Source organism: Vibrio sp. 9-16B-A1 (genome assembly GCF_056726165.1).
In genome coordinates this window covers 1-57,671 of sequence record NZ_JBSDZD010000007.1, presented here as the reverse complement: position 1 = coordinate 57,671, position 57,671 = coordinate 1, and the positions used below count along the sequence as shown (strand labels likewise).

Genomic DNA, 57,671 nt, shown 5'->3' with positions numbered 1-57,671 from the left:
TACGATACGTTTAGTCAGACCGGTCAGAACTTTACCCGGGCCGAATTCAAGCAATTTCTCAACGCCCTGCTCGTGCATCTGGGTCACGCCTTCAGTCCAGCGAACCGGGCTGTACAGCTGACGAACCAGTGCGTCTTTGATCTTCGCCGGATCGGTTTCAGCAGCAACATCAACGTTGTTGATAACCGGTACAGACGGAGCGTTAAATTCAATCTCTTCCAGAGCCACTGCAAGCTTATCCGCAGCAGGCTTCATCAGGGCACAGTGTGAAGGAACAGACACCGGCAGAGGCAGTGCACGCTTAGCGCCCGCTTCTTTACACAGTGCACCTGCGCGCTCTACTGCGTCTTTGTTACCGGCAATAACTACCTGGCCTGGTGAGTTAAAGTTCACCGGAGAAACCACTTCGTCCTGCGCCGCTTCTTCACACGCTTTTGCGATAGCGTCATCATCAAGGCCGATGATGGCGTACATAGCGCCAACGCCTGCAGGAACCGCTTCCTGCATCAGCTGACCACGCAGCTCAACCAGTTTGATCGCCTGTTTAAAGTCGATCACACCTGCACATACCAGTGCAGAATATTCACCCAGGCTGTGACCTGCGATCATTTCAGGCTGTTCCAGGCCCAGCTCCTGCCATACACGCCAGACAGCGACAGAAGAAGCCAGCAGTGCAGGCTGAGTGCGGAAAGTCTGGTTCAGGTCTTCAGCAGGACCATTCTGTACCAGAGCCCACAGGTCATAACCCAGCGCGTCAGACGCTTCTGCGAAAGTGTTTTTTACTACTTCAAACTGCTCGCCCAGTTCGGCCAGCATGCCAACGGCTTGAGAGCCCTGGCCAGGGAATACTACAGCAAACTTGCTCATCGTTTTTTCCTTAAAGCAATGCATATAAAAGAGTCACCGCCCGGCAAAACACCCGGCGGCATTAATTTGTATGGATCAGAAGCGAACCAGCGCCGATCCCCAGGTAAATCCGCCGCCAAATGCTTCTAACAGGCAGGTATGGCCACGTTGAATACGGCCGTCACGTACTGCTTCATCCAGCGCAGTCGGAACTGTCGCTGCAGAGGTGTTTCCATGACGATCAAGGGTGATCACCACCTGATCCAGCGGCATCGCCAGCTTTTTAGCTGTCGCGGCGATAATACGCATGTTCGCCTGATGCGGAACCAGCCAGTCCAGCTCAGATTTGTCCATGCCATTCTCTTTCAGTGTCTCTTTCACCAGACGGGAAAGCTGGGTAACGGCTACTTTAAATACTTCGTTGCCCGCCATGTGCAGCCAGCTGTTGATATCTTCGCTGTGCTCAAAGCTGCCTGGCTGCTCTTCACGACGATGAGGGTGCTTAAGGCTCAGCAAATCACCAAAACGGCCATCGGCGTTAATGGTGGTAGACAGGATACCTGGCTCTTCGCTGGCACCAACAACTACCGCACCCGCTGCATCACCAAACAGGATGATGGTGGAACGGTCATTGGGATCACACGTTTTAGACAACGCGTCCGCACCAATCACCAGGATGTTTTTGCAATGACCGGTCTTGATGTACTGATCCGCCACAGACAGCGCATAAACAAAACCTGAGCATGCCGCAGCCATATCAAAAGCAGGACAGTGCTTAATGCCAAGCAGGGCCTGTACCTGACATGCCGCCGACGGGAAAGCGTGAGAACCACTGGTGGTTGCTACGAGAATCATGTCGATATCGTTTTTATCGATACCCGCCATCTCGATAGCATTCTTCGCTGCCTGGTAACCCATGTCCGCAACAGTTTCGTTATCTGCAGCGATGCGACGTTCTTTAATACCAGTGCGGGTTGTGATCCACTCGTCGCTGGTCTCTACCATTTTCTCCAGGTCTGCGTTAGAACGCACCTGAGCCGGCAGGTAGCTGCCTGTTCCTAAAATTCTGCTATACATGAAGACTAATAATGCCTCTCGAGTAAAACCGCTTCTAAACGGTCACTAATACGGTCCGGCACCTGCCGTTTGACCTCGTGAACTGCTTCGCCAATGGCGTTAACCAGAGCAGTTACATCCGCACTTCCGTGGCTTTTTATAACAATGCCGCGCAATCCTAGCAAACTTGCGCCGTTATACTGGTCGGGGTTCAGTGATTTCAGCTCATTTAGCAACCCGGAAAAGAGTTTTCGGGCCAGCCAGGCTTTAATTCCGTTACCGGTCAAAGACTTTTTGAGCTTATCTAAAAACAGGTGAGCCACCCCTTCAGTGGTTTTCAGGCACACATTGCCGGCAAATCCGTCACACACTACTACATCAGCCACATCACGCAATAACCTGTCTCCTTCGACATAACCAACATAGTTGACTTCGTCGGAATGAGTCAGCATTTCTGCGCAGCGTTTGACCAAATCGCTGCCTTTAATATCTTCTTCACCGATATTGAGCAGTGCGACCCGGGCTTCGCGGCCAAGATGCTGTTCAGCCAGAGCACTGCCCATAACTGCAAACTGGAATAAAGTATCTGCGTCACATGAGACATTCGCCCCAAGATCCAGCATCCAGGTTCTGTTACCGGATACAGTAGGCAGAGCGGAGACAAGCGCCGGACGCTCTATTCCGGGAAGCAGTTTCAGCCGAAAACGGGAAAGGGCCATCAGCGCACCGGTATTGCCACCACTGACGCACGCATCCGCTTCACCATCGGCGACTTTATCCAGAGCGAGGCGCATTGAACTGCCTGCACTGTTACGCAACGCATAAGACGGCTTTTCTGAATTCGAGATGGTACGATCACTGTGTTTAACGGTGAGTCGGGAGTTAGGAATGTACCCTGTTTGGGTAAGCTGAGATGTGATCGCGTCACGATCACCGATTAATATCACTTTTAGCTCTGGGAAATGCGACAATGCCTGCACGGCGGCAGGCACTGTTACGCGGGGACCGAAATCCCCGCCCATTGCATCAAGTGCAACGGTAATACTTTGCAAAAGGTCAACCTTACTTGTTGATAACCTTTTTGCCACGGTAGTAACCGTCAGCAGTCATGTTGTGACGCAGGTGAGTTTCACCAGAAGTTGCATCTACAGACAGTGCAGCTGAAGTCAGCGCATCGTGTGAACGGCGCATGCCACGCTTAGAACGTGTTTTACGGTTTTTTTGTACGGCCATGGACCCTACTCCTATGTTAAGTACACCTGAAGATTAACGCTTCAGGCTCTTTAAAACGTCGAACGGATTCGGTTTCTCTTCCGGCTCAATGTCAGGAAGTTCACCAAACACCAGATTATTTGAGTCAACGCTACAATCCGCTTCGTCATGCATTGCTACTTGCGGTAAGTTTAGAATGAACTCGTCTTCAACCAACTGTATAAGGTCAATTTCACCGTACTCGTTCAGATCTACCAAATCGTACTCTTCCGGTGCGTCCTCTTCACTCTTCTCACTATAGTAAGGAGTGTAAGTGAACCCAACTTCACACTGATGTGTGAATACCTCATTACAACGTTGACACTCTAACCCGACTTCGATGTTAGCTTTACCAGAGATAACTACGAGTCGTTGTTCATCTAACGCAAATGACAATGTAACTTCGGCGTCGCGTTTCACGCCATCGACTGTATCCGCTAAGCGCTTAAAAAGACTGGCCTGGATGATGCCATCGTAATCCAATCGCTTTTGAGCCGCTTTGGCCGGATCAACCGTTCGCGGTAATTTTACCTTTTGCATAGGGCGCGAATATTAACGATCAATCCCGCTTTAGTCAAAGTAAAATAGCAAAAAACTTGCGAATTTTTCTGCCACTCTGTCCTGTTACTGCCTAACTGGTTTATTCTTGGCAAACAAAGACCAAAAATACAGAGAATACCCATGCCACACCTGCCCGTTGTACTCGCCTCCACCTCGGTTTTTCGCCGCCAGCTTCTGGAGAAACTCAACCTGCCTTTTAACGTGGCCTCCCCTGACTGTGAAGAGACACCGCTGGAGGGCGAAAGCGCCCGCGAGCTGGTAGTTCGCCTGGCGGAACTGAAAGCCCGTTCCTGTCCACTGGAGCACGATGCCATTATCATCGGCTCAGACCAGGTATGTGTAATTGACGGCAACATCATCGGCAAACCACTGACTGAAGAGAAAGCCGTCGAACAGCTTCTCGCCCAGAGCGGCAAAGCCATCACCTTTTATACCGGTCTCGCACTTCACAACAGCAAAACAAACCAGGTTCATACCAGTTTAGACACCTTTACTGTCCACTTCAGGCAAATTAGCCCTGAAATGGCGCAAAACTACGTCAAACAGGAGCAACCACTATGGTGCGCAGGCAGCTTCAAAAGTGAAGGCCTCGGCATCGCCCTGTTTGAAAAGCTGGAAGGGAAAGACCCGAACAGCCTGATTGGGCTGCCACTGATTAGTCTGATTGATTTGCTGAAGAAGGAAGGGGTAGAAGTGATATAAGGTTCGCGGTACGTGGTTCTCGGTTCGCGAGCAAAGCGCCGTGAACCATTCCCGCGGACCGAGAACCGAGGACCGGGTTACGCCCCGCGTAACCCTCTAAGCACTTTTTCAAGCTTCCCTTCCATCGGAGCTGAAATATCCATCTTCTCACCACTGCCCGGGTGAACGAACTTAATGTTCGCCGCGTGCAGGAACAGACGGTCCAGACCGAACTGGCCGGTGTAAGCATCAAAGCGTGGGTCACCGTAACGGTCATCCCAGGCGATCGGGTGGCCGGTGTACTGGGTATGTACCCGGATCTGGTGGGTACGGCCTGTAATCGGGCTTGCCTGAACCAATGTCGCCTGCTCAAACTTTTCCAGTACCTTAAAGCGGGTTTCGGACGCTTTGCCTTTCGGGTTCACCCGCACAATGCTGTTGACTTCATTTTTCAGGAGCGGCGCATTAACCACTTTACAGCTGCTCTTCCACTGGCCCATCACCAGACAGAAGTAGTACTTCTGCACCGTCTTCTCACGAAACTGAGCCTGAAGATGGCGCAGTGCTGAACGCTTTTTAGCGACCAGCAGAATGCCCGACGTATCACGGTCAATACGATGAACCAGCTCCAGAAAGCGGGCGTCAGGGCGAAGCGCTCGCAGCGCTTCAATCGCACCAAACTTCAGGCCGCTGCCGCCGTGTACCGCAGTACCTGATGGCTTGTTAAGGATCAGCATGTGGTCATCTTCAAAGATGATCGCTTTTTCAAGCTGAGCCACTTTATTCAGTTTGGTACTGACCGGTGCCGGGGTTTCCTCTTCGGTCATGGTGACCGGTGGAATACGCACCAGATCGCCGGCCTTAAGCTTATACTCGGCCTTGACCCGTTTTTTGTTTACCCGCACCTCTCCCTTACGCACGATACGATAGATCATGCTCTTGGGCAGGTTTTTGAGTTGATTGCGCAGAAAGTTATCAATGCGCTGTCCGGCCATATCTTCATCGATATCGACGAACTGTACTTTGGTTCTGATCTCGTTCATGGCGCGCATTCTAACACCGAAGCGAAACGTGACCAACGTCATTTATTCAAATCTTTAAGCCTTAAAACCGTGCGGAAAAGGTCCAAAAAGTGAGATAAACAGGCCACAGAAAAAGCTGTGCATAACTGGTGGGTTCTTTTTTTGACCGCTGTGGCTAAAAAAACCTCAAAGTCCGGTTTTTCAGGCGCTGCCGCCGGACACGGCTCCGGTTTTTGACGCATTTTTCGCGACAAACCAACAAAGCAGATTGCCGTGATTTCTTTGCACTGCTATAGTTCAGTGCTGTAAACACCAAATTGGTCAGATTTTGTACTTTTTACCAATTTGTACGTGTGAGACCAGCAGTAATGAGTAGATACCCTCTCAACCAGTATGCAGCGACGGGCGTAAGACATACAGGCAGAGGCATCAAATGTCGTTCTACTCGCCTTACCCATGATGAGTTTTACCGCCAGAGAATGCGGGGCACGTCACCGAGAGTGATGTGGTTACTGAGTGTCCGCGAGCATCCCTTCCAGCCGTGAGGTTGCAAACGATAAACCACGGGATCCGACACCATGAGTAACGTTGCCAGACGACAGTTGAAAAAGACAACGAAAAAGACAACGAGATTTTTTTAAAATGAAGAGAATGTTAATCAACGCAACTCAAAAAGAAGAGTTGCGTGTCGCTTTGGTCGACGGCCAAAAACTGTTTGATTTAGATATCGAAAGTCCGGGCCACGAATCGAAAAAAGCGAACATCTACAAAGGACGTATCACCCGTGTCGAACCAAGCCTGGAAGCGGCTTTCGTGGACTACGGTGCAGAACGACACGGTTTCCTCCCGCTAAAAGAAATTGCCAAAGACTACTTCCCTGAAGGTTACACTTACCAGGGCCGCCCAAGCATCAAAGAAGTGCTGAAGGAAGGCCAGGAAGTTATCGTACAGGTTGAAAAAGAAGAACGTGGCAGCAAAGGCGCCGCTTTGACGACCTTTATTTCTCTGGCGGGCAGCTACCTGGTTCTGATGCCAAATAACCCACGTGCCGGCGGTATTTCACGCCGTATCGAAGGGGATGAGCGTACACAGCTTAAGGCTGCCCTGAGCACACTGGAACTGCCTCAGGGCATGGGCCTTATCGTGCGTACTGCAGGTGTTGGCAAGAGCGCTGAAGAACTGGAATGGGACCTGAATGTTCTGCTGAACCACTGGAGCGCAATCAAAGAAGCCTCTGATGCGAACCCGGCACCATTTTTGATCCACCAGGAAAGTAACGTTATCGTTCGTGCGATCCGTGATTACCTGCGCCGTGACATTGGCGAAATCCTGATCGACAGCAACACCATCTACGAGCGTGCGCTGCAGCACATCAAACTGGTTCGTCCTGACTTTGCCCACCGGGTAAAACTGTACAAGAACGAGCAGGATGTACCGCTGTTCAGCCACTACCAGATCGAAAGCCAGATTGACTCTGCTTTCCAGCGTGAAGTACGCCTGCCTTCTGGTGGTTCTATCGTTATCGACCCGACCGAAGCGCTGACCTCTATCGACATCAACTCTGCCCGCGCAACCAAAGGCGGTGATATCGAAGAAACCGCACTGAACACCAACCTGGAAGCGGCGGACGAGATTGCACGTCAACTGCGTCTTCGTGATCTGGGTGGTCTGGTTGTTATCGACTTTATCGATATGACTCCGGTTCGCCATCAGCGCGAAGTTGAGAACCGTCTGCGTGAAGCTGTTCGAATGGACCGCGCCCGCGTTCAGATCGGCCGTATCTCACGCTTTGGCCTGCTGGAAATGTCACGTCAGCGACTGAGTCCATCTCTGGCGGAAGCAAGCCACCATATCTGTCCGCGCTGTTCAGGTACCGGTGTTGTACGTGACAACGAATCCCTGGCGCTGTCTGTACTGCGTCAGATCGAAGAAGAAGCCCTGAAAGACAACACCAGCCAGGTTCTGGCAGTAGTGCCTGTTTCTATCGCTTCTTACCTGCTTAACGAAAAGCGCCGCTCTGTTAACCACATTGAGCGCAACCAGAAAGTTAAGCTGACCATCGTACCTAACTCAGATATGGAAACCCCTCACTTTGAAGTGATCCGTATCCGTGATGGTGAAGAGCAGGACCTGCTTTCTTACCTGCTGCCGAAGAAACTGGAAGCACTGAAAGAAGCAGAAGCAAAAGAAACCAATGACGCAGATCTTAAGCCGAAGAAATTCGAAGAGCCTGCTCTGAAAGGTTTTGCGGCTCCTGCACAGTCTGCCCCGACTCCGGCTCCAACAGCGAAGCCAGCAGCTCCTGCAGCTAAAGCGGCGCCTGAGGCAAAAACTGACGAAGCTAAACCTGGCATTGTCGGCCGCTTCTTTAAAGCGCTTGGCAGCTTCCTGTTCGGCTCTGGTGAAGAAGAGAAGAAACAGCAGGAAGAGAAGAAAACTGAGAAAGAAAGCAAAGGTAACCGCCGCGGTGACCGTCAGCGTCGTGACCGTCGTGAGCAGCGTGATAACCGCCGCCGTGGTAACCGTGATAACCGCGATAAAACTCAGCGTAACAAACGCCGTGGCGATGAGCGCACTGCTGCAGATGAAGCTCAGGTAGCAACCGAGCAGAAACGCGGCAGAGCGACAGAAGCGAAGCAAAACCGTTCTGACAAACGCCGTCAGAACCGTAAAGCGAAGCCGGAAGCCGCAGAAGCGAACACCAAACTGATGGAAGCAGGTCAGCAGCTGGCAGAAGATGCACGCAGCGAAACCACTGCACGTTCAGACAAAAAAGCAGAGCAGGTGAAAGAACGCCGTCAGCGTCGTAAGATGAACAAGCAGGTTCGTGTTAAGGACCAGCAGGCTCAGGCGAAAGCAGCGCAGACTGAAGCAGAAAACACCGAAGCGAAACAGCAGCAGGCAGAAGCCGCTCAGCCAGCTAAGCAGCAGCGTAATGATGGTGAAGAGCAGCGTCGCAGCCGCCGTTCACCACGCCACCTGCGTGCAAATGGTCAGCGTCGTCGCCGTGGTCGCGACCGTCGCCCTAACCCATTCCGCCTGCGTCGCGGTGGTGTTGCCTCTCCTGAGATGGCAATGGGTAAAGTGATGCCAAAATACGACCTGCCTAAGCCTAAGAAGCAAAAAGCAGACAAGCCGGTAGTACAGGAAGAAGCAGTTGTAATCAGCAACGTACCTGCACACGGTGGCTACGCCTTCCCTGAAATGGCGATGGGCAAAGTAATTGTCCGCCGCGAAGAAGAGAAAGCTGCACCACAGGCAGTCGCTGAAGCTCCGGCAGAAATCGTTGCAGAGGCTCCGGTAACCAAAGATGCAGTTAACGAAACCTTCGTTGAAGCAGTGGCAGAAGCTGTTGCTGACGCTGTAGTCGAAGTACCGGAAATCGTTGAAGCTGAAGCCGCTCAGGTTGTTTCACCAGAGCTGGACAAAGCCCAGGCAGAAACAGAAGCAGCACCGGCAGAAGAAGCCGCTGTGGAGCAAGCCGCTGTGAAAGAGACAGAAGCGAAAGCTGATGTTGAAACTGCTCAGCCAGAAGCTTCAGCAGAGAAAGCGCCTCAGCCACAGGCCAAACCGGCAGCCGCCGCGAAAGGTCACGCTTCTGCCGCTATGGCCAGCGCGCCAGGCAGCAACGAGCTGAAAGAGATTGAAGTTAACGCCGCGCCGTTTAAGGCAGAGCGCATGGCACCAATTGGTGCCGGCAGTCAGGCTGCACGCAGCCAGGCTGGCAGCGCGATGTCCAGCACGCTGTCATAACTCAACCTAAGCAAAATCAAGCCGCACAAATGTGCGGCTTTTTTTGTACCTGAAGCAGACAGGGCCCACCTCCCCCCTACACACCAAAACACCTCGTTCCCACGCTCTGCGTGGTAATGCAGACCTAAGCTGAAAACTGCCCCCCTGAGCACATGAACAAGCCAGGTCGTTTTCAGACTACAATTGCTATCTGTATGTACATATATGCATTCCCACGGGGGACCGTGGGAACGAGTGAAAGGGAACCTTGGGAACGAGTGAAATTCCGGTCATCCTGATACTCTCTTATGGTTCTGCTAATACTCAGGACACAATTCATTCACCGGATTAAGATTGAACTTAGTCACACTTTTCGGTAGGATGCGCGAACTTATGCCAAATTTCAGCCAGTCCGGTGGTCGCTTAACAGGACAAACCGGGAAGTATGGCGGCACTATCGATCATTGCGCGCTCTTTTTACAACTTGTTTTCAGCCAGTGAATCGACCCAAATCCATCTATTAACTTATTGACTGAGAACAATGTTCGAATTTCCACAGTTTAAAACACACTCTGTAAAAAATGACATTCTGTCAGGCCTGACCGTAGCTCTTGCTCTGGTCCCTGAAGCCGTTGCATTTGCCTTCGTTGCCGGTGTTGACCCTATGGTTGGTCTTTACGCCGCATTTATCGTTGGCCTGATCACCTCAGTATTTGGTGGCCGTCCGGGTATGATTTCCGGTGCAACCGGTGCGATGGCGGTGGTAATGACCAGCCTGGTACTGAGCCACGGTATCCAGTACCTGTTTGCCGCTGTGATGCTGGCAGGTATCCTGCAGATCGCCGCCGGTGTCTTCCGCCTGGGTAAGTTCATCCGTATGGTGCCGCACCCGGTAATGATCGGCTTTGTAAACGGCCTGGCTATCGTTATCTTCCTGGCCCAGCTTGGTCAGTTTAAAGCCCCGGACCTGACCGGTGCCCTGACATGGCTGCCAGCTGACCAGATGGCTCTGATGCTGGGTCTGGTTCTGCTGACTATGGCGATTATCCACTTCCTGCCGAAGTTCACTACCGCAGTACCTTCTTCTCTGGTAGCTATCCTGACAGTTACCCTGCTGGTACAGGGTCTGGACCTGGACACCCGCACTGTGGTTGACTTCCTGCGCACCATGTCAGGTGATGACAACGCGACCCTGGCAGGTACCCTGCCGACGTTCGCTCTGCCTGACGTTTCGTTCTCGCTCGATACCCTTCAGGTCATCCTGCCTTACGCCATCATTCTGGCGGCAATCGGCCTGATCGAATCCCTGCTGACCCTGACTGTTGTCGATGAAATGACCAATACCCGCGGTCAGTCAAACCGTGAGTGTGTTGGCCAGGGTATGGCGAACATCACCTGTTCGGTATTTGGTGCTATGGGTGGTTGTGCGATGATCGGTCAGTCAATGATCAACGTAAACTCTGGTGGCCGTGGTCGTCTTTCTGGCATTGTTGCCGCAGTCATGCTGCTGGTATTCATCCTGTTCACTTCAAACCTGATTGAAATGATCCCGCTGGCAGCACTGGTTGGTGTGATGTTCATGGTCGTTATCGGTACCTTTGAGTGGGCAACCTTCAAACTGGCGCGCCGCGTACCAAAACAGGACTTCTTCGTTATCGTACTGGTAACTGTGGTTACTGTACTGACCGACCTTGCCGTAGCGGTAATGGTAGGTGTGATCGCCTCTGCGCTGATGTTTGCCTGGGAACACGCCAAGCACATCTACGCCAGCAGCTTCGTTAATCAGGAAGGTTCAAAAGAGTACCACATCAATGGCCCGGTGTTCTTCGGCTCTGCTGCTAACTTCCTTGAGCTGTTTGACGCGAAAAACGATCCGCAGGACGTTATCGTGGATTTCGCCAAATCACGCGTTGCTGACCACTCTGCAATCGAAGCGATTGAAACCCTGGCCGAGCGCTACGCTGCTGTGGGCAAAACCCTGCACCTGCGCCACCTGAGTCAGGACTGTCGCGCGCTGCTGCACAAAGCAGGCAGCCTGGTGGAAATCAACCTCAAAGAAGACCCAAGCTACAAAGTGGCCACCGACATTCTGGCTGGCTAAGCTTGCTCAATAAAAGAAAAACCGGCGCTTTTCAGTGCCGGTTTTTTTGTACCCATATCATAACTGTCAGCTCAGTGACTCAATAATCCCGTCTGACGCCTCTTCAATCAGGTCCAGCACCGTCTCAAAGCCGTTCAGTCCACCGTAGTACGGATCCGGGATCTCATCACACAAGGACTGACCAAAGCTCAAAAACAGCGCCAGTTTATGCGCTAAATGTTGCGGACAGATCGCTTCAAGATCGGCGAGGTTTTGTCTATCGGCAGCCAGGATCAGGTCAAAGTCATCAAAATCAGGCTGCCTCACCTGTCGGGCACGCATCCCCCTGAAGGAGTATCCCCGCTTCTGACCAGCAGCCATTGTGCGCGGATCCGGCGATTCCCCAACGTGATAACCGCCGGTACCGGCGGAGTCAACCCTGATTGGCTGACCTGCCTCGGTCACTTTGTGTCTCAGCACCGCCTCAGCGGTCGGCGAGCGGCAAATATTGCCAAGACATACGATAAGAACGCTTTTCACCTTAAATCCTTATGGTTTTTCGTATTAAGTGATTACGCTATGATAGTCACAAAAGGCCACAGCCACAAAACAACAGGAAAATCAGCCGATGTCAGCGGAACAGAACAAAGATTCACGTCATAAAGCGCGCCAGCAAAAAGTCAAACAGCAGGTTGATGAACGCATCGCCAGTGCTCAGGAAATCAAAGGCCTGCTGCTGGTGATCACCGGTAACGGCAAAGGCAAGTCGACCTCTGGTTTTGGCACCATTTGTCGCGCTGTGGGCCATGGTAAGAAATGCGCTGTCGCTCAGTTTATTAAAGGCACCTGGGACAATGGAGAGCGCAACCTGCTGGAAAAGCTTGGCGTCGAGTTTCAGGTCATGGCGACCGGCTTTACCTGGGAAACCCAGAATAAGCAGGCAGATACCGACGCTGCCCAGGGTGTGTGGCAGGAGTGTATGCGCATGCTTACCGATGAGAGTCTGGATGTACTGCTTTTTGACGAACTGACTTACATGGTGAGCTACAGTTACATTGAACTTAATGAAGTGCTCGAAGCACTGCAAAACCGTCCCAAAATGCAGTCGGTAATCATTACTGGCCGCGGCGCACACCGCCAGCTCACTGAACTGGCGGATACGGTATCAGAAGTGCGCAACGTTAAGCACGCCTTTGAAAACGGGGTTAAAGCGCTTCAGGGTGTGGACTGGTAACTGGTTTGTCCCTGCCCTGCTGCACGGACTCCGCCAAAATCCACTCACGGCGGTAAGGCGATACAAGCCGTACGCCCTGATGCTCCAGCAACTGTTGCAGTGACGTCAGAACCGCCTCCTGAGTCGCCAGAAACTTCTCCCTGTCGGTGGTCTTCACATACGCCTCAATCTCCAGCTCAACCACGGCCCCATTTAGCGTAGCCAGGTATGCCCGGCAGGGTTCATCGTACAGACGGCTGTCTTCCGCCAGCCAGTGCCTGACCCTGACCAGCAGGTTATCGAGCTCTTCGTGTTGCAGACTCCCGGGCAGCGGCAAACGAAATTTCAGCTGATACTTATCCCGGCGGCTGAAATTTACCACCTCCATTTTCACCAGGTCACCATTGGCAATGATGATCTGGGTGCGGTCTTTGGCCCGGATCCGGGTTGAACGCACCCCGATCACCTCAATCGTGCCTGAATGCTTACCCACGGCGCAAAAGTCGCCTACCTGAACCGTTTTATCCAGGTAAAGGATCACCCCACCTATCAGGTTCTCCATCGTCGGCCGGATCGCCAGGGCAATCGCCATACCACCCAGGCTCAGGCCGGTAACAATACCGTAGACAGGTACGCCAAGGCGTGACAGACCGTAACCGGTGACCAGGGTTGCGGCCACCACCCCGATCAGCGTACCCACAATGCGCACAATACTGTATTTAAGCTGCTGATTAACACCATACGAAAACAGTGAAACCAGACGCGTCCCGGCCTGATAGGCCATTAACGCAATCAGCGGCCAGCTGATGATTTCAGCAGCAAAGCGGATGCCATACATAACCGCGCCACTGAGATTGAGCTGGTAATCCAGCAGATAGACGTAGCCCTGAATCAGCCCCACCAGCAGAACAGGCAACCAGAAGTTCATACCCAGCTTTCTGACAAAGCCGGAGACAACGGCCACCAGCAGCGCCGAAAACACCGCCGCCCCCAGCCACTGCCACAGAGCCTGCTCACCATAGAGTTTGTGAAAAGGTGCCGGTAAATCACTGACCCAGGCCAGCCAGCCTGGTGCCAGCAAACGCCCTGCGGTTTTGGTGTATTGCTTATAGAAGTCCTGCTCAAGCCCGCGCCTGGAAGGAAGATCACTCACGGCTGCGTAGTCCTGTCTCAGGCGCTCCACAGTTTGAGGATCGAATCGGTACCTTCCGTCACCGTCTCTCGCTATTACCAGTTGGGTGTGGGGAACCTGCCAGCGCTCTGGTTTCCCGCCAGGAAACGCATCAGAGGGGATTTCGGGAATACGCTCAAGAATCTCACTGAGCAGCAGTACTGATTCCACCGCCACCCGGCTGCGGCTGGCTTTGGCTACCTGACTCATATCCAGGCAGAGCGCAGCTTTATCCATCAACTGACTCAACAATTCTTCATCAGCTGCCGGAGTTAAGAGCTGGTTTCCGGCACTCTCCGCCAACGACTGGAAACTGGCCAGCGTACGTTCCGGAGAACTGAGATCCGGAGGGGAAAGAGGAAAGTCCGCGCTGGCAGCGGCAACGTTCAGAGTCCATATAATACTTACCAAAAGCAGAATCTTGCTTATTATCCTCATTTCCCTGACCTCTCCGTGACATATGCAACAGAGTGTAGCTCTCAAAATTCTTCCTGCACAAGGTGTTATGGATAATAGTGTTTGTCAGTGCACGGTTTATTTATGTCACTTATGTCTGACATTCTCATACAAAACCGTGATATTCCCGTAAAGTGATATTTTGTACAGTGTTCATTACTATTGGCTAAACTATTTCCTGAACATGTCGGTCACAACACAAAAGATCTGGCGCAACTTCGCCACTCTGGACACCCCGGCCCTCTGGGTCGGAAACCAAAGCTACAGCTACCGTGAGCTGGGGGAAGATGCCATAAAGCTGCTTAGCGGTCTTGGTAATACTCACCAGAAACCTATAGCGGTTATGGCCCATCGCCACGTTTCAAGTTACCGGGCTTTACTGGCCTGCCTGTTCAGCGGCAACATTTTTATGCCCCTCAATCCCAGGCAGCCAACTGAACGCAGCGCTCAAATCCTGAGATCATCCGGATGCACCACCCTTGTCGCCAGCAAGCTGGACTGTAAAAGCGTTCAGTCACTGCAAGCCGCGGTTCCGGAGTTAACCGTTATCTGGCAGGAGTCACTGCTGGACGCTGAACCTGCTAATACATTCCGAATGGAGCACGTCAGCGGTGACTACGCTTATCTGATGCATACTTCCGGTACGACCGGCACACCAAAAGGTATCGGGATAACCCACTCTAACCTGGACGCCTATGTGAGCGAACTGAGCCATCAGTATGACCTGAATGCCTCGGACCGCTTCAGCCAGCATTCCGACCTGACTTTTGATCTATCAGTACACGACTGGGCTCTGAGCTGGAGTCTGGGCGCAACGCTTTACGTGATCCCGCCGATACAAAAAAGCTGCCCGGCAGACTTTCTGAGACGCTACCAGATAACCACTATGCTGGCAGTACCTGCCGTGATCCCTCTTTCAGATCAGGCAGGCAAAATCAGCGAAGAATCTCTGCCGTCACTGAGGCTGAGCTTCTTTTGTGGCCAGACCCTGAGTGTTGACCACGCAAACTGCTGGGCCCGCGCAACCGGGCAAAGAGTCGTAAACCTGTATGGCCCGACTGAAGCAACCATCGCCATCAGTGCGTTTGAATGGCGCCCCGGCCTTAAAGGCCCGCATGTACCCATCGGTAAGATTTTCTCCGCCCAGCAGGCCTGTATCGGCGCGGATGAAGAACTGCTGCTGGCAGGCAGCCAGGTAATCAAACACTACTGGCAAAACCCGGAAGCAGACAGCAAGGCATTCTGTGACCAAAACGGCCAGCGATGGTACCGGAGCGGAGACAAAGTCGCGCACAGTGAACCGGGGCTGATGCACCTTGGCAGACTGGATCATCAGGTGAAAATTCAGGGTCACAGAATTGAGCCCGGAGAACTGGAATCTGTCACCCGCAGTATTGGTCTGGAGTCGGCCGCCGTTCCCTGGCCACTGGATGAAAGCGGAAATGCTCTTGGCATCGCACTGTGTATTACGGGACTCAGTGACGAAGTCCGTCAGCTGAGCCAGGTCAGAGAGGCCCTGGCAAACCACCTGCCGGACTATATGCAGCCAGGAAAAATTCTGGGAATCGACAGTCTGCCGCTCAACGCCAACGGCAAAACAGACATTAAAGCACTGCAAAACTATATCGAACAACAAACAGAGGTAACCCATGCTGCACAACCATGTTAACCAATACCTGAGCGAGAACAATTACCAGCTTCAGGCTGAAAGCCCTGTCTTTACTGAAATGGACTCGATGCACTTTGTCGGACTTATAGCTCACCTGAGCAACCTGGGTATCAACGCAGATCTGAGCCTGTTTGACCTGGATCTGGACGCAACCCTGGCTGATTTTATCGCCTGGCTTGGCCAGTTCGTAAAGGCGGAAGCATGACTCCTGAAAAAGGCGTGCGCTGGCTGAGCAATATTCCTTTTTTTCTGCATTCTCCTCTGGCCAGGTTAACTGCGCGTATCATCCATTACACCCGCAACAAAGTAGCTTACAAAGGTATGGCTAAAGCCGGTCTGTGCGAGTCCGGCTACCGCTCTCTGAGTCTTAAGTCTGGTTACAACCAGGCTTTTGGCCTGCTGAGCGGCCTGCACCCGGAACGCCTGAACTTCCACGCAGAAGGGACCGAAGCACTGAATCAGCACCATGGCGGCATCATACTTACCCTGCACCTGGGTATCGCAGATGCCGGAACCTGGTATCTTAATCAGCAGGGTATCAATGCCCGTACCATTGTTGGTGCCGGTAAAGACGGTCAGAATGAAGAGAGCCAGTGGGTAGCTGCTATGCTGGACCATATCCGGTGTCCTTATATCACCCGTAAACAGGGATTTATGGTCGAAGCCATTAAAGCCATCCAGCGTGGTGAGTGGCTGGTGTTTCACTGTGATATGAACTCACCTGGTGAGTCAGAGAGCTTTTTCGGTCATCAGACCCAAATCCCCGCTTTTGGTCTGCATCTGGCCAAAATGACCAATACGCCGGTTTATTTCCAGTTTGGCTGGCAGGAGGGGCGTGAGCACAATCTGCGCTATCAGCGGTTCAACACAGATATCGACATCAAACATCAGGTCTCCCAACTGACCCGGGAAATGGAAAACGCGATTCGCATTCACCCACAGCACTGGATATGGCACTATAATCGCTGGAAATAGTTTCCAAACAACAAGATAAGACAAATATATACAACGTCACTGCTATACAAGGAGTTACTATGCGCAAAACGCTGCTCTCACTGCTGCTGGTGCCCGCACTGGCCTGCGCCGAGCCGTTATGGCTGAGAAATGCCGCTCTCTCACCGGACGGGCAGCAGCTCGCGTTTACTTACCAGGGACGGATTTATCTGAGCGATCCCCAGGGTAACAACGCTGTGCCGCTTACCGACGGCAGCTTCTTCCCGCATAAGCTAATCTGGTCACCTGACAACCAGACCCTGGCCTTTGCCGCCAACATCTACGGCAGTGACGATGTCTTCACCCTCTCTCTTGAAAACGGCAAACTCGGACGCATTACCGCACACGCAGGTGCCGATACTCCGGCAGGTTTCAGTGCAGATGGCAGCCAGCTCTATTTCTCTGCTACCCGGGTTACCGCCCATGAACAGGACTTCTACAGTGTCGCACCATACAGTTATGGTCAGCCTGGTAACCAGCTCTACCGCTTTGATTTTGAAAGTGGTGAGGCAAAAGTGGCATTTACCCTCCCGGTACGCAACCTGAGCTGGAGCGATACGGGTCTCCTGTATAACAGTCCGCACAAAGATCAGGTCTACCGCAAGCACCAGCGCTCTTTTGCGGTGCCGAATATCTGGTTCTTTGACCCTGAAAGCGGAGAACACCGTCAACTGACAGAAAATCGTGTGGCGGCACAAAATCCTCACTGGTTCGGGGATGGTTTTTTCTATCTCAGTGAACGCAGCGGCAGTTTTAACGTCTGGTACAGAGACAAGCAGGGCGAGAACCAGCTCACTCATTTCACCGATCTTCCGGTACGCGACCTGAGTGTGGCTGAAAATGGCACCCTGGCTTTCTCATTTGATGGTGAACTCTATACCCTAAAACCAGGAGACGAAAAACCGGTCAAAGTAGTGATGAAACTGCGCCATTTTGCGCCGGAGAAGAGTCAGCGCTTCACCACCAGCCAGGCTGATCAGTTAGCCATAAAAAATCAGGATGAAGCGCTGCTGACCAGTTTTGGCGATATCTACGCGCTCGGTGGCAGGGACTTTAGCTCGCGAAATCTGACCAACACCGCGTCAGAAGAGAAAGATGCGATTTATACCCATGACGGTACTGCCGTTGTTTACGCGGCACTGCGTGACAACAGGTGGGGGCTGTATCAGACCCGTTCAGTTGTTGAGGATGAACCTCTCTCTGCAGCTCCGGTTGTTGAAGAAACTCCGCTGCTGCTTGTGCCTGACCACGACGTCTCTTTGCCTGCACTGTCTCCCGACGGAAAATACCTCACCTTTGTCGTCGACGGCCGGGCGTTGCACATTGTCGAAACTGAAGAGCTCGGCAGCGGCAAGCCAGACTGGAAACTGAGTGAAGATGCCGGCCTGCTGGAAATTATCGGCGTAAACCAGAAACTGGGCAAACCTCTGCTCCCGGCAGAAAACTTCAGTGACGCCGGCAGCGTACTCTACAGCTGGTCACCCGACTCTGAGCAGATAGCGATACGCACCAACCCGGGCCCTTACCATACTGAAATCGTGGTCAGCGACCTGAAGGGAAACCAGTCTGTCGTCTCACAAAGCGGTTTCAGTAAAGGCAGCCCGAAATGGAGCAGTGACAACCGGATCCTGATGTGGGAAACCAGCCGTTTCGGTCTTAAAACCGCAGATGGCAGCGACTGGAGTACCACTATTGTCGGTGTTTTTACCAGCGCAGAGGCCCAACGTGACTTTGACGATGGCGCAGAGCTGCCTGAAGAAGGTGTAAAATCCTATCCGTTCGAAGAAGAGGGCAGCGAATATCGTCAGGCTTTCAGCCTGCCGGTTTCCGGATTAATCCAGGACTACCATTTGAGCGGAGATCTGCTCTTCGTCATCGCTGAAGACAACACTCCTTCCGGCGACCAGAGCAGCGAAATCTATCAGTACAACATCCACGACCAGGAATCTCAGAGCCTGTACCGGAACATAGCCCCCGCTGAGCTGATCTCATTTCAGCAAGAGCACGCCAGGGTTACCGTTCTTGCCGGAGGTGAACTGCACCACTTCAGCCTGAATGATGACTACAGCGAACAAAATGGCGTCGCCCTCGATGTGACCTACGCTGATAAGCAGCGCCGGGAAGCCATGTACCAGCAGCTGACAAAGCAGGTTGCGCAGCACTTTTACGACCCGAAAATGAACGGCGCAGACTGGCAGGCACTGACCCAGCGCTACGCACGCTCTCTGCCGCAAATCAACAACAATGCTGACTTTGCAATCCTTCTCAGGGAACTGCTGGGCGAACTGAATGTTTCTCACACCGGCGCTTACGGTTATGACCAGTTTGGGATGCGTTATGAACAGAGCGCTTCTCTGGGCCTTGTGTTTGCGGCAAACCAGAAAGGTAATGATGACGCCTCGCTCAGCGTGGTTGAACTTCTGCCTGGCGGCGCGGCTCAGGGGCTGGATATTCAGCCTGGCGACCTGCTTCAGAAGATCAATGATCAGGATGTCAGCTCGCTGCTGCAACTGAACCTGGCGTTAACAGAACAGGCCGAGAAAGAAACCGAACTGACCTTTGAACGCGGGGGAGAGCCTCATTATGTGCGAATCACTCCGGGTTACAGCGAGGAAGACGACGCCCTGATGCAAAAACGCTGGGCTATCGCCAGACGCAATTATGTGAGTGAGAAAACCAATGGAGAGGTGGGCTACGTCTATCTGCCGGAAATGAGCAACGATGCCTTTATCCATCTGCGATCAGAAGCACTTGGCCGCTTCCGCAACGCTAAAGTACTGCTTGTTGATGTGCGTTTTAACGGCGGAGGCTTCCTGGCTGACACACTGATCGATTTTCTTACAGCCCAGGCCGCGGCCAATGTTGTACCGAAAGCCGGCCAGCCACAGGCTGACGCCGCCGGGCGCCGCTGGCTGAAGCCGTCGTTGCTGCTGACCAATGCCTCAGCCTACTCAGAAGGATCTGCATTTGGTCAGTACTACCGTGACCTTGGTGTCGGGCCGGTAATTGGCGAACCGGTTCCAGGCACAGGCACTGCTGTTATGGATATCACCAGCAAGATTTATCCGGATGTCAGCTTCCGCTTCCCGTTCCTGCCGCTGAAAGACAAAAATGGCAACTACTACGAGAATCTGGAACTGATCCCGGACGTTGAGGTATTCAATACTCCGGAACAGGTTGAAGCCGGTATTGACCATCAGCTGGATACCGCAATCGAACAGGCTCTCGCACTGACAGCGGCAAAGTAAGATAACAAAACAAGCTAAGTAAAATAACGGTAAAAATCCTGACCAGCCTCTCCCGCTGGTCAGGATTTTTGTTTAGTTTGGTGAACGAAAACTTAATAAGAACAGGAATAACACGTGCAAAAAGCATTACTGCTTGCCGGAATTGCTCTGGCAGCCTCCACTAATCTCCACGCTCATTCCCTGCCCGATCCGGAGCAGATCGAAGATTACGACACCTGCGTACTGGAGTTTTTGTCTGAGTCTCAGGATCCCAGCGCTACCGATGCGATAAAAAGCGCCTGCGCCAGCCTGTATGAATCAGACCGGCTGATCCCGGACGAAAAGCAGGCTCAGTACGACCGCTGCGTTTTACGCTATCTTCCCCGCTCAGAAGATGCAATGAAGACCCGGGAACTGCAAAACCGTTGCAGAAGCAAGGTTTATAACTGATTCGCCCGGCGCTCTCTTAACCCGCTCAGAACCAGAGACAGGCTCGGCTGAACTTCATGCCCCAGTGCCCGGATCTCTTCACACGGCTCAACCAGATCCGGGATCTGATACGTCATCATGTTCGCCGCCACGGCAGAGCGTACGCCGCCACGGCAGAGCGTACGCCGTTGTTCGAATCTTCAAAGGCAAGGCACTGCTCAGGAGCAATCCCGAGGCGCTCAGCGGCCAGCAGGTAGATTTCCGGGTGCGGCTTGCCCTGCTTTACTTCGCAACCTGTGGTCAGCACATCGAAGTAATGCGCCAGACCCGCCAGCTCCAGTTTAACTTTTGCCACGTCATTACGGGTAGACGTTGCTACCGCGGCCGGAATGCCCTGCTTTTTCAGCCATTCCAGCAGCTCAACCACCCCTTCTTTTTTCGGGATCGGCTGATGCTTCACTATTGCATCATAACGCTTTCGCCACTCCTGATTCAGGCGCGGGTAATCCAGCGCAGGCCCGTAGCCCTCTCGCAGTACTTCCTCAATGCCCTGTGCGTTACGGCCAATGATCTGCAGATAAACCTGCTCGAGAAACGGTTCGCCCAGCGCCTCACACGCCTCGCGGAACACTCGCATACACACCCGCTCGGTATCGAGCAGCAATCCATCCATGTCAAAAATAGCAGCCTTAAACGTCATAGCCTGTTACCTGGTTGTCCGGAAAAGCCGCTATCCTACTCTTTTCTCACCGTGAAATGTACTGAGCATGCAAATATTTCCCATCCGGCCAGCGCGTCAGTGGGTAGTGATATTGTGAAGACTCCATCAGGGCCACCATTCCCGGCAGACTGCTCTTCAGCGACTGACGCGTTTTAAGCCGCATCTCATCACTAACCAGATCGGAAGCTGAGCCCAGATAAGCAGCGGTGGAAAGATAGAAAAACTCGACCGCTTTACAGCTGCTGTCACAGGTCGGGTCGTCATAAGCGTAATAGCCGTTGGCTTCTGCCAGCTGCCACTGCTCGTAAAGTTTGCTGCCGGGCTTGTCAGAAAATACTGCGGGATACAGGCTCTGCCAGCCAGCATTAACAATAAGATGATGAATCTCTTCCTGTGAGGCATCACGGCGATGCACAGGACTGGTTTCATTTGCGGCCAGATCCTGACCGATCAGCCCATCCATATCCATTCTGTCAAACGCACTTTCGCTGAAACCGCTCCCGCTCATGACCAGGGTGGCTTTGTTTCGTTTGAGATGAGTTAACAGTGCGGGCTCATCGGCCTGGCCATCCATATCATTGTCCAGCCACTGCGCCGTCACACCAGCTGCATGAGCAAGCTTCTCCTTTGGCACCGCCCTGGTCGCACACAGGGTAACGGCATCAAACACCACCGCCTTTTGGGTAAAAAAGTCAGCCGGACAGCCACTGACCGTATCAGCCGACGGCGAGAACTCACCGCCTGTCGCCCCTGCACTGATCAGCGCACTGAATAACATCAATCCTTTCATAATAAGCTCCGGAGGATAAATAATAACCAGCTTACCCAATGGACGAATACAATTCTGTCAGTAACTGTCTGAAATTGGTATGTCAGTACACCTTACGCGCCCGCCCCGCGAACCACGAACCACGTCCCGCGCAACCAATAAAAAAAGCGCCTCCTTTCCGGAAGCGCTCTCTGTTAATTAAACAGCCCTTTCAGCAGCTGATCGGCGATCTTTTTGGTGTCATCCTGGTCAACCTTATCACCGAGCAGTTTCTTCAGACCCCGCTCAGCCTCTTTTTTGGCTTTCTGTTTGAGCACATCATCAAACACCAGCTTGTACTGAGGGTCGGTCCAGCTGCCGCTGACATTAATTGGAATGGTAACGTCACGCAGATCATCAATGCTCTTACCACCCTGACCTTCAAGGCTGCCGACGATCGAAGTGCGGATCAGCATGTCCATGGTCTGCTGAATATAGTTCACGCTGCCCTGACCGGCGATACGCAGCAGTGGCGATTCCATGTGCATATCATCCGTGGTCATGACACCTTTATTCAGTTTCAGGGTCGCCGTCAGTGCGCTGAAGTCGGTCTTCTTGGTCTCATTCAGCTCTTCCACCGGCTGACCTTTGAAGCGCGCGTAGTTAGTACGGATCAGCTGCGGAATATTGATCCCGTATACCGCACCATCGGCAAAATTGATCTTCACCACACCGGCCAGATTCTGTTTTGCCACATCCGGGATCAGGCTCTTGCCTTTCACATCCACACTGAGGTTACCGGTACCTTCGACCAGGTCAAACTCAGCCACATCCACAAACAGCGGGTGAACCTGAATCCCTTTGATGCTCTGCTTCACGCTGTAACTGGCCGGGCTCTTGCGCGCATCCAGTTTGCCGCTGGCAGTAATACTGCCGTCGTACAGTTTGGCTGAGAAGGAGTTCAGTACCGCCACACCACGATTTACGCTAAACGAAGTGGTTACTGCATTCACTTTGGCATTAGCCGCTTTGAACTTATCGATGACAATAGTGCCTTTTACATCCAGCCCTTTCAGCGCGCTCAGGTCCGGCTCGGCGACAACAGGTTTGCTGTCACTGCCCGGAGCAGGCTGCTCGCCGCCCTGTGGAGCGCTGTCACCAGACGCCGGTCCTTTACCACCAAGGCCAAGAAACTCATCGAGGTCAATCTCCGGGCTGTGCAGTTTAAAACGCACTTTCGGGATCTCTGCCAGGGTCACATTCGCTTTGCCATCAAACTGAAGCTTATTCGCGGTCAGTTTGCGCAGTTCAAATGCCAGGTGCTGCTTCACCATGTCAAAGCTCAGCTCAGAGTCCATGTCGACTTTCATCGGTGACTGAGGCAGTGCATCCCCTTTCAGGACGGAAGCCAGGGTCAGCTTACCAAGCTGCGCTTTGGTCAGCGCCTTATCGATGGTCAGCTCTGTGGTCGCTTTGGCCTCAATATCCAGCCCGGCTGCCAGTCCGCTCAGCTCGAAGCTCAGCGCGTTTGGCTTACCAAAGTTCAGGCTGCCAAGGGTCACTTTGGCTTTCTCAATCTTGTTAGCTGCATCCTGGTAGCTGGCGTCAAACACCAGGTCGCGGATCTCATAGCTCTGCAAATCACCCGCCAGTTTCAGGTCCACATTACCGGTCGCGGTGAAGCTTTGTGGGCCCGTGGTACCTTTGGTTTCAAAGCTGGCGTGAGTCCAGCTGTCCAGCGCAAACTTATCCAGGCTGAAGTTCATATCAAACAGGGAGAGCCTGCTGCCCGCCTGATGGTTGACTACGTCTACTTTAGCGTTGGTGACCCGGATCCCTGCAAGGGAGATGGTCCAGCCTTCGGCCGCACTTTGAGACGGAGCGGCTTCAGCGGGAGCCTGTGACTCCTGTTCCGCCGGCTTCTGCTCTGCCTGCTGGCTCTGTGATTTTGCCCCACTCAGCGCCTGAAGGTTACTGCGGCCATCTTTGAGAGTTTCCATTGAGAACTGCGCGCCGTCGAGCAGCACTTCACCAATCACCAGCTGCTTGCTGAATAGTGGAGAAACCTCCACTGCCAGACCCACCTGGCTGATGCTGAGCATGTTCGGGTTAGTGAATCCGGCCGGGTTTCTCAGCTCGGTTTTACCCAAACTGAAGCCCAGTGACGGGAAGAACTGCCAGCTGAGGTCGCCGTCAATCACCAGTTCCAGTCCGGTTTGCTGCCGGGCCTGTTCGGTGATCAGTGGCTTAAACTGGTTGGGATTAACAAACAACACCAACGCCGCAATGGCAACGAGAACAAGGATAATGGGTGTTGCTACAATCCAGAGTAGCTTTTTCATAGCGGGTTCCTTTCCATGCTGATACCAAACCAGGTTTGGCAGAAAGAAGAGTAAAAGTAAGAGTAACTTATACCAAAAGTGGCGCATATAGCGCCACTTTTCAAAACCGGTTTGAGGTAAAGCCCGGAGTTAAGCTTTCAGAAGCTTGGCGATGTGTGCTTTCAGCACGTCAATCGCGATACGGTTCTTACCACCACGCGGTACGATGATGTCAGCGTACTGCTTCGAAGGCTCGATGAACTGCATAAACATTGGGCGTACCGTTTCCTGATACTGCTTCAGTACAGAATCCATAGTACGGCCACGCTCTTCCACGTCACGCTTAACGCGGCGCAGCAGACAGATATCCAGCGGAGTATCCATAAAGATGGTTGCGTGCATCAGATCGCGCAGACGCGGATCCGTCAGCAGCAGGATACCTTCCAGGATGATCACTTTCTTAGCTGTCATCGTGGTGGACTCAGAGGTACGGGTGTGCTCGGTGTAGCTGTACTCAGGTACTTCTACCGCTTCGCCCTGCATCAGCTGTTGCAGGTGCTCACACAGCAGGTCGTGATCCAGTGCATTAGGGTGGTCGTAGTTGGTTTTCACCCTTTCGTCCATGCTTAGATGGCTCTGATCGTTGTAGTAACAATCTTCGGTGATCACACCGATATGATCGTCGCCAACTTTGGCGCGCAGCTCGTTATAGATGGTACTCGCGATTAAGCTCTTTCCGGAAGCAGAAGCGCCAGCAATTCCTACGATGACGCATTGATTGTTATTAGACATGTTAGTTGCACCTGAGACTAGATGGGTGGCAAGAAATAGATAAACCGCCTGATTATAGGGATATCTGAGTCGCTATACCAGTAAAGTATGGTTCAAAACTGCTCAACGGGAGAAAGCTTGAGCAGTTTTTATGGCCAAAGCGAAACTGCTCGCAAAGCAAACGTTTGGCTAAATCACGGTCACGTCAATCGACTTCGGACGGACCTTACCATTATGGTAAGTACGACTGGCCACTTTCGATGCCAGTTCCAGATACAGAGAAGCGTGTTCACTTTCCGGGCGGGCGGCTACCGTCGGCAGGCCTGCATCAATATCTTCGCGTACACTGATGTGCAGCGGCATTTTTGCCAGCAGCGCCAGACCATATTCCTGAGCCATTTTCTCAGCCCCACCAGCGCCAAAAATCGCCTCCTCATGACCGCACTGGCTGCAAATGTGGTAACTCATGTTCTCGACAAGTCCGGCGACCGGTACATCCACTTTCTCCAGCATCGCCGCGCCTTTGCGGGCATCGGCCAGCGCCAGATCCTGTGGGGTGGTCACGATCAGTGCCGACGAAACCGGGATCTGCTGAGCCAGCGTCAGCTGAATATCACCGGTACCCGGTGGCATATCCACCACCAGATAATCCAGATCCGGCCAGCGGGTTTCATTGAGCAGCTGGGAAAGCGCTTTGGAAGCCATAGGGCCGCGCCAGATCGCCGCTTCATCTTTGCTGACCAGATAACCAATCGAGTTGGTGTAAAGGCCATACGCTTCAACAGGCTGCATCCACTTATTGTCCGTGACCTCTGGTGTCTGTCCCTGGGTACCCAGCATCAGCGGCACGGAGGGGCCATAAATATCCGCATCAAGAATGCCCACTTTCGCGCCAAGCGCATGCAGCGCCAGCGCCAGATTTACGGCCGTGGTGGATTTTCCGACCCCACCTTTGGCCGACGTCACCGCCAGAATGTTTTTAACGCCTGACACAGGTTTTACCTGCCCGGTTTCCATCGCTGCCACTTCAGTAACCAGCTGATAATCAAATTCCGGGACTCTCTTTTCGGCAATCTGAGCGTTGAGCCACTGGCCAAGCGTATCAGGCAGGCCCTGTGCGACAAACGGCAGGCAGATATTTACCTGTCCTGTCGCCAGGATCCGGACTACGCCACTGGCTTCGCTCCAGCGTTCACCGAGCATCGGGTGACTGAACTGGTTCAGCCACTGACACAATTCATGTTTGGATTCAAATTGATGCATCACTACCTCCGGGCAATTAAAACGATCCTATCACTGCTACCGGTTGATCAGAACCCTAAAAAATATAAGGGGAATTACCCGGCGCTCCCTTGGAGTCCGGTGCTGCTTGGGGTAGTATTGACGGCTAAGTTTTTAATACCTATCTAGTAAAGCGAATTATAAGTATGGCAACTGATCCAAGAAACCTTTCTCCAAGGAAAATTCTGGCAACTTGCGCCCTTCCGTACGCTAACGGTTCTATCCACCTGGGCCATATGCTTGAGCATATCCAGGCAGATATCTGGGTTCGATACCAGCGCCTGCGTGGCAACACTGTAAACTTTATTTGTGCCGACGATGCTCACGGCACACCAATCATGCTTAAAGCACAACAGATGGGTATTACGCCGGAAGAGATGATCGCCGCAGTCAGCGAAGAGCATCAGAAAGATTTCGCCGGTTTTGATATCAGCTTTGATAACTACCACAGCACCCACTCTGATGAGAACCGCGAGCTGGCTTCGCACATTTACCTGGAGCTGAAAAAGAACGGCTTTATCTCAAGCCGCACTATCTCTCAGCTGTTTGACCCTGAAAAAGAGATGTTCCTGCCGGACCGCTTTGTAAAAGGCACCTGTCCTAAGTGTAAATCTCAGGACCAGTACGGTGACAACTGTGACAACTGTGGTGAGACCTACAGCCCGACTGAGCTGATTGATCCGAAATCTGCGGTTTCCGGTGCGACGCCGGTAATGAAAGATTCTGAGCACTTCTTCTTCGACCTGCCTCAGTTTGAGAGCATGCTGAAAGAGTGGACCCGTTCAGGCTCCCTGCAGGCAGAAACAGCCAACAAGATGCAGGAGTGGTTCGAGTCAGGCCTGCAGCAGTGGGACATCTCCCGTGATGCGCCTTACTTCGGCTTTGAGATCCCGGGCGAGAAAGACAAGTTCTTCTACGTGTGGCTGGACGCGCCTATTGGTTACATGGGTTCATTTAAAAACCTGTGTGACAAGCGTGATGACCTGGACTTTGACGAGTACTGGAACAAAGACAGCAGCACCGAACTGTACCACTTCATCGGTAAAGACATCGTTTACTTCCACAGCCTGTTCTGGCCTGCAATGCTGGAAGGCTCTGGTTTCCGCAAGCCAAACAACGTTTACGTGCACGGCTACGTGACCGTAAACGGTGCGAAGATGTCCAAGTCGAAAGGTACCTTCATCAAGGCAAGCACTTACCTGGATCACCTGGATCCTGAGTGTCTGCGTTACTACTACGCTGCCAAGCTGAACAGCCGTATCGATGACCTGGACCTGAACCTGGAAGACTTCACTCAGCGCGTTAACTCTGACGTAGTGAACAAGATTGTTAACCTGGCGTCACGTAACGCAGGCTTCATCACCAAGCGTTTTGAAGGCAAGCTGTCTGCAGAATTTGCAGAGCCTGAGCTGTACAACGAGTTTACCGCTGCCGCTGACCGCATCGCAGAACTGTTTGAGACCCGTGAGTTCGGCCGCGCTATCCGCGAAATCACCGCTCTGGCAGACAAAGCGAACCAGTACGTTGATGAGAAAGCCCCATGGGTTGTAGCGAAAGAAGAAGGCAAGGACAAAGAGCTGCAGGACATCTGTTCTGTGGGCATCAACCTGTTCCGCGTTCTGATGACTTACCTGAAACCAGTAATGCCTGAGCTGGCAGCCCGTACCGAAGGCTTCCTGAACGAAGAGCTGACCTGGGAAGGCATCGCAAGCCCACTGACTGGCCACGAGATCACCAAGTTCAAGGCACTGTTTAACCGCATCGATCCTAAGAAGGTCGAAGCGATGGTTGAAGCGTCTAAAGAAGATGCTGCAGCAGAGAAAGCCGCGGCTGATAAAGCCCAGGCAGCTCAGACTGAAACTGAGCTGAGCAAAGATCCTATCGTTGACGAGATCGAATTTGACGACTTTGCCAAAGTCGATATGCGTATCGCTAAGATCATCTCTTGCGAAGAAGTACCAAAGGCCAACAAACTGCTGAAGTTCCAGCTGGATATCGGTGGTGAGACCCGTCAGGTATTCTCTGGCATCAAGTCAGCGTACAAGCCGGAAGAGCTGGTTGGTAAGCACACCGTAATGGTTGCAAACCTGAAACCACGCAAGATGAAGTTCGGCATGTCTGAAGGCATGATCCTGGCAGCAGGCCCTGGCGGCAGCGACCTGTGGATCCTGGAACCACACGAAGGCGCACAGCCTGGCATGCGTGTGATGTAAGGACCTGGGTACTGGGTACTGGGTACTGGGTACTGGGTACTGGGTACTGGGTACTGGGTACTGGAAAGATACTAAACCAACCGCATGTGCGGTTGGTTTTTTTTATGCCCCGGGATAAATAACTGCTAACGCGAACCCAGAACCGAGGACCGAGAACCCAGAACCGAGGACCGAGGACCGAGGACCGGGGACCCCAGGCCGTCCCCCCAACGCCCCAACACAGTGCACCTGCACCACCCAACATCAACCCGCTTCCACCAGCCTTTTATATCCCATTGATTTTAAAGGAAACCCAAGCTGGCACCGATAATGCAACAACACACATGGTTTTTCTGCAGGAAGGAGAAAACTATGTTTATCATCGTCAGTTTACTGGCCGCAGGTGGCGGCTTATGGCTTTTTTATCACACATCGTCATTAAGACAGGAAAACAACCAGCGCAAATACGGCCAGCTGAATCTGCTGCGCCATTTGATTCAGCTGTGCAGGGAGCACCGGGCGCTGACTCATCAAATCTGGTGTGACAACGATGGCGTACCAACCCGCTCAGAAAAGAAAAAACTGGGCCGGCTGCAACAGGAACTGTTATACAGCTGCGATCAGCTGCGCGAACGTGCCCACAGCGACAACCGGCAGCTTTTCCGTATCTACTCAAGGCACCTTTCACACCTGTGCCGGGAATGGCAGAGCATGGGGCTGGTGAAAAATCAGGTGGCGCACGGTAAAGCGATTCGCCATGCCATGTACCTCATAGATGAGCTGGTGATAGCCTGGGTTATCGAAGGCAGGCTGAACTCACAGGTGCGCTACCAGAAAGCCTGGCAGCTGGCGCTGGACGGAATGGATTCACTGACCCAGTTCCGGATCGCGATAGCCAGTGAAGATTCGGCAAAACTAAAACGTAACAGCGATCTTCTGATCCGACGGCTCAGTCAGCTGGCGCTGATGAACGAGCACCCGTCTGGTCGGCCTGCCCTGTTGTCCATTCACCGGCGACTGAGTGATATTCATTATGCCAGCCGGATGTTTGAACCGGAATCGCTCTACAGGCTGGCCAGTGACATTTCCACCGAGCTGTTCAGCCAGTACGATCTGGTGCTCAGCGGGATCTGTGAGGAGCTCTACCAGCCCCTGCCCAATCCCGGCATGAGCGTACAAAAAAAGCCCGCTTAACAGCGGGCTCATTCATATTCTGAATATCTGCAAATTATGCGTCGTCTTCAGTAAAGTCCTGAGGCAGGGTGGTCTTCATCTCGGTCCAGATGTGGCCACTCTCAATGCCATAGTGACGGATAAGCGCAGGCAGTGCGTCGCGGTTACCTTCTTCGCAAACTGTTTTCAGTTCACGATAAAACTCCAGCGCCAGTTCACGGGCCTGAGGGTTAGAGAAGTAGTAGCTGCCTACACGATCGTACAGCTTCTTCAGACCATTAAAGATCAGGCCATAGATCTGGTTGCCGGAATGGAAAGCCAGACGCTGGAACAGCATGTAGTCGTAGAAGTTGAACGTTTTTGCCACCAGCAGAGCCTGACGACGGGTTTCGTCCTTCTCGTTATCTTCTTTAACACTTTGTTTGAGCTTATCCTTGTACGGCGAAGCCTCAACAAACTCATCCCAGCCAGGTGAAGCCAGCAGCTGTTCACAGGACTCAATCACACTGGTGATCGTCTTCAGTGACGCTTCTTTGTTGGCCTTAAATGCATAACGCATAAAGATCGGGCTGATGTTTGTACGCGCAGCCAGAAGATCTTCTACGATGCTGGTGGCGTTATCCGCATCCAGCGTCATCAGGGTATCCAGAATATGCAGACCGGAAGTTTCCATAAACTGGTTAACTTTGGTTGGTTTGCCATGCTGAATGGTGAGCCATCCGTCACGCGCCAGACGCTGCAGTACTTCCCTCAGGGTAGTACGGGTAACGCCAATCAGCTCCGACAGCTCGCGCTCTGCGGGCAGGATGGAGCCTGGAGGGAAACGTCCTTTCCAGATGCTCTCGATAATATATTTTTCAGCAAAACCTGCTGGGCTTTTTGCCTTAATAACCATGAATGCTTAAATCCGCGTGGTTTAGGAATAAAAAATTGCACTCATCATACCACTTAAAGCCGCCAAGCGAAAACCTGTTACAACGGACAGCGTTTGCGAATTAAAACTTAATTACATTTTTGTTAAGTTTGACCCCCTCAAATGAATAACGTGAATTATGTCGCATTTCTTATCATTTATAACAGGTAACCAACATTACACTTTGAAATATTTGTTTGCACTTTTGAATAAGTATTAATGATAAGTCAGTAAGTTAAATTAAAAACATCACACTCTGAAGCCCGTTAAAATCTGGCCGCACAGGGAAATACATCACTTGCATGAATTTGTAAGCAAAGGTAACAAATTGTGTTATCCTTGAGCGATTCCGGTCGAAATTTCACGGTTGATTCTAAAACTTCCAATACCGATAACAATTGCCTATTGACTAAAAAATGGGTAGGAGTAGAGTTTCGCCCGGAGAATAAGGAGTGCTTGTCTATATCAGGGATGGACATGGCAAGGCGATCGTAGTGTCGTCACCTTGTCGCTTTTCTATGTTCCTTTTTGATGGATGATTGTTTTAGAGAAAACATCAATTTTCTCTTGTCAGGGATACAGACACACTCGTAGTGTCAATTTTTACAACAAAAGAGTCTTATCATGCCGATGTCACTCGGGAACGCTTTTATTAAGAACTTTCTGGGCAACGCGCCAGACTGGTACAAATTAGCCATCATCGCTTTTCTTATCGTCAACCCAATCGTCTTTTTCCTGGTCGACCCGTTTGTCGCCGGATGGTTGCTGGTTGTTGAGTTCATTTTCACCCTTGCAATGGCACTGAAGTGCTACCCGCTTCAGCCTGGTGGTCTGCTGGCCATTGAAGCCGTTGCCATTGGCATGACCAGTCCTGGTCAGGTTAAACACGAGCTGGTTGCTAACATCGAAGTTCTGCTGCTGCTGATCTTTATGGTTGCCGGTATCTACTTCATGAAGCAGCTGCTGCTGTTTATTTTCACCAAGATACTGCTGGGCGTACGCTCCAAAGCTATGCTGTCGGTCTGCTTCTGTGCTGCGGCGGCGTTCCTGTCTGCATTCCTTGATGCCCTGACCGTTATCGCGGTTGTGATCAGCGTTGCAGTAGGCTTCTACGCGATTTACCACAAAGTAGCATCCGGCAAAGGCTCCAACGCCTCTCACGACCACACCAGTGATGACCACCTGTGTGAAGTAACCCGTGAAGACCTGAACAACTACCGTGCCTTCCTGCGCTCTCTGCTGATGCACGCTGGTGTGGGTACTGCACTGGGCGGCGTGATGACCATGGTTGGTGAGCCTCAGAACCTGATCATCGCAGACCAGGCGCACTGGCTGTTCGGTGAGTTTATCGTTCGCATGCTGCCAGTCACCCTGCCGGTACTGTTCTGTGGCCTGCTGACCTGTATTCTGGTAGAGAAAACCAAAATCTGTGGTTACGGCGCCGAGCTTCCAGCCAGCGTTCGTCACATCCTTGAAGAGTACGATCTCGCTGAACGTAAGCGCCGTACCAAACAGGACGTCGCTCGTCTGGTTATCCAGGGCATTATTGCTGTATGGCTGATTGTAGGCCTGGCACTGCACCTGGCAGCAGTTGGTCTTATCGGCCTGTCAGTAATCATCCTGGCAACCGCGTTCACCGGTGTTATCGAAGAGCATCAGCTGGGTAAAGCGTTTGAAGAGGCCCTGCCATTCACCGCCCTGCTTGCCGTCTTCTTCTCTATCGTAGCGGTAATTATCGACCAGCAGCTGTTCAAACCGGTTATCGACCTGGTACTGAGCCTGGAAGGCAGCCAGCAGATGGTTATGTTCTATATTGCCAACGGCCTGCTGTCGATGGTATCGGACAACGTATTCGTAGGTACGGTTTACATCAACGAAGTGAAATCAGCTCTGCTGGATGGCGTGATCACCCGCGACCAGTTCGACCTGCTGGCGGTAGCTATCAACACAGGTACCAACCTGCCATCGGTTGCGACACCTAACGGTCAGGCTGCATTCCTGTTCCTGCTGACGTCTACCCTGGCTCCGCTTATCCGCCTGTCATACGGTCGTATGGTGTGGATGGCACTGCCATACACCATCGTTCTGACCCTGGTTGGCCTGTTTGGTATCAGCTACCTGCTGGAGCCAATGACAGCATGGTTCTACGATATGGGCTGGATTGTTCACCACAGCGCGAAAGCCATCAGTACTGTGGCACCGGCTGTAGGTCACTAAAAAACCGGTTGAACCGGGAACTAAATCAATATAAAAAGCTCTGTGTATTCAGAGCTTTTTTATTTAAGGATGATCGTTTGTCACTGCTAACTCCCATCAGACAGTTTTCTGAGTCCCGCTGGTCATGGTTCCTTCTGTTTGCCAGTATCGTTGCCTTTGAACTCTGCGCCCTCTACTTCCAGCACGTCATGATGCTGGCACCGTGTGTTATGTGTATCTACGAAAGGGTGGCAATGAGCGGAGTGGGTATCGCTGCGCTGTTTGGCATGGTGCAGCCAAAAAATCCGGTTATTCGCTGGCTGGGCTTCGCAGGATGGGGCTACAGCGCCTACCGGGGACTGATGCTCTCCATCGAGCACGTGGATTACCAGTTTAATCCTTCGCCGTTTAAAACCTGTGATATTTTTGTCTCGTTCCCGGACTGGGCTCCGCTGCAGAAATGGATTCCGTGGATGTTTAACGCCTACGGTGACTGCAGCAAGATCGTCTGGCAGTTTATGGGCCTTTCCATGCCACAGTGGCTGATCGTTATTTTTGCCGGCATGCTGGCCGCGCTGGCGGTGGTTATCGCCTCTCAGTTTGCCAAACCAGCCAAAGCATAAATACCCGCCCAAATACAAAACAAGCGCCAACCGGCGCTTGTTTTGTATCAGTTCTTACCGCAACACTGCTTGAACTTTTTGCCACTGCCACATGGGCAGGCATCGTTTCGCCCAACGGACTTATACGGGTTCACGCTCTGTGCTTTACCACCAGCCAGCGCTTCATCGGCTGCCAGTGCTACTTCATTGACCATCAGATCCAGCTGAGGTTTCAGCTCCGCCAGCGCCGGGACCGGTTCAATGCCCGCTTCTTTCATCTGTGCCTGAGTCTGCTCTTCATCAATCGCCAGCATCAGGGTAGTCAGCAGCGCCTGCAGCATGCGCACCGTACCATCAGACAGGCTCAGCTCCTGCCACTGCTCCTCAATCACAGGCCAGACGGTCATAAAGCCCTCTGCCAGGTCTGCCAGCATCTCATCACTCCCTTCTGCCTGTGCCAGCAGCGAGTACTCGCTTCGCTTGAGCATAGCGAACTGAGCATGGATCTGCTGCTCAACCTGAGCAACCTGTTCTTTTGACGGCGCTTCAACAATGGAGGTCAGCCAGCTTTCCGGCTGCAGTGGCTTTGTGGTCAGGTTGGCCGCAAGGACCGCCCCTTCAATGAACTCCGGGCTGTGGTCCTGCCACTCTGCCTGTAAATCAATCTTTCGATACATCTGGTTACACTTATTTATATTTTGATAAATCTTTGGCATCATAGCGCAAAAATTATAAACACGTGAAAGCGGCTGCTTTCGTATTTTTATTGCTTGCTACAGAAAACGCATTATGAAAAATCGCTCTCCTGGTTTCACCCTGATCGAGCTGGTCGTGGTGATCGTTATACTTGGTATTCTGGCGGTCACCGCCGCTCCAAAATTCCTTAACTTACAGCGTGATGCCCATATCAGCCGGGCTGAAGGCTCGTTTGCAGCATTCACCAACGCGGTGCAACTGTACCACAGTAAATGGATGACGTCCGGTGAGCCTGACTCAACCAAACCTCTGAACGGCTACGGTAACAACGATATTTACCCATCGAACACCGGCTTTCCTTTAGCGGTAGCCCACCTGCCGAAAGACGACGGCAGCGCAATCACAGGTGAAGACTGTGCCAAATTGTGGGGCTCATTGCTCGACACCGACCTGAGAGCCCGCAACCACGGTTCCAGCGTCTTTCCTTCAGACGAGGAAATCGTCTCCTGGTACACTCAGGACGGCTACTGTTACTACTATTACACTTCGGGTTTTACAGCAGGCGAAGCCATTCCACGCCTGAACTACTCACCATTTACCGGTGAGACACGTATGGTGTACTCCACCCCAAGCGGCTGATACAGCCATTCTGTAAGGCCCCGGGGAAGTAAATCGTGACTTTTCCCGGGTGCCACTCTACAATTCCGCCTCAATTTTATGAGGTGGAATACTATGCAGGTTGTACTTGGCCCGATGGAGGGCGTACTGGATCATTTGATGCGCGAGCTGTTAACAGAGCTCAACGACTATGACCTGTGCGTCACCGAATTTGTCCGCGTAGTTGACCAGCTGCTGCCTGACCATGTATTTACCCGCCTCTGTCCTGAACTGGAGCAGGGCTCTCAGACCCGCTCCGGCGTACCTGTCCACGTCCAGCTGCTTGGCCAGGATCCGCACTGGATGGCAGAAAATGCCATTCGCTGCGCTGATCTGGGTGCCAAAGGTATCGACCTGAACTTTGGCTGCCCGGCCAAAAACGTCAACAAGAGCCGTGGTGGTGCCGTGCTGCTCAAAGAGCCTGAGCTTATTCATCAGATCGTTTCTGCCTGCCGGAAAGCCGTGCCTGCTGAAATTCCGGTTACCGCCAAGATCCGCCTGGGCTGGGAAAACCCGGAAGACTGCCATGAGATAGCAGACGCCATCGCCAGCGCCGGTGCCAACGGCCTGACTATTCACGGCCGGACCAAGCTCGGTGGCTACAAAGCCAGCGAAATCAAATGGAAATATATCGGGGAAGTAGCAAAGCGCCTTTCCATCCCGGTAACCGCCAACGGTGAAATCTGGGGCTTTGACGACGCAAAGCGCTGTGTTGAAATGACCGGCGTCGATTCTGTAATGGTATGCCGCGGCGCGTTCAACGTGCCAAACCTTGGCAACATGGTGAAGTACAACCACAACGCGATGCCGTGGGAAGAGGTGCTGGCCCTGATGCTGCGCTACTCAGAGTATGAAATCAAAGGTGATAAAGGCCTGTACTACCCTAACCGGGTTAAACAGTGGTTCAGCTACCTGAAGCAGGAGTACCCGCAGGCAAATGCACTGTTTCGTGAGATCCGTACCTTTAACAAAGCCGCCCCTATCGTTGAGCGGCTGGAAGTGGCACTGAGAGAGCTGGAACAGGCCGAAGCCGTCTGTTAGAAAATCACCTGGTTCTTGCCGTTTTCTTTGGCGCGGTAGAGATTATTATCTGCCGCCTTAAACAGAGCGACAAAATCCGGCTGCAGCTCCCGCCTGACCGACACGCCGCCAGATGCGGTAAAACCGTTTTCAACCACACCCGATGAACCGGCACTCACAGCTTTATGTACCTGAAGAGCCCACTCATACACCTCTTCCTGACTGTCGGCAGAAAACGCCACCACGAACTCTTCTCCGCCAAAACGGGCAGCCGCTGCCCGTTCGCCAACAAAGCGCTCCAGCCGGCGGGCGACGTAACAAATCACCTTGTCACCACAGTCGTGACCATAGCTGTCGTTGATCTTCTTAAAGTCATCCAGGTCGAGCACCATGATGCCACGATAGACACTCCGGGGCATACTCTCCCAGTACTGCTCCATCCCACGACGATTGTACAGCCCGGTCATCGGATCGCGGCTGGCCATATCTTTAAAGTAGAGCTTTTCAATATTTGAGTTCACAAAAAACAGAAACACGACACTCAGCAAATAGAGAATAAAGGTCAGGAGAAGGCCGTATTTCTCTTCTTCCAGAAAACGTCCTATCTCAAAGGGCCAATTGAGTTGATAATAGAGATAGTGATCAAATTCCAGCCCCTCAATCACCAGCTTGTGTGACCAGATTGTATCGCCGGGCAGCCCCTGTTCGATCATATCTGCTATCCCTATCGGTCTGCGGGCGTAGTAGCTCTCTGCCAAAAGCACATTCAGGTCAATATCCAGTGCCAGCAACCCCACCTGACTGTCTTGGTGAGTCACCGAGGTAATAAAGCTAAGGAGGTTATGCCTGTATTCGGGGGAAAACTCCGGGCCAACAACCTCTATGCTGCGTTTATCCGCTGAAGTAATAAGCCAGAACGGGCTAAGCATGATTTCATCAAACTTCTCTTCCGTCATCTGCCCGGCATAATCTTTCGGAGAAGACATAACATAGCCGCTGCGATCGGCATAGCGAACACTAAAAATATAAGGGTCAAGGTCATTCAGAAAAGAGAGCAGCGGTGCAAGTGAGATCCGGTCATAGACCAGACTGTCTTCATCAGACAAATGACACAACTCAGCCCGGGCGGTGATCAGGTAATCAATATCTACCGCCGGAATATCGGCCATTTTTTCTTTAGTACGAACGTAGTCCTCGGTTGGCTTAATAAAACAGAAGCCTTCCTTAAACTCAAACTTATGGGCGACCCTGAGCCCGCCTCCGTTATCCAATTGATTACTGAGGCTGTAATCCAGGGCTGTTATCACTTTTGCCCCTCTCGTCAGGGCCGATTCAACGCGGTAGAACTCATCTTCTACCTGCTGTTTCAATCTGTCTGAGTAAACCCCGACAATAACCATAACCACTAACATGGCCAAAAGTAACGGGGCAAGAGCGATAGTTCGCAGACTAAAATAGCGCTTAAATGGCATGGGCAGAACTTTATGAGCTTAACAATAAAAATCCTGAGCACCTTGCGACACTCAGGATGACAACGGGTAACGATTATACGTTATACCGCCAGAAAAGCTATTTGATACCGAACAGCATCCCGGATGCCGGTGCCAGAGTCAGGGACATAAATCCATTTCCGACCCAGCCTTCTGAGTCGTCCATCAGGCTGACCGCTTCTCCCTTCTCAATCCCCAGCTTCCACACCGGGATGTTGAGCTGCGCCTCCTGCTCAGACAGATTGAATGCACACAGGGTGACTTCCCCCTCTTTCTGCCGGCCAAATACCCAGACCTGAGAATCACAATACAGGGACACCAGAGCGCCGGACTGCAGGGACACCCGCTCACGGCGAAGCGCAATAAGCTGTTTATAGAAATCCAGCCACGGCGAGGTTTCCACCCGCTCCCACGGGAAGCAGCGGCGGTTATCCGGGTCGTGGCTGCCCTGAAGGCCGACTTCAGTACCGTAATAGAGGCATGGGGTACCGGGGTAAGCAAACAGCAGCACCGAAGCGAGCTTCATTTTCGCTTCATCATCACCCAGGGTGGTCAGAAAGCGCGCCGTATCATGGCTGTCGAGCTGGTTAAGCTGAGCCAACTGGTTGGCAAACGGCACCCGGGCTTTGGCTTCGGTCACCCACTCAACAAACTCTTCCATATCAAGCTGCGTTGGGTGATAAGCAATGTCTTTACCCGCCAGCAGCGCGCGCACCGGATGAGCAAAGCCGTAATAGTTCATCGCGCCATCTTCCTGGTCGCCCTTCAGCCACTGGGAAGCTTCGAAGAAGTGTTCACCCAGCACATAAGCCTGCGGGTTCTCCTCTTTGGTCGCCTGGCGGAACGCCTGCACGTAATGGGCGTTATTGGCTGCCCCTTCGCCTTCACCCAGCATATGGATCACATCAAAACGCCAGCCGTCCACCTTATACGGCTCGCGCAGCCAGTGACGGATCACCGCCTGGTCCCCCTGGTAGATATAATCGCGCACCGGCTGATGACTGAAATTCAGTACCGGCAGGTTCTGCACACCTTTCCAGGCAGAGTAGTCTTTACTGTCGCCATCAAAGAAATAGTAATCACGGTAAGGAGAGCACGGGTTATGGTATGCCCCGCCCTCCCCTTTACCCTGCATATCAAACCAGGGGTGATCCGCAGAAGTGTGGTTAAACACCGCATCGAGCACGATTTTCATGCCACGCTGGTGAATGTCATTACACAGCTGCGCAAAATACTCATTGTTACCAAAGTGCGGGTCGACTGAAAAATAATCTGTGGTGTCATACTTATGGTTACTGAGCGAACTGAAAACCGGATTCAGGTACAGGGTTGTTACCCCCAGTTCCTGCAGGTAGTCCAGCTTACTGCCGATCCCGTACAGATCACCGCCGTAGAACTCGGCACCTCCCATCCCCGTATGGCATCCTGTCGGTTCACCCCACTGTTTGGCCACCACCGGACGGGTACCGTTTTTCACCGCGTACTCTCCCTCTTTTACGCTGATCTCCGGCTTACCATTACAAAAGCGCTCCGGGAAGATCTGATAAAACACCTGCTCAGAGACCCAGGACGGCGGCTGATGATTACGGTTGAACTTGAAGTGGTACTCTCGGCCTGGCATACGCTTGTGCACGCCCCGGTCATCGAGCCAGTAAGAGCGATTGCCACACAGGACTTTAAACAGGTAATGAGTCAGGTCCTGGTCATGGTTGGCGGTAAAGCTGACCTGCCACAGTTTCAGCCTGCCCTCACGGCCTGCCGGCTGCATCTCCAGCAGCATCTCTTCGTTGTCAGGTTCACAGCGCAGCAGCACCTTTTCAAACATCTGGTCTTCGGTTTTCAGCGTGACTGTAAGTCTGTCACCATCGGTTTTCAGACCATCGGCCTGGGAGTGAAACAGAAAGGGAATCGTCATTGTTTTTTTGCTCTTATATGCAGGGTATCGTTCCAGTCTAGAGCAACAGTGAACATAAAAAATCCCCCTTTGAATAAGGGGGATAGGATGAGTAACAAGGCGTAGTTTCTGACAGTTAACTCAGTAACAAACTGTCATCAGTCAGCTCTTCTCCGCGCACTTTTGAGAACATCTCCAGCAGATCCGGAACCTGCATATTAGCCCGCTCTTCACCAGCCACATCGAGTACAATTTCGCCCTGGTGGAGCATCACGGTACGGTCGCCACAGGCCAGCGCATCTTTCATCGAGTGAGTCACCATCATCACCGTCAAATTAAACTCTTTGACGATCTTTTTGGTCAGGTCGATGATAAACGCCGCCATACGCGGGTCGAGCGCAGCGGTATGCTCATCGAGCAGCAAGAGTTTGCTGTCCGATAGTGTCGCCATCACCAGGCTGACCGCCTGACGCTGCCCACCGGAAAGCAGGCCGATACTGTCACCGAGGCGGTCTTCAAGCCCAAGCCCGAGAATACTGATCCTTTCCTGAAACAGCTTACGCCGGTTTCCCGACAGGGAGAGCTTCCAGCCCCGCCTTTTGCCACGCATATACGCCAGCGCCATATTCTCTTCGATGGTCAGGTCACCGCAGGTACCTGCAAGCGGGTCCTGAAACACTCTCGCGCACTGAGCTGCGCGCCGGTCAACGCTCCAGCCGGTAACATCAGCGTCATCAATCAGCACCCGTCCTCCGGCCATCGGGGTTTCACCGGTCACCGCGCCAAGCAGGGTAGACTTACCCGCACCGTTAGAGCCAATCACGGTCAGAAACTGATGTTCAGGCACGGTAAGGTCTACACCACGCAGCGCCCGGTTTTCCAGCACTGTCCCGGCATTAAACGTCACCTGAATATCTTCTAAATGGATCATACTGCCTCCTTGCGACTGACCACTGACTTAGCCGCAACCGGCTTAGCACGCTTTTTTGCGCGCAGGCTTCCTTTCATTTTCGGTGCCACCAGCGCAAGGGCGACAAGAACCGCGGTCACGATGTTCAGGTCCGATGCCTGAAGACCAAACATGCCCGAGCTGAGCGCGAACGCGACTGCCAGGCGGTACAGCACCGAACCGACGATCACCGCGACCACAGCCACCCAGATTTTACGCCCCGGGATCAGCGTCTGACCCAGGATCACAGCCGCGAGGCCAACCACTATGGTTCCCACACCAGAGGTCACATCTGCAAAGCTGTTGGTCTGGGCAAACAGGGCTCCGGCAAAGCCCACAAAACCGTTAGAAAGCGCGAGACAGAAATAGGTGTAGAACGCGGTGCTGGCACCCTGAGCCGACACCATACGGGCATTGACACCGGTCGCACGCATACCGAGGCCAAAGTCACTGTTAAGCAGGCGAACCACAAACAGCGCCGAGAGAACAACCAGTACCCCAACCACCAGAGGACGGATGTACATCGCATCCCCCATGGACTCAAATGGTGTCAGGATTGTATCTTCACCAAGCAACGCCATGTTCGGCCGTCCCATAATGCGGATATTGACCGAAAAGGCCGCGATCATGGTCAGAATGGACGCCAGCAGGTGAAGGATGCCACAGCGCACGGTAAGAAACGCCGTCACCCAGCCGGTTGCTGCACCTGCAACAATCGCCAGCGCGGTCGCCAGCCATGGATTGATCCCGGCAACAATCGCGGTTGCTGCTACCGCCGCACCCATAGGGAAACTGCCATCCACACTCAGATCCGGAAAATCGAGCACCCGGAAGGTCAGGTAAACACCCAGTGCCACCAGACCATAGATAAGGCCTATCTCCAGCGCACCGAAAAACGCAAACGCAGACATAACTACTCCTTGTGATAAGCGGGCCCGAAAGCCCGCTGCCTCTTATCTTTTTCTGTTGCGTTATTTAACGACGCTGGTTGCCCGCGCCATAACAGATTCAGGAATGACCAGACCCAGTTTTTTGGACGCAGTCTGGTTGATAACAAGATCCGAACCTTTCGCTACTTTCACGTCCAGGCTGCCCGGGTCGGCCCCTTCCAGGATAGAAGCCACGTAATCGGCGGTCTGAACGCCAATCTGGTAGTAATCAAAACCAAGGCTGGCCACAGCGCCGCGCTCTACATAAGAAGTGGCTGCGCCAAACACCGGGGTTTTTGCCTGGTTAGCGGCGACAATCATGCCCTCGATCGCACTGGCAACTGTGTTATCAATCAGTGCATAGATGATGTCTGACTTGGCTGCAATTGCCTGAGTGGCAGACTGAACGTCAGCACTTTTCAGCGCGGTCGCTTCAACCAGAACGATCCCGCGGGACTCTGCTGACGCTTTCAGCAGATCCATCAGGCTGACGGCGTTCGCTTCACCCGGGTTGTACACCACACCAATGGACTTCACCGAAGGCATGATTTCCTGAATCAGCGCCACGTGCTGGTCAACAGGAGAGAGATCAGACAGACCCGTTACGTTTTTGCCCGGGTTATCCAGTTTCTTAACCAGTTTTGCGCCCACCGGGTCTGTTACAGCGGTAAATACAACCGGAATATTGCGGGTAACAGAGACCAGCGCCTGAGCAGTAGGCGTTGCGATGCCAACCAGCACATCCGGCTTCTCACCCACAAACTGGCGGGCGATCTGTACCGCAATAGCCGGGTTGCCCTGCGCGGTCTTAAAATCGAACTCGAGATTTTTACCCTCAACATAGCCCTTCTCTTTAAGGCCATCGAGCAGGCCCTGACGGGTCGCGTCCAGCGCAGGGTGTTCAACAATCTGGGATACCGCCACTTTTGCCGTTTTGGCAATCGCACTGCCGGTGGTGATCATCGCAGCGCCGGCCAGGCAGGCTGCAACTAACAGGTGATTTGCTTTCATCTTGACTCCTTGATTCAAACAAGCTCCGGGAAAACCCGGTCAATGCTCATCCATGAAATAATTATTTTTGTATCTGTACGTAAATTTTTACGCAAGTGTACATATCCATACCAGCTAACTGGCCAAAAATAAAGCAAAGAGTCGCAACGGACTAACAAATCACTTAGTTATAAGGAACAGGGATGGAGAGAGCAGAAAGCGAGAAAGAGAGTAGATAACGAGACAACGAGGCAACGAGACAGAGAGAAGAGAGAAGAAAGAAGCAAGAAGAAACAATGATACCGGAGCGCGGGGTACGCTCCGGGTTAAAAGAGGCGATCAGAACCAGCGTTCGAGTGCGGATTTGTCCAGCTGACGGAAAGCGCGGTTAAGGATCATTGCCAACTCTTTATAACGGGGTTTGGCTTTCAGGGGCTCAAGCGCGCCACCTGACTCAAGAATTTTGCCATGAATTTCACGATACCAGCCAGCCAGCGCAGGCGGCAGTTGTGTATTGTAGCGGTTACCCAGCCACCAGATCCCCTGCAGCGGCATACTGATAGCAAATAGTGCGATCACAATCGCCTGCGGCATTGCCTGAGGGTTGCTGAATGCCATCTGGGTCAGCACGCTGATCGCGGCGACCGCAGGCATAACCTTGATACCGAACTTCGTCGCTTTAATAATACGCTGTTCGGGAAACAGAGGTGCCAGCTCTTTGCGCACCGGCCAGATATCCATGTACTTCTGACCATCTTTAAGGCTGTGAATCCATCCGACTTTATTACTCATCCCCACCTCCCACTAAAATAATCGTGCAACGTTTAAAAAAAAGCTGCAAAAAAATTGATTCTAGTTAAAATGCTCTCAAATATTTTTGTTATATTGGGCCATTATCGCTATCCTTAGCTGTGCCTCAATCTCATTGTTGCGGTTATTTACAATTTAAGCAACATACTTGAGCCATTTTGCCAGGACAGCAAGCACATCGTTAAGACGTAGATGTGTCTCAATATACGGAAATTCAAGATTTTGACAGGGATAGGCGGGACAGCAATGCTCCGCCTATTCTTGTGATTGATTTTCACTCTTAACTGATTTATCAGACCAAAACAGGTAATCACTCATGTCTAAGCTAGTTTTAGTTTTGAACTGCGGCAGTTCTTCTCTTAAGTTCGCTATCGTTGACGCAGAAAACGGCAACGAGCACCTAACAGGCCTTGCTGAATGTCTTCACCTTCCTGAAGCACGTATCAAGTGGAAACTTGATGGCAAACACGAAGCACAACTGGGTAACGGTGCTGCTCACGAAGAAGCTCTGGCGTTCATGGTAGAAACTATTATTGCTTCCAAACCAGAACTGGCTGACAACCTGGCAGCTATCGGTCACCGTGTTGTACACGGCGGCGAGCAGTTCACTAAGTCTGCACTTATCACTGATGAAGTACTAAAAGGTATCGAAGACGCGGCAACTTTCGCACCACTTCACAACCCTGCACACATCATTGGTATCAAAGCAGCACAAAAATCATTCCCGGCGCTGAAAAACGTTGCTGTGTTCGATACTGCTTTCCACACAACAATGCCTGAAGAAGCGTACCTGTACGCACTTCCTTACAACCTCTACAAAGACCACGGTATCCGTCGCTACGGCGCTCACGGTACTTCTCACCTGTTCATCACCCGTGAGTGTGCGAAGATCCTGGACAAGCCAGTTGAAGAGCTGAACATCATCAACTGTCACCTGGGTAACGGCGCATCTGTATGTGCAATCAAAAACGGTAAGTCTGTAGACACTTCTATGGGTCTGACTCCGCTTGAAGGTCTGGTAATGGGTACCCGTTGTGGCGATCTGGACCCGGCAGTTATGTTCCACCTGCACGACAAGCTAAACATGAGCGTTGACCAGATCAACACTATGTTCACTAAAGAGTCAGGCCTGCTGGGTCTTACCGGCGTTACTTCTGACTGTCGTTTCGTTGAAGACAACTACGGCGAAAAAGAAGAAGCTACCCGTGCAATGGACGTATTCTGCCACCGTCTGGCTAAATACGTTGCTGGCTACACTGCAACTCTGGAAGGTCGTCTGGACGCTATCGTATTCACCGGTGGTATCGGTGAGAACTCTGGCCCAATCCGTGAGATGGTTCTGAACCGTCTTGGCGTATTCGGCATCGAGCTGGATGGCGAAGCGAACCTGAAAGCACGCTTCGGTGGCGAAGGTGTAATCACTTCTGAAAACAGCCGCATTCCAGCGATGGTAATCTCTACCAACGAAGAGCTGGTTATCGCTGAAGATACTGCACGTCTGACAGGTATCTAATCTAAAGAAACTGGCTAACGAAAGTTAGCCAGTTTTCTATTTGTCGTCCGGGCCCCCTTTATAACAATAACCCGGGCTTTGTATAAGAATAGTCAGAGGAACTCCTCACATGTCCCGTACTATTATGCTTATCCCTACCAGCGCTGGTGTTGGTCTAACCAGTGTTAGCATGGGTGTTCTGCGTTCTATGGAACGCAAAGGCGTTAAAGTTTCTTTCTACAAGCCAATCGCACAGCCACGTCACGGCGGCGACCAGCCTGATCTAACTTCTACCATCATCGGCAACAGCAGCGACATCAAACTTGCGCAGCCAATGCCAATGTCTGAAGCCGAGAACATGATCGGTAACGACAAGATGGACGTACTGCTGGAAACCGTAGTAGCGCGTTACAACCAAATCAACGATGCAGACGTAACTCTGATCGAAGGTCTGGTACCTACCCGTAAGCACCCATTCGCAAACCAGGTGAACGCAGAAATCGCGAAAACCCTGGGCGCTGAAATCGTACTGGTTGCTACTCCAGGTACTGACAACCCAGCACAGCTGAAAGAGCGCATCGAAGTTGCATGCTCTAACTTCGGCGGCACCAAGAACAAAAACATCTCTGGCGTAATCATCAACAAGCTGAACGCACCTGTAGATGAAGCGGGCCGTACCCGTCCAGACCTGTCTGAAATCTTCGACGACGCTGACAGCGCACAGAAGAACCAACTGGAAGTGATGCAGATCTTCAACACCAGCCCAATCCGTGTACTGGGTTGCGTGCCATGGAGCATCGACCTGATCGCTACCCGCGCAATCGACATGGCTAAGCACCTGAACGCTGAGATCGTTAACGAAGGTGAAATCGAGTCACGCCGTATCAAGAGCATCACTTTCTGTGCACGCTCTCTGCCACACATGATCGAGCACTTCAAACCAGGCTCACTGCTGGTAACTTCAGCTGACCGTCCAGACGTAATCGTTGCTGCAGCCCTTGCTGCAAAGAACGGCGTTGAAATCGGTGCAGTACTGCTGACCGGCGGCTACGACATGCCTGCAGAAGTAATGGAACTGTGTAAGCCAGCGTTTGAAACCGGCCTGCCTATCTTCAAGGCGCAGGGTAACACCTGGCAGACTTCCCTGAACCTGCAGAGCTTCAGCCTGGAAGTACCGGCTGACGACAAAGAGCGTATCGAGTTCATCAACGAGCACGTTGCAAGCCACATCGATGGCCCATGGATCGATTCTCTGACTGAAGGCACTGAAGGCATCCGTCGTCTGAGCCCACCAGCATTCCGTTACCAGCTGACCGAGTTTGCCCGTAAAGCGGCTAAACGCATCGTTCTTCCTGAAGGTGATGAGCCACGTACCGTTAAAGCTGCAGCTATCTGTGCTGAGCGCGGTATCGCGACTTGTGTACTTCTGGGTAACCCTGATGAAATCCGTCGTGTTGCTGCGCAGCAGGGCGTTGAGCTGGGTGCTGGCGTAGAAATCATCAACTCTGACGAAGTACGTGAAAACTACGTTGACCGTCTGGTTGAGCTGCGTGGCGCGAAAGGCATGACTGAAGTTGTTGCTCGTGAGAAGCTGCAGGATTCTGTATTCCTGGGCACCATGATGCTTGAAAACAACGAAGTTGACGGCCTGGTATCTGGTGCTGTTCACACGACTGCGAACACCATCGTTCCTCCGTTCCAGATCATCAAGACTGCACCAGATGCGTCTATCGTATCTTCTGTATTCTTCATGCTGCTGCCTGACCAGGTTCTGGTTTACGGTGACTGTGCGATCAACCCTGATCCAACTGCTGAGCAGCTGGCTGAAATCGCTATCCAGTCTGCAGATTCTGCTGCTGCGTTCGGTATCGACCCACGCGTTGCAATGATCTCTTACTCTACCGGTGAATCTGGTAAGGGTGCAGACGTAGATAAAGTACGTGAAGCGACTAAACTGGCTCAGGCTAAACGCCCTGACCTGGTAATCGACGGTCCTCTGCAGTACGACGCAGCGATCATGGAAAACGTAGCGGCTTCTAAAGCGCCTAACTCGCCAGTAGCGGGTAAAGCGACCGTATTCGTATTCCCGGACCTGAACACCGGTAACACCACTTACAAAGCGGTACAGCGCTCTGCTGACCTGGTATCTATCGGTCCAATGCTTCAGGGCATGCGTAAGCCTGTAAACGACCTGTCTCGTGGCGCACTGGTTGACGACATCGTCTACACCGTTGCTCTGACTGCGATCCAGGCTAAACAAGCTGACGACGCGAACGCTTAATCGCGATTAGCTGATAAAGCAAAGCCCGCCAAAATGGCGGGCTTTTTAGTACCTGCAGATCACTGCAGCCCAGAAACCACAACCCTGGGGGAACAAAAAAAGCCCGGCGCATACGGGCCGGGCTTCACAACTCTTCAGTCAATAAACTTCAGTTTAGCACCTTCACACTATCCCTTACCACCAGCGTAGGCTCCAGCTGCACGACCTGCGCATCGCTGGTCACCTTATCAATCTTATTCAGCAGCGTATCCACCGCCGCCTGACCCAGGCGATACTTTGGCTGGTGCACTGTGGTCAGTGCCGGGGTCATAAACTTCGCGATGTGGATGTCATCGTAACCGACGATGGAAAGGTCATCAGGAATAGAAACCCCGGCTCTGGCTGCAGCGTTGATCACGCCCATCGCCATCATGTCGTTGGAAACAAACAGTGCGCCTGGCAGTGCTCCCCTGCCCTGCATGGTGTTGAACGCCTGAGCGCCACCTTCACATTCAAAGTCGGATTCGACGATCCATTCCGGTTTGATTTCAAGACCGGCTTCGTTCATCGCCCGCTTATAGCCTTCGTAACGCATCTGCGCCTGGTGACGGTTCAGCGGACCGGTAATACAGCCGATCTCTTTATGCCCGGAGTCAATCAGGTGCTGGGCAGCAAGATAGCCACCATGGAAAGAGTTATCCTGAATCTTGTCACTGGCAAAGTGGATAGGACCCCAGTCCATCACCACCACCGGCAGGTCCGGGTAGAGCTCGAACACATCGATCCGCTCCCCTTCCAGGGTTGAGCACATCAGCACCAGGCCATCGACCCGTTTTTGCAGCAGGGTATCGATAGAAGAGCGCATCCGATCGGCGTCCCCTTCGGTGTTACACAGGATAAGGTTGTAGTTCTGCTGATAGCAGCGGCGCTCAACGCCTTTTACGACTTCGCCAAAGAAAGGGTTGGTAGAGGTGGTCACCAGCATCCCGATGGTGCGGGTGCGGTTCATCTTAAGGCTGCGCGCCAGGGCTGACGGCGTGTAGTTCAGCTCCCTGGCGGCTTTCATTACCCGCTCGGAGATCTCTTCACTCACGTAGCGGGATTTGTTGATCACATGGCTGACAGTGGATGTGGATACTCCGGCCAGTCTGGCAATATCTTTCATTGACGCCATGGATGCTCTCCTTGATTACTGATGCTGGCTTAGAAACGCATCGACCTCCTCACGGGTCGGGATCGATGTCTGCGCGCCAAAGCGGGTGACGGAGATCGCCGCCGCCGCATGGGCAAACTTAATAGCTGATTCTAAAGGCATCTTTTCTAATAAACCAGTCACTAACGCACCATTAAAGGTATCGCCTGCTGCGGTGGTGTCAACCGGCTCGACTTTAAAGCCCGGAATTATCTCACCACGGCCGTTCTGACTGACCCACACACCGCGCGCGCCCAGGGTGATCATCACCACCTCTATACCTTTGCGGTGCAGCGCATCGGCGGCTTCACGGGCAGAATCATCATCGGTCACCGCGATGCCGGTCAGCACTTCGGCTTCGGTTTCGTTCGGGGTGATCACATCCACGCACTCAAGCAGGCTGTCCGGCAGCTCACGGGCTGGTGCCGGGTTCAGGATCACATTGGTTTTGTTCTGTTTGGCGGTTTTCGCCGCCAGCTCGATACCGTCCAGCGGGGTTTCCAGCTGCATCAGCAGATAATGAGCGTTACCGATCTGTTCAAGATCTTCACTCAGCCGCTCTGCGGTCAGCTTCGCGTTAGCTTCGGCTGAGATACAGATACTGTTCTCACCGCTGTCAGAAACCTGGATCATCGCGATCCCGGTCGGACAGTTTGGTTGCAGCTTCACACCACGGGTGTTAATACCGTCGTGTTTAAAACTCTCGCGGATATTGATGCCAAACGCATCATCACCCACACAGGCAACAAAGCCCACATCGGCCTTCAGTCTTGCGGCAGCCACCGCCTGGTTGGCGCCTTTACCGCCTGGAATAACCTGATAGCTGCGACCATGCAGGGTCTCACCCGGGCGGGGAAACGAAGGCACCTGCAATACATGGTCAGCGTTAACACTACCTAATACCACCAACTTATTCATATCTTAATCCTTGGTTCGCGTGGAAAGCACATGGGTTTAACGGGCAATCGCTAAACCGATAAGCTCTCTTCAATTGAGGGAGAAAAGTCCCCGGTGCCACCTACAGGGATAAATGAAGGCACCGGGGAAATGTGTATTACTCAGTGATCACTTTCAGAGGTACAGGGATGTAGTCTGCAACTTTTTCACCTTTCAGTACTTTGTCAGCGGTTTCGATACCCAGGGCACCGATCATGTCCGGCTGCTGAGCAACGGTTGCAGCCAGTTTGCCGCGTTTCACCGCTGCGATACCGTCATCGGTGCCATCAAAGCCAACGATCAGTACGTCTTTACCTGAAGCCTGTACCGCGCGCAGTGCGCCCAGTGCCATCTCATCGTTCTGAGCAAACACCGCCTGTACATCCGGGTTAGCTGCCAGCAGGTTTTCCATTACGTTCAGACCTTTGGTACGGTCGAAGTCAGCAGGCTGGCTTGCCAGCAGCTGCATCTTGGTGCCTTTAACCGCGTTCATGAAGCCTTCGCCACGCTCACGCGCCGCTGAAGTACCCGCGATGCCTTCCAGCTGGATAACTTTCGCGTCTGAACCCAGTTTTGCTTCGATAAAGTGACCAGCCATTTCGCCGCCTACCACGTTGTCAGACGCGATGTGGCTCACTACCTCACCACGGCTTGCGCCACGGTCCAGAGTCAGTACCGGCACTTTAGAGCGGTTTGCCATACGGATGGCGTTAGATACCGCGTCAGAATCGGTTGGGTTGATCAGGATGGCTTTTACGCCGCGAACCGTCAGGTCTTCCACGTTAGAAAGCTCTTTGCTCGGGTCGTTTTGCGAGTCCAGTACGATCAGTTTGTAACCCAGCTCTTTCGCTTTTGCTTCTGCCCCATCCTTCATGGTGACAAAGAAAGGGTTGTTAAGGGTTGAGACCACAATCGCCAGGGTATCCTGCGCCTGGGCAGCTACAGAAACTGAAGCAGACAGTACGGCAGCAGAGAGGAGGGTTGCTATCTTTTTCATCGTTATCGTCCTTTGTGATTTTGGGCTATGTATGCCCGTTACTTATTTTTGTTGTCTACCAGTACCGCCAGCAGGATCACTACAGCTTTAGCAATCATCTGGTAGTAAGAGGAGACATCCAGCAGGTTCAGAGCGTTATTCAAAAATCCGATGATCAGGGCACCGATCAGGGTTCCCATGATACGTCCGCGGCCACCGGCCAGGCTGGTACCGCCAAGCACTACCGCCGCGATGGCGTCCAGCTCGTAGCCCATACCCGCCGTCGGCTGAGCCGAGGAGAGGCGTGAGGTAACAATAATGCCAGCCAGTGCAGACAGCAGACCACAGATGGCGTAAACACCGATCTTCACACGGTCAACGCTGATGCCCGACAGACGGGTTGCAGATTCATTGCCACCCAGCGCGTAAACATAACGGCCAAAGCGGGTGTGATTAAGCAGGTACCAGGTCGCAGCAAATACAATAGCCATCAGCCACACCGGCACAGGTACACCCAGTGCATAGCCGGTACCAAACCACGCAAAGGCGTCAGCGGTGTCGGTAAAACCGGTCGAAATTGGTCGTCCGTCGGTGTACACCATGGTCACGCCGCGCAGCAGGGTCATGGTCACCAGGGTGGCGATAAACGCCTGCACTTTACCCTTGGCGATAATAATGCCGCTGATGGCACCCAGTGCCGCACCGGCAAGCAGTGCCGTCGGTACGGCCACCAGCACAGGAACCTCCAGCGCAATCATGCTCGCCGCAAGGGCACCACACAGCGCAAGTACCGAGCCGACACTCAGGTCAATACCGGCGGTCAGGATTACCAGGGTCATACCTACCGCAATAATGGCGTTAACCGAGGTCTGACGCAGAATATTTAAGATGTTGTCGACGGTAAAAAAGTTAGGGTTTAAAAACGAGACCACCGCAATCAGAAAAATCAGTGCAATCAGAGATTTCTGTTCGATCAGCCACTCTTTGTTAAATTTGGTTTTGCTCTTTGGGGTATTCATGGTTTCAGTACTCATGCTACTTCCTCACTTTGCCGACCGCGCAAGCCATCAGCGTTTCCTGATCTGCCTCTTCGGCAGTGAACTCACCGGTAATGCGCCCTTCGTGCATCACCAGAATACGGTCACTCATTCCCAGAACTTCCGGCATCTCTGATGAGACCAGAATGATACTCATGCCGTCCGCTTTAAACTGGTTGATCAGTTGGTAAATCTCTTTCTTGGCCCCGACATCGACACCACGGGTCGGTTCATCGAGGATCAGCACCTTCGGTCTGGTCATCAGCCCTTTGGCTATCGCCACTTTCTGCTGGTTACCGCCGGAAAGGTTACCGATGATCTGATCCCGGGTCGGGGTCTTGATATTGAACAGGCGGATAAAGTCTTCCACCGCAGTCACTTCATCGTGGTGGCGAATCTGCATCGAGTTGGAGAGCTGGTCCAGCGCACAAAGCGACATGTTCTCTTTCACCGACAGTCCCAGCACCAGGCCATCACCTTTACGGTCTTCAGAAATATAGGCGATACCGTTAGCCAGGCCATCACGCGGGCTGACAGGATTAACGACTTTATTGTGCAGAACAATCTCACCCGCTTCCCGTGGCAGCGCACCGTAGATCACTTTCATCAGCTCGCTGCGTCCCGCCCCCATCAGGCCGGAAATACCCAGGATCTCGCCGTGGTCCAGGCTGAAGCTCACATCATGAACGCCACTGCCGGTCACCCCTTTCACTTCAAGACAGGTGGTGCCGTGGCGGACATCGACCCTTGGGTACTGCTCGTCCAGCTTGCGCCCTACCATCATTTCAATCAGGGTATCTTCGTCGGTATCGGCGACTTCACGCTCACCGATAAAACGGCCGTCACGCAGTACGGTGATGTCATCGCAGATCTCAAAGATCTCTTTCAGACGGTGAGAGATGTAGACGATGCCACAGCCCTGTTCACGCAGCTCGCGGATCACACTGAACAGCGACTCGGTTTCCGTATCGGTCAGGGCATCGGTCGGCTCATCCATAATGATGACTTTCGACTCGAACGAGAGCGCTTTGGCGATCTCTACCATCTGCTGCTCGCCCAGGCTCAGATCACCCAACGGGGTATGAGAGCTGTGACGGACATTCAGGCGTTTAAGCAGTTTGTCTGCTTCACTGTACATCTCATCCCACAGGATGCGGCCAAACGCGCCGGTTTTCTCACGGCCGAGGAAGATGTTCTCTGCGATAGTCAGTTCAGGAATAAGGTTCAGCTCCTGATGGATAATGCTGATCCCGGCCTCCTGAGAGTCCCGCGGGCCACCGAACGCACACTCCTGGCTCTGGTAGTGAACCGAGCCGGCGTCTTTGCTGTAAATCCCGGTGAGTACTTTCATCAGGGTAGACTTCCCTGCTCCGTTTTCACCCATCAATGCCATTACCCGGCCCGGGTAAACGTTCAGGCTGGCTTTATCCAGCGCTTTCACCCCGGGGAAGGCTTTTTCAATCGCATTGAGCTGTAAAATTGCTTGGGTCATAAGTTGGTCCTTTCTCAGAAAACCACACCAGACTGAAAAATAATGTTGGCATAAGGCGTACATTCACCGGTGCGCACCACAGCGCGGCTCTGGTGAGTACGGGCTTTAAATGCTTCGTGGCTGATGTATTCCACCGCGATCTCACGGCCGGTACGCTTCATTTCCGCGTCCAGTTCAGCAAGCAGCGCCAGGTGAAGCTCCGGGCTCACTTTGGCAAACTCTTCCGCCATGATCACCGATTCAACCTGAGCTTCACTCAGCATTACCTGAACCGTCTGAAGAAAGCCTGGCACACCATGGGTCAGGGCAAGGTCAATACGGCGAACATGCGCAGGGATCGGCAGTCCGGCATCACAAATGGTTACCTCATCCGTATGACCTAAAGTGGCAACAAGGTAAGAGAGGTCAGCATTAATCAGGGTACTTTTTTTCATTTTTTGCCTCTTGTAACAGCGTGAGGTTCTATCATCGATACGTTTCGATTTGAGGAAACAAAAACTCATCGATACGTTTCGATGAAGATAATAGCGCCATTTAAAAACGAAAGTATCAGTAATAATTCAGGCTGTGATCCTGATCAGGTTAATTATGCAGCAAACGGGAATAAAGGCGATCTCAGTCACTGGTATGACCGGCAATAAAAAACCCGCGTCAATCGGCGCGGGTTTGGTAATTAAGTCTGGTAATGGAATCAGGATTAAGCCTGAATACCCACAATCAGCCATGGAGCATCCGGCACGGACAGGTCACGCTCAAGGTGCCAGATATCGGTGATGTCTTCTTCGACACCTTCCACATCGTCGCGGTAACGGCCGCTGAACTGCAGGCTCAGTTGCGCCATTGATGCGTCGTAGTCAGCGCGGACAATTTCTGCGTCCACGTACATTACGTTGGTGTGCTGCTCGCCTTCGAGTTTTGCACGCTCTGCTTTCAGGTCTTCAAACAGGCCAGGTGACACGTATTCAGAGATGGTTTCCAGCTGATTGTGGTTCCATGCGCCCTGAAGAATGCGGTAGTGCTCACGGGCACCGTTTACAAACGCAGACTGGTTAAAGCCCGGAGGGAAGTTATGCGGCACATCTGAAGTGCCTGCGCTGCCAAAGCCACTGCTTGCCTGAGGCTGCTCGAAGTTGTGCACGTTCGACTGAGGCTGTTGGTTGCGGAACATATCGTTGTTCACGCCTGCGCCTGCATAGCTCTGGCGCTGCTGATTCATGCTGCCCTGCTTCGCCCCCAGCATGCCGCGAAGGAACTTAAACGCAAACCAGGCGATAAGACCCATGATCAGAATATCCATAAACTGGATACCCTCGAATGCGCCACCAAAGAATGCTGCCAGAAGACCACCAGCCAGCAGGCCGCCAAGCAGACCACCCATCAGCCCTTTCTTGCTGGATGCGTTCTTGGTCTGATCCTGTTTAATGGTGTTGGTATTGGTTGGTTTCTGCTTTGGTGCCGGAGCCGTTTTGAAGCTCTTACCAAAAGACTTACCACCGCCAAACTTCTTTGCTTCCGCTATTGGAGTTGTGGTCACCGCTACCATCAGCAGCGCAACCATGGCAAGAATACGTTTCATAATCTCCTCGAAGGGATAGTTAATTGTAATAGTTCGCTGTCATCATAGCGGTTCACATTCGACAAAGATACATAACAACCTGAGATCAATGTTTCAGAATATTGCGATTGAGCAGCCCTGTCTGCTTGACCCTGTGATAAGCGAACCCTAAAATAATGAACATTGTTCTATTTTATATACTTATCATGGCCAGACGTAACGATCACACCCGCGAAGAGCTGATAGCACTCACGCTGGAAAATGTAAAAAACTTCCTCGAAGAGCACCCTCATCACGAGCTCAGCCTGCGAAAAATCGCGAACATGATCGGTTATGTACCCAGCACCCTGGTCAACGTATTCGGCAACTATAACCTGCTTCTGCTTCACGCCGTCGCCCAGACTCTGGACGAGCTCTCAGCTGAAGCGGCCGACAGCGTTTCCGGTGCGACTAACCCCGTAGACGCCCTGCATAAACTGGCCTACTGCTACCACGACTTTGCCCTGGCTCACCCGCACCGCTGGCAGCTGATCTTTCAGCACACCATGAACGGCGAGGAGCTGCCGGAATGGCAAACGAAGCGCATCAGCACCATGACCGGCATGCTTGAAGAACTGCTGATCCAACTGGTTCCTGGCACACCCAAAAATGTCGAAGAAGCCAGCCGGGTATTGTGGGCGGGCGTTCACGGCATTACCCTGCTCAGTGTGGATGACAAGTTCTTCTCATCGTCTCCGGTGGAAGGTAAAATACTCATCGACAATCTGTTGGCCAACTATCTCACTGCCTGGCGGGCGTAAAGGAATACCATGTCTGAACACTCTCCTGGCGCTCTGTTAAAAAGCCGCCGGTTTTTGCCATATTTTATTACCCAGTTTTTTGGCGCATTTAACGACAATATTTTTAAAAACGTATTGTTGCTGTTTGTCGCCTTTGCCGGCGCGGGCGCGCTGCCGGTGTCCAGTAACCTGTTTATCAACCTCGCGGCCGGGCTGTTCATTTTGCCTTTCTTCCTTTTCTCAGCTTCCGCGGGCGTACTGGCAGACAAATATGAAAAAGCCTGGTTTATCCGCAAAGTAAAGCAGGCTGAAATCGTGATCATGATGCTGGGTGCGATTGGCTTTATCACCCAAAGCTACTTTATCCTGCTGGCCCTGCTGTTTCTGATGGGTACTCAGTCGGCCTTCTTTGGTCCGGTAAAATATGCCCTGCTTCCCCAACACCTGAAAAAAGGTGAACTGGTACCGGGTAATGCCCTGGTAGAAACCGGCACTTTCCTGGCTATTCTGCTCGGTACCCTGGGCGCAGGCGTGATTGCCTCTGCTGAAAACGCAGAACTTGTGGCTGCCGGTTGTGTGGTACTGTTCGCGATTCTCGGTTATCTGGCAAGCCGTCAGATCCCACTGGCACCGCCTCATAACCCGGACGCACACTTCAAATGGCGCCCGTACTCGCAGACCAAACACACCCTGGAAATTGCCAAACGCGATGACAAAGTGCACCACGCGATCCTGTCGATCAGCTGGTTCTGGTTCCTGGGCGCGTGTTACCTGACTCAGTTCCCGAACTTCACCAAGATTCACCTGCTCGGTAATGAAAGCGCAGTTTCTTTCCTGCTGGCACTGTTCTCTGTGGGCATTGCTGTAGGTTCAATGGCCTGCGATAAGATCTCCAACCACAAACTGGAAATGGGCCTGGTACCTATCGGCGGTGTTGGGATCAGTGTGTTTGGCATGTCTATGGCGATGACAGTGCCCACAGGCCTGGCCCCGGCAGAAAATTTTGTACAATTCATCTCCACTCCAGAGCTGTGGCCTGTCTTTATCAGCCTGCTGATGCTGGGAGCATCCGGCGGCCTGTTTATCGTACCGCTGTATACCCTGATGCAGACCCGGGCCAGAAAAGAAGAGCGGGCGCGTATCATCGCAGCCAACAACATCTACAACGCCATCTTTATGGTCGGCAGTGCGGTACTGGGGATCGTGTGTCTTTCGGTGCTTGAACTGAGTATCCTGCAGCTGTTTACCCTGCTGGCGATCCTGAATATCGCGGTCGCGGCAGAAGCCTATCTGCAGTCACCTATGTATATGGGTCGCCTGGTACTGAAAGCCTTTACCCGCACTATGTACCGGATCAAAGTGAAAAACTTCCACCACATCCCGGAAACCGGCGGTGCGCTGCTGGTGTGTAACCACGTCAGCTATATGGATGCCCCGCTGCTGATTGGCGCTTCCAAACGCCATATCCGCTTTGTAATGGAAGAAGAGTACGCCACCTTCAAACCCATCCGCCGCATGCTGAAAAACGCCGGTGTGATCCCAATTGACGGCACCAACTCCCGCTCTGTACGCCGGGCATTTGTGGCAATTGAAAAAGCCCTTAATGCCGGAGAAGTGGTGTGTATCTTCCCGGAAGGCCGCCTGACCCACAACGGTGAAATGCGCGAGTTCATGCGCGGCATGGACCTGGTACTGCGCCGCTCGCCGGTACCCGTGGTACCACTGGCCCTGAAAGGCCTGTGGGGCAGCTTCTTCAGCCGCCATAACGGTGCAGCATGCAGCGGCTTCCCTGCCCGCTTCTGGTCACGCCTTGAGATCGAAGCCGGTGAACCGGTATGTGGCCACGAGGCCACCAATGAACTGATGCATAAGAAAGTATCGGAACTGCGGGGGGAGTGGCAGTAGCGGCTTAGCGAATTCAGGATGGCAGAAAGCCACCAGCAGGAACAATGTCATCCTGAACGCGCTCCCGTTAATTTACCTTGCTCTCAGCAGGTTAAGCGCGATTCAGGATCTGCTCTCCACAAGGATAAAACTCACCTCGCGGTAGCGACTCTTCTTTGTTGCAGCGGATACATTGAGTTGCTGGCGCTTTAGCGATACGACACGCTGACAGAAGATCCAGAATCAAGTTCAGGATGACCCGGCGTGTGGAAACAGTACGTGCATATCAAACAACACAGCTCTTATTGAATAAACCATCCGAAAGCATAAAAGCTCCCTCCGGCACAAAGCACCAACGAACACAATGTCATCCTGAACGCGCTCCCGTTAATTTACCTTGCTCTCTGCAAGTTAAGCGCGATTCAGGATCTGCTCTCCACAAGGATAAAACTCACCTCGCGGTAGCGACTCTTCTTTGTTGCAGCGGGTACATTGAGTTGCTGGCGCTTTAGCGATACGACACGCTGACAGAAGATCCTGAATCAAGTTCAGGATGACCCGGCGTGTGGAAACAGTACGTGCATATCAAACAACACAGCTCTTATTGAATATACCATCCGAAAGCATAAAAGCTTCTTCCGGCACAAAACACCAACGAACACAGTGTCATCCTGAACGCGCTCCCGTTAATTTACCTTGCTCTCAGCAGGTTAAGCGCGATTCAGGATCTGCTCTCCACAAGGATAAAACTCACCTCGCGGTAGCGACTCTTCTTTGTTGCAGCGGATACATTGAGTTGCTGGCGCTTTAGCGATACGACACGCTGACAGAAGATCCAGAATCAAGTTCAGGATGACCCGGCGTGTGGAAACAGTACGTGCATATCAAACAACACAGCTCTTATTGAATAAACCATCCGAAAGCATAAAAGCTCCCTCCGGCACAAAGCACCAACGAACACAATGTCATCCTGAACGCGCTCCCGTTAATTTACCTTGCTCTCTGCAAGTTAAGCGCGATTCAGGATCTGCTCTCCACAAGGATAAAACTCACCTCGCGGTAGCGACTCTTCTTTGTTGCAGCGGGTACATTGAGTTGCTGGCGCTTTAGCGATACGACACGCTGACAGAAGATCCTGAATCAAGTTCAGGATGACCCGGCGTGTGGAAACAGTACGTGCATATCAAACAACACAGCTCTTATTGAATATACCATCCGAAAGCATAAAAGCTTCTTCCGGCACAAAACACCAACGAACACAGTGTCATCCTGAACGCGCTCCCGTTAATTTACCTTGCTCTCAGCAGGTTAAGCGCGATTCAGGATCT

The 57,671-nt window shown here is 52.5% G+C and carries 46 protein-coding genes and 1 pseudogene (1 of these 47 running past the window's edge); 19 read left to right on the top strand and 28 right to left on the bottom strand.

All coding sequences use genetic code 11. From position 1 onward, the window contains the following. The 5 genes from fabD to yceD all read right to left on the bottom strand — a co-directional run. Positions 1-867, bottom strand: the 5' portion of a protein-coding gene (fabD, locus tag ACVB80_RS12770; protein ID WP_481081671.1) for an ACP S-malonyltransferase. It extends 57 nt beyond the left edge of the window; 867 of the gene's 924 nt are visible here — the first part of the coding sequence; its start codon is at positions 865-867; its stop codon lies beyond the left edge, outside the window. A gap of 75 nt (positions 868-942) precedes the next feature. After that, on the bottom strand, positions 943-1,923 hold the full coding sequence (locus ACVB80_RS12765; protein ID WP_481081670.1) for a beta-ketoacyl-ACP synthase III: 981 nt from the start codon (positions 1,921-1,923) through the stop codon (positions 943-945). Positions 1,924-1,928: 5 nt separating this feature from the next. Next, the gene (plsX, locus tag ACVB80_RS12760) at positions 1,929-2,954 is read right to left on the bottom strand and encodes a phosphate acyltransferase PlsX (RefSeq protein WP_481081669.1); all 1,026 of its coding nucleotides are present in this window, start codon (positions 2,952-2,954) and stop codon (positions 1,929-1,931) included. Positions 2,955-2,964: 10 nt separating this feature from the next. Further along, positions 2,965-3,135 (bottom strand): 50S ribosomal protein L32, encoded by a 171-nt coding sequence (rpmF, locus tag ACVB80_RS12755; RefSeq protein WP_481081668.1) that lies wholly within the window; start codon positions 3,133-3,135, stop codon positions 2,965-2,967. A 33-nt stretch (positions 3,136-3,168) separates the two neighbouring features. Continuing rightward, positions 3,169-3,693, bottom strand: coding sequence for a 23S rRNA accumulation protein YceD (gene yceD, locus ACVB80_RS12750; protein WP_481081667.1), 525 nt, complete (start codon positions 3,691-3,693; stop codon positions 3,169-3,171). A gap of 141 nt (positions 3,694-3,834) precedes the next feature. Here yceD and ACVB80_RS12745 point away from each other — a divergent pair, with 141 nt between their 5' ends. After that, complete coding sequence (locus tag ACVB80_RS12745; protein WP_481081666.1) at positions 3,835-4,416, top strand: Maf family protein; 582 nt, start codon at positions 3,835-3,837, stop codon at positions 4,414-4,416. Positions 4,417-4,493: 77 nt separating this feature from the next. On the opposite strand, the gene rluC is transcribed toward ACVB80_RS12745, so the two are convergent. Then, positions 4,494-5,438, bottom strand: a complete 945-nt coding sequence (rluC, locus tag ACVB80_RS12740) for a 23S rRNA pseudouridine(955/2504/2580) synthase RluC (RefSeq protein WP_481081665.1) — start codon at positions 5,436-5,438, stop codon at positions 4,494-4,496. A 621-nt stretch (positions 5,439-6,059) separates the two neighbouring features. Here rluC and rne point away from each other — a divergent pair. Further along, positions 6,060-9,170 (top strand): ribonuclease E, encoded by a 3,111-nt coding sequence (rne, locus tag ACVB80_RS12735; RefSeq protein WP_481081664.1) that lies wholly within the window; start codon positions 6,060-6,062, stop codon positions 9,168-9,170. 520 nt (positions 9,171-9,690) lie between these two features. Continuing rightward, positions 9,691-11,250, top strand: a complete 1,560-nt coding sequence (locus ACVB80_RS12730; RefSeq protein ID WP_481081663.1) for a SulP family inorganic anion transporter — start codon at positions 9,691-9,693, stop codon at positions 11,248-11,250. Between the two features lie 66 nt (positions 11,251-11,316). Here ACVB80_RS12730 and ACVB80_RS12725 read toward each other — a convergent pair whose 3' ends face one another. Beyond that, positions 11,317-11,769, bottom strand: a complete 453-nt coding sequence (locus ACVB80_RS12725) for a low molecular weight protein-tyrosine-phosphatase (RefSeq protein WP_481081662.1) — start codon at positions 11,767-11,769, stop codon at positions 11,317-11,319. A gap of 88 nt (positions 11,770-11,857) precedes the next feature. Between ACVB80_RS12725 and cobO the strand changes: the two genes are divergently transcribed. Beyond that, positions 11,858-12,463, top strand: a complete 606-nt coding sequence (cobO, locus tag ACVB80_RS12720; protein ID WP_481081661.1) for a cob(I)yrinic acid a,c-diamide adenosyltransferase — start codon at positions 11,858-11,860, stop codon at positions 12,461-12,463. Here cobO and ACVB80_RS12715 read toward each other — a convergent pair. Then, positions 12,435-14,024: a mechanosensitive ion channel family protein gene (locus ACVB80_RS12715; RefSeq protein WP_481081660.1), complete on the bottom strand. Its 1,590-nt coding sequence runs from the start codon at positions 14,022-14,024 to the stop codon at positions 12,435-12,437. The two genes, cobO and ACVB80_RS12715, sit on opposite strands and share 29 nt — an antisense overlap. 187 nt (positions 14,025-14,211) lie before the next feature. Between ACVB80_RS12715 and ACVB80_RS12710 the strand changes: the two genes are divergently transcribed. The 5 genes from ACVB80_RS12710 (at position 14,212) to ACVB80_RS12690 (ending at position 20,408) form a co-directional block, all read left to right on the top strand. Next, a complete protein-coding gene (locus ACVB80_RS12710; RefSeq protein ID WP_481081659.1) occupies positions 14,212-15,738 on the top strand; it encodes an AMP-binding protein in 1,527 nt (508 codons plus the stop codon). Further along, positions 15,719-15,943, top strand: a complete 225-nt coding sequence (locus ACVB80_RS12705; RefSeq protein ID WP_481081658.1) for a hypothetical protein — start codon at positions 15,719-15,721, stop codon at positions 15,941-15,943. Before ACVB80_RS12710 ends, ACVB80_RS12705 begins: the two co-directional genes overlap by 20 nt. Further along, a complete protein-coding gene (locus ACVB80_RS12700; protein WP_481081657.1) occupies positions 15,940-16,713 on the top strand; it encodes an LpxL/LpxP family acyltransferase in 774 nt (257 codons plus the stop codon). Before ACVB80_RS12705 ends, ACVB80_RS12700 begins: the two co-directional genes overlap by 4 nt. 59 nt (positions 16,714-16,772) lie before the next feature. Then, a complete protein-coding gene (locus ACVB80_RS12695) occupies positions 16,773-19,979 on the top strand; it encodes a S41 family peptidase (protein WP_481081656.1) in 3,207 nt (1,068 codons plus the stop codon). A gap of 114 nt (positions 19,980-20,093) precedes the next feature. Then, positions 20,094-20,408: a hypothetical protein gene (locus ACVB80_RS12690; protein ID WP_481081655.1), complete on the top strand. Its 315-nt coding sequence runs from the start codon at positions 20,094-20,096 to the stop codon at positions 20,406-20,408. On the opposite strand, the pseudogene ACVB80_RS12685 reads toward ACVB80_RS12690, so the two are convergent. From ACVB80_RS12685 to apbC, 5 genes and pseudogenes are all read right to left on the bottom strand, one after another. Continuing rightward, positions 20,399-21,087: pseudogene (locus ACVB80_RS12685) on the bottom strand (HAD family hydrolase). The gene ACVB80_RS12690 and the pseudogene ACVB80_RS12685 overlap by 10 nt on opposite strands. A gap of 46 nt (positions 21,088-21,133) precedes the next feature. Further along, a complete protein-coding gene (locus ACVB80_RS12680; RefSeq protein WP_481081654.1) occupies positions 21,134-21,898 on the bottom strand; it encodes a hypothetical protein in 765 nt (254 codons plus the stop codon). A gap of 173 nt (positions 21,899-22,071) precedes the next feature. Further along, complete coding sequence (locus ACVB80_RS12675; protein ID WP_481081653.1) at positions 22,072-24,198, bottom strand: AsmA family protein; 2,127 nt, start codon at positions 24,196-24,198, stop codon at positions 22,072-22,074. A gap of 129 nt (positions 24,199-24,327) precedes the next feature. Continuing rightward, on the bottom strand, positions 24,328-24,969 hold the full coding sequence (gene udk / locus ACVB80_RS12670; RefSeq protein ID WP_481081652.1) for a uridine kinase: 642 nt from the start codon (positions 24,967-24,969) through the stop codon (positions 24,328-24,330). Between the two features lie 168 nt (positions 24,970-25,137). Continuing rightward, positions 25,138-26,211 carry an iron-sulfur cluster carrier protein ApbC gene (gene apbC / locus ACVB80_RS12665; RefSeq protein WP_481081651.1) on the bottom strand — a complete coding sequence of 358 codons (1,074 nt, stop codon included), beginning with the start codon at positions 26,209-26,211 and terminating at the stop codon, positions 25,138-25,140. Between the two features lie 164 nt (positions 26,212-26,375). Here apbC and metG point away from each other — a divergent pair, with 164 nt between their 5' ends. Beyond that, a complete protein-coding gene (gene metG, locus ACVB80_RS12660) occupies positions 26,376-28,442 on the top strand; it encodes a methionine--tRNA ligase (RefSeq protein WP_481081650.1) in 2,067 nt (688 codons plus the stop codon). A 351-nt stretch (positions 28,443-28,793) separates the two neighbouring features. Further along, the gene (locus tag ACVB80_RS12655) at positions 28,794-29,615 is read left to right on the top strand and encodes a hypothetical protein (RefSeq protein ID WP_481081649.1); all 822 of its coding nucleotides are present in this window, start codon (positions 28,794-28,796) and stop codon (positions 29,613-29,615) included. A 34-nt stretch (positions 29,616-29,649) separates the two neighbouring features. Here the strand turns inward: ACVB80_RS12655 and fadR are convergent, their stop codons facing one another. Continuing rightward, positions 29,650-30,489 (bottom strand): fatty acid metabolism transcriptional regulator FadR, encoded by an 840-nt coding sequence (gene fadR / locus ACVB80_RS12650; RefSeq protein WP_481081648.1) that lies wholly within the window; start codon positions 30,487-30,489, stop codon positions 29,650-29,652. Between the two features lie 642 nt (positions 30,490-31,131). On the opposite strand from fadR, the gene nhaB reads away from it, so the two are divergent. Further along, positions 31,132-32,724: a Na(+)/H(+) antiporter NhaB gene (gene nhaB / locus ACVB80_RS12645; protein WP_481081647.1), complete on the top strand. Its 1,593-nt coding sequence runs from the start codon at positions 31,132-31,134 to the stop codon at positions 32,722-32,724. Between the two features lie 77 nt (positions 32,725-32,801). After that, a complete protein-coding gene (dsbB, locus tag ACVB80_RS12640) occupies positions 32,802-33,326 on the top strand; it encodes a disulfide bond formation protein DsbB (protein WP_481081646.1) in 525 nt (174 codons plus the stop codon). A gap of 47 nt (positions 33,327-33,373) precedes the next feature. Here the strand turns inward: dsbB and ACVB80_RS12635 are convergent, their stop codons facing one another. Then, positions 33,374-33,982 carry a YecA family protein gene (locus ACVB80_RS12635; protein WP_481081645.1) on the bottom strand — a complete coding sequence of 203 codons (609 nt, stop codon included), beginning with the start codon at positions 33,980-33,982 and terminating at the stop codon, positions 33,374-33,376. 112 nt (positions 33,983-34,094) lie between these two features. Here ACVB80_RS12635 and ACVB80_RS12630 point away from each other — a divergent pair, with 112 nt between their 5' ends. Together ACVB80_RS12630 and dusC are read left to right on the top strand one after the other, a co-directional pair. Then, a complete protein-coding gene (locus ACVB80_RS12630) occupies positions 34,095-34,640 on the top strand; it encodes a type II secretion system protein (protein ID WP_481081644.1) in 546 nt (181 codons plus the stop codon). A gap of 93 nt (positions 34,641-34,733) precedes the next feature. After that, positions 34,734-35,699, top strand: coding sequence for a tRNA dihydrouridine(16) synthase DusC (gene dusC / locus ACVB80_RS12625; RefSeq protein ID WP_481081643.1), 966 nt, complete (start codon positions 34,734-34,736; stop codon positions 35,697-35,699). Here the strand turns inward: dusC and ACVB80_RS12620 are convergent. The 6 genes from ACVB80_RS12620 to yfbV all read right to left on the bottom strand — a co-directional run bounded on the left by ACVB80_RS12620 (position 35,696) and on the right by yfbV (position 42,722). Further along, positions 35,696-37,078 carry a diguanylate cyclase gene (locus ACVB80_RS12620; RefSeq protein WP_481081642.1) on the bottom strand — a complete coding sequence of 461 codons (1,383 nt, stop codon included), beginning with the start codon at positions 37,076-37,078 and terminating at the stop codon, positions 35,696-35,698. The two genes, dusC and ACVB80_RS12620, sit on opposite strands and share 4 nt — an antisense overlap. Before the next feature lie 169 nt (positions 37,079-37,247). Then, positions 37,248-39,083 carry a maltodextrin glucosidase gene (malZ, locus tag ACVB80_RS12615; RefSeq protein ID WP_481081641.1) on the bottom strand — a complete coding sequence of 612 codons (1,836 nt, stop codon included), beginning with the start codon at positions 39,081-39,083 and terminating at the stop codon, positions 37,248-37,250. Positions 39,084-39,198: 115 nt separating this feature from the next. Continuing rightward, positions 39,199-39,993: an ABC transporter ATP-binding protein gene (locus ACVB80_RS12610; protein ID WP_481081640.1), complete on the bottom strand. Its 795-nt coding sequence runs from the start codon at positions 39,991-39,993 to the stop codon at positions 39,199-39,201. Continuing rightward, on the bottom strand, positions 39,990-40,922 hold the full coding sequence (locus tag ACVB80_RS12605; RefSeq protein WP_481081639.1) for an ABC transporter permease: 933 nt from the start codon (positions 40,920-40,922) through the stop codon (positions 39,990-39,992). Before ACVB80_RS12605 ends, ACVB80_RS12610 begins: the two co-directional genes overlap by 4 nt. A 60-nt stretch (positions 40,923-40,982) precedes the next feature. Beyond that, positions 40,983-41,951, bottom strand: coding sequence for an ABC transporter substrate-binding protein (locus ACVB80_RS12600; RefSeq protein ID WP_481081638.1), 969 nt, complete (start codon positions 41,949-41,951; stop codon positions 40,983-40,985). Positions 41,952-42,269: 318 nt separating this feature from the next. Continuing rightward, positions 42,270-42,722, bottom strand: a complete 453-nt coding sequence (gene yfbV, locus ACVB80_RS12595) for a terminus macrodomain insulation protein YfbV (protein WP_481081637.1) — start codon at positions 42,720-42,722, stop codon at positions 42,270-42,272. 334 nt (positions 42,723-43,056) lie between these two features. Between yfbV and ACVB80_RS12590 the strand changes: the two genes are divergently transcribed. Continuing rightward, positions 43,057-44,253 carry an acetate kinase gene (locus tag ACVB80_RS12590; RefSeq protein WP_481081636.1) on the top strand — a complete coding sequence of 399 codons (1,197 nt, stop codon included), beginning with the start codon at positions 43,057-43,059 and terminating at the stop codon, positions 44,251-44,253. A 109-nt stretch (positions 44,254-44,362) separates the two neighbouring features. Next, positions 44,363-46,513, top strand: a complete 2,151-nt coding sequence (gene pta / locus ACVB80_RS12585) for a phosphate acetyltransferase (RefSeq protein WP_481081635.1) — start codon at positions 44,363-44,365, stop codon at positions 46,511-46,513. 148 nt (positions 46,514-46,661) lie between these two features. Here pta and ACVB80_RS12580 read toward each other — a convergent pair whose 3' ends face one another. The 7 genes from ACVB80_RS12580 to ACVB80_RS12550 form a co-directional block, all read right to left on the bottom strand. Continuing rightward, the gene (locus ACVB80_RS12580; protein ID WP_481081634.1) at positions 46,662-47,666 is read right to left on the bottom strand and encodes a substrate-binding domain-containing protein; all 1,005 of its coding nucleotides are present in this window, start codon (positions 47,664-47,666) and stop codon (positions 46,662-46,664) included. A gap of 15 nt (positions 47,667-47,681) precedes the next feature. Continuing rightward, positions 47,682-48,602, bottom strand: a complete 921-nt coding sequence (gene rbsK / locus ACVB80_RS12575) for a ribokinase (RefSeq protein ID WP_481081633.1) — start codon at positions 48,600-48,602, stop codon at positions 47,682-47,684. Between the two features lie 136 nt (positions 48,603-48,738). Next, positions 48,739-49,617 carry a ribose ABC transporter substrate-binding protein RbsB gene (rbsB, locus tag ACVB80_RS12570; RefSeq protein WP_481081632.1) on the bottom strand — a complete coding sequence of 293 codons (879 nt, stop codon included), beginning with the start codon at positions 49,615-49,617 and terminating at the stop codon, positions 48,739-48,741. Between the two features lie 38 nt (positions 49,618-49,655). Next, positions 49,656-50,630, bottom strand: a complete 975-nt coding sequence (rbsC, locus tag ACVB80_RS12565; protein ID WP_481081631.1) for a ribose ABC transporter permease — start codon at positions 50,628-50,630, stop codon at positions 49,656-49,658. Position 50,631: 1 nt separating this feature from the next. Continuing rightward, the gene (rbsA, locus tag ACVB80_RS12560) at positions 50,632-52,125 is read right to left on the bottom strand and encodes a ribose ABC transporter ATP-binding protein RbsA (RefSeq protein WP_481081630.1); all 1,494 of its coding nucleotides are present in this window, start codon (positions 52,123-52,125) and stop codon (positions 50,632-50,634) included. 14 nt (positions 52,126-52,139) lie between these two features. Next, positions 52,140-52,559: a D-ribose pyranase gene (gene rbsD / locus ACVB80_RS12555; protein WP_481081629.1), complete on the bottom strand. Its 420-nt coding sequence runs from the start codon at positions 52,557-52,559 to the stop codon at positions 52,140-52,142. A gap of 263 nt (positions 52,560-52,822) precedes the next feature. Continuing rightward, positions 52,823-53,701: a Tim44 domain-containing protein gene (locus ACVB80_RS12550; RefSeq protein WP_481081628.1), complete on the bottom strand. Its 879-nt coding sequence runs from the start codon at positions 53,699-53,701 to the stop codon at positions 52,823-52,825. A 185-nt stretch (positions 53,702-53,886) separates the two neighbouring features. Here ACVB80_RS12550 and ACVB80_RS12545 point away from each other — a divergent pair, with 185 nt between their 5' ends. Next, positions 53,887-54,480, top strand: coding sequence for a TetR/AcrR family transcriptional regulator (locus tag ACVB80_RS12545; protein ID WP_481081853.1), 594 nt, complete (start codon positions 53,887-53,889; stop codon positions 54,478-54,480). A gap of 9 nt (positions 54,481-54,489) precedes the next feature. Beyond that, the gene (locus ACVB80_RS12540) at positions 54,490-56,364 is read left to right on the top strand and encodes an MFS transporter (RefSeq protein ID WP_481081627.1); all 1,875 of its coding nucleotides are present in this window, start codon (positions 54,490-54,492) and stop codon (positions 56,362-56,364) included. Positions 56,365-57,671 lie beyond the last annotated feature (1,307 nt).

Bases quoted from the DNA above. Each gene is read 5' to 3' on its own strand.
- ACVB80_RS12765 (WP_481081670.1), bottom strand. From the start codon at position 1,923: ATGTATAGCAGAATTTTAGGAACAGGCAGCTACCTGCCGGCTCAGGTG.
- rpmF (WP_481081668.1), bottom strand. From the start codon at position 3,135: ATGGCCGTACAAAAAAACCGTAAAACACGTTCTAAGCGTGGCATGCGC.
- yceD (WP_481081667.1), bottom strand. From the start codon at position 3,693: ATGCAAAAGGTAAAATTACCGCGAACGGTTGATCCGGCCAAAGCGGCT.
- ACVB80_RS12745 (WP_481081666.1), top strand. From the start codon at position 3,835: ATGCCACACCTGCCCGTTGTACTCGCCTCCACCTCGGTTTTTCGCCGC.
- rluC (WP_481081665.1), bottom strand. From the start codon at position 5,438: ATGAACGAGATCAGAACCAAAGTACAGTTCGTCGATATCGATGAAGAT.
- rne (WP_481081664.1), top strand. From the start codon at position 6,060: ATGAAGAGAATGTTAATCAACGCAACTCAAAAAGAAGAGTTGCGTGTC.
- ACVB80_RS12730 (WP_481081663.1), top strand. From the start codon at position 9,691: ATGTTCGAATTTCCACAGTTTAAAACACACTCTGTAAAAAATGACATT.
- cobO (WP_481081661.1), top strand. From the start codon at position 11,858: ATGTCAGCGGAACAGAACAAAGATTCACGTCATAAAGCGCGCCAGCAA.
- ACVB80_RS12705 (WP_481081658.1), top strand. From the start codon at position 15,719: ATGCTGCACAACCATGTTAACCAATACCTGAGCGAGAACAATTACCAG.
- ACVB80_RS12700 (WP_481081657.1), top strand. From the start codon at position 15,940: ATGACTCCTGAAAAAGGCGTGCGCTGGCTGAGCAATATTCCTTTTTTT.
- ACVB80_RS12695 (WP_481081656.1), top strand. From the start codon at position 16,773: ATGCGCAAAACGCTGCTCTCACTGCTGCTGGTGCCCGCACTGGCCTGC.
- ACVB80_RS12680 (WP_481081654.1), bottom strand. From the start codon at position 21,898: ATGAAAGGATTGATGTTATTCAGTGCGCTGATCAGTGCAGGGGCGACA.
- ACVB80_RS12675 (WP_481081653.1), bottom strand. From the start codon at position 24,198: ATGAAAAAGCTACTCTGGATTGTAGCAACACCCATTATCCTTGTTCTC.
- udk (WP_481081652.1), bottom strand. From the start codon at position 24,969: ATGTCTAATAACAATCAATGCGTCATCGTAGGAATTGCTGGCGCTTCT.
- apbC (WP_481081651.1), bottom strand. From the start codon at position 26,211: ATGCATCAATTTGAATCCAAACATGAATTGTGTCAGTGGCTGAACCAG.
- metG (WP_481081650.1), top strand. From the start codon at position 26,376: ATGGCAACTGATCCAAGAAACCTTTCTCCAAGGAAAATTCTGGCAACT.
- ACVB80_RS12655 (WP_481081649.1), top strand. From the start codon at position 28,794: ATGTTTATCATCGTCAGTTTACTGGCCGCAGGTGGCGGCTTATGGCTT.
- fadR (WP_481081648.1), bottom strand. From the start codon at position 30,489: ATGGTTATTAAGGCAAAAAGCCCAGCAGGTTTTGCTGAAAAATATATT.
- nhaB (WP_481081647.1), top strand. From the start codon at position 31,132: ATGCCGATGTCACTCGGGAACGCTTTTATTAAGAACTTTCTGGGCAAC.
- ACVB80_RS12635 (WP_481081645.1), bottom strand. From the start codon at position 33,982: ATGTATCGAAAGATTGATTTACAGGCAGAGTGGCAGGACCACAGCCCG.
- ACVB80_RS12630 (WP_481081644.1), top strand. From the start codon at position 34,095: ATGAAAAATCGCTCTCCTGGTTTCACCCTGATCGAGCTGGTCGTGGTG.
- dusC (WP_481081643.1), top strand. From the start codon at position 34,734: ATGCAGGTTGTACTTGGCCCGATGGAGGGCGTACTGGATCATTTGATG.
- ACVB80_RS12620 (WP_481081642.1), bottom strand. From the start codon at position 37,078: ATGGTTATTGTCGGGGTTTACTCAGACAGATTGAAACAGCAGGTAGAA.
- malZ (WP_481081641.1), bottom strand. From the start codon at position 39,083: ATGACGATTCCCTTTCTGTTTCACTCCCAGGCCGATGGTCTGAAAACC.
- ACVB80_RS12610 (WP_481081640.1), bottom strand. From the start codon at position 39,993: ATGATCCATTTAGAAGATATTCAGGTGACGTTTAATGCCGGGACAGTG.
- ACVB80_RS12605 (WP_481081639.1), bottom strand. From the start codon at position 40,922: ATGTCTGCGTTTGCGTTTTTCGGTGCGCTGGAGATAGGCCTTATCTAT.
- ACVB80_RS12600 (WP_481081638.1), bottom strand. From the start codon at position 41,951: ATGAAAGCAAATCACCTGTTAGTTGCAGCCTGCCTGGCCGGCGCTGCG.
- yfbV (WP_481081637.1), bottom strand. From the start codon at position 42,722: ATGAGTAATAAAGTCGGATGGATTCACAGCCTTAAAGATGGTCAGAAG.
- ACVB80_RS12590 (WP_481081636.1), top strand. From the start codon at position 43,057: ATGTCTAAGCTAGTTTTAGTTTTGAACTGCGGCAGTTCTTCTCTTAAG.
- pta (WP_481081635.1), top strand. From the start codon at position 44,363: ATGTCCCGTACTATTATGCTTATCCCTACCAGCGCTGGTGTTGGTCTA.
- ACVB80_RS12580 (WP_481081634.1), bottom strand. From the start codon at position 47,666: ATGGCGTCAATGAAAGATATTGCCAGACTGGCCGGAGTATCCACATCC.
- rbsK (WP_481081633.1), bottom strand. From the start codon at position 48,602: ATGAATAAGTTGGTGGTATTAGGTAGTGTTAACGCTGACCATGTATTG.
- rbsB (WP_481081632.1), bottom strand. From the start codon at position 49,617: ATGAAAAAGATAGCAACCCTCCTCTCTGCTGCCGTACTGTCTGCTTCA.
- rbsC (WP_481081631.1), bottom strand. From the start codon at position 50,630: ATGAGTACTGAAACCATGAATACCCCAAAGAGCAAAACCAAATTTAAC.
- rbsA (WP_481081630.1), bottom strand. From the start codon at position 52,125: ATGACCCAAGCAATTTTACAGCTCAATGCGATTGAAAAAGCCTTCCCC.
- rbsD (WP_481081629.1), bottom strand. From the start codon at position 52,559: ATGAAAAAAAGTACCCTGATTAATGCTGACCTCTCTTACCTTGTTGCC.
- ACVB80_RS12550 (WP_481081628.1), bottom strand. From the start codon at position 53,701: ATGAAACGTATTCTTGCCATGGTTGCGCTGCTGATGGTAGCGGTGACC.
- ACVB80_RS12545 (WP_481081853.1), top strand. From the start codon at position 53,887: ATGGCCAGACGTAACGATCACACCCGCGAAGAGCTGATAGCACTCACG.
- ACVB80_RS12540 (WP_481081627.1), top strand. From the start codon at position 54,490: ATGTCTGAACACTCTCCTGGCGCTCTGTTAAAAAGCCGCCGGTTTTTG.